Annotated in this window: 49 protein-coding genes and 1 other RNA gene (1 of these 50 running past the window's edge); 27 read left to right on the top strand and 23 right to left on the bottom strand. The window is 70.7% G+C overall.

Annotated features, from left to right (window positions below):
* Positions 1-393: 393 nt before the first annotated feature.
* Together JUB13_RS29530 and JUB13_RS29535 are read right to left on the bottom strand one after the other, a co-directional pair.
* On the bottom strand, positions 394-1416 hold the full coding sequence (locus tag JUB13_RS29530) for an alpha/beta fold hydrolase (RefSeq protein ID WP_207485846.1): 1023 nt from the start codon (positions 1414-1416) through the stop codon (positions 394-396).
* 64 nt (positions 1417-1480) lie between these two features.
* Positions 1481-2461 (bottom strand): ABC transporter ATP-binding protein, encoded by a 981-nt coding sequence (locus tag JUB13_RS29535; RefSeq protein WP_207485847.1) that lies wholly within the window; start codon positions 2459-2461, stop codon positions 1481-1483.
* Positions 2462-2559: 98 nt separating this feature from the next.
* Here JUB13_RS29535 and JUB13_RS29540 point away from each other — a divergent pair, with 98 nt between their 5' ends.
* From JUB13_RS29540 to JUB13_RS29550, 3 genes are all read left to right on the top strand, one after another.
* Complete coding sequence (locus tag JUB13_RS29540; protein ID WP_207485848.1) at positions 2560-2748, top strand: zinc-finger domain-containing protein; 189 nt, start codon at positions 2560-2562, stop codon at positions 2746-2748.
* A gap of 78 nt (positions 2749-2826) precedes the next feature.
* Positions 2827-4149, top strand: coding sequence for an ActS/PrrB/RegB family redox-sensitive histidine kinase (locus JUB13_RS29545; RefSeq protein ID WP_207485849.1), 1323 nt, complete (start codon positions 2827-2829; stop codon positions 4147-4149).
* Entirely contained in the window at positions 4146-4727 is a 582-nt protein-coding gene (locus JUB13_RS29550) for an ActR/PrrA/RegA family redox response regulator transcription factor (protein ID WP_207485850.1), read from the top strand. Before JUB13_RS29545 ends, JUB13_RS29550 begins: the two co-directional genes overlap by 4 nt.
* A gap of 34 nt (positions 4728-4761) precedes the next feature.
* Here the strand turns inward: JUB13_RS29550 and JUB13_RS29555 are convergent, their stop codons facing one another.
* On the bottom strand, positions 4762-5982 hold the full coding sequence (locus JUB13_RS29555) for an EAL domain-containing protein (protein WP_207485851.1): 1221 nt from the start codon (positions 5980-5982) through the stop codon (positions 4762-4764).
* Between the two features lie 198 nt (positions 5983-6180).
* On the opposite strand from JUB13_RS29555, the gene JUB13_RS29560 reads away from it, so the two are divergent.
* Both JUB13_RS29560 and JUB13_RS29565 read left to right on the top strand, forming a co-directional pair.
* Positions 6181-6972, top strand: coding sequence for an NAD-dependent epimerase/dehydratase family protein (locus JUB13_RS29560; RefSeq protein ID WP_207485852.1), 792 nt, complete (start codon positions 6181-6183; stop codon positions 6970-6972).
* Positions 6973-7074: 102 nt separating this feature from the next.
* Positions 7075-7617, top strand: a complete 543-nt coding sequence (locus JUB13_RS29565) for a hypothetical protein (RefSeq protein ID WP_207485853.1) — start codon at positions 7075-7077, stop codon at positions 7615-7617.
* A 60-nt stretch (positions 7618-7677) separates the two neighbouring features.
* Here the strand turns inward: JUB13_RS29565 and JUB13_RS29570 are convergent, their stop codons facing one another.
* Entirely contained in the window at positions 7678-8973 is a 1296-nt protein-coding gene (locus JUB13_RS29570; RefSeq protein WP_211115680.1) for a hypothetical protein, read from the bottom strand.
* A 289-nt stretch (positions 8974-9262) separates the two neighbouring features.
* Between JUB13_RS29570 and JUB13_RS29575 the strand changes: the two genes are divergently transcribed.
* Entirely contained in the window at positions 9263-9730 is a 468-nt protein-coding gene (locus JUB13_RS29575) for a hypothetical protein (RefSeq protein ID WP_207485854.1), read from the top strand.
* A 179-nt stretch (positions 9731-9909) separates the two neighbouring features.
* A complete protein-coding gene (locus tag JUB13_RS29580; protein ID WP_236025327.1) occupies positions 9910-12213 on the top strand; it encodes a mechanosensitive ion channel domain-containing protein in 2304 nt (767 codons plus the stop codon).
* 69 nt (positions 12214-12282) lie between these two features.
* Here the strand turns inward: JUB13_RS29580 and JUB13_RS29585 are convergent, their stop codons facing one another.
* The 10 genes from JUB13_RS29585 to JUB13_RS32170 form a co-directional block, all read right to left on the bottom strand.
* Entirely contained in the window at positions 12283-13209 is a 927-nt protein-coding gene (locus tag JUB13_RS29585) for a 2-hydroxyacid dehydrogenase (protein WP_207485855.1), read from the bottom strand.
* Positions 13206-14456, bottom strand: a complete 1251-nt coding sequence (locus JUB13_RS29590; RefSeq protein ID WP_207485856.1) for a pentapeptide repeat-containing protein — start codon at positions 14454-14456, stop codon at positions 13206-13208. Before JUB13_RS29590 ends, JUB13_RS29585 begins: the two co-directional genes overlap by 4 nt.
* Positions 14457-14532: 76 nt before the next feature.
* Positions 14533-16185, bottom strand: a complete 1653-nt coding sequence (locus tag JUB13_RS29595) for an ABC transporter ATP-binding protein (RefSeq protein WP_407928192.1) — start codon at positions 16183-16185, stop codon at positions 14533-14535.
* 12 nt (positions 16186-16197) lie between these two features.
* The gene (locus JUB13_RS29600; protein ID WP_211115681.1) at positions 16198-17382 is read right to left on the bottom strand and encodes an ABC transporter permease; all 1185 of its coding nucleotides are present in this window, start codon (positions 17380-17382) and stop codon (positions 16198-16200) included.
* Entirely contained in the window at positions 17379-18485 is a 1107-nt protein-coding gene (locus JUB13_RS29605) for a microcin C ABC transporter permease YejB (protein WP_207485857.1), read from the bottom strand. The genes JUB13_RS29600 and JUB13_RS29605 overlap by 4 nt, the downstream gene beginning before the upstream one ends.
* Before the next feature lie 29 nt (positions 18486-18514).
* Positions 18515-20365 carry an extracellular solute-binding protein gene (locus JUB13_RS29610; RefSeq protein WP_207485858.1) on the bottom strand — a complete coding sequence of 617 codons (1851 nt, stop codon included), beginning with the start codon at positions 20363-20365 and terminating at the stop codon, positions 18515-18517.
* A gap of 72 nt (positions 20366-20437) precedes the next feature.
* Positions 20438-22312, bottom strand: a complete 1875-nt coding sequence (locus tag JUB13_RS29615) for an extracellular solute-binding protein (protein ID WP_207485859.1) — start codon at positions 22310-22312, stop codon at positions 20438-20440.
* Positions 22313-22372: 60 nt separating this feature from the next.
* Entirely contained in the window at positions 22373-22885 is a 513-nt protein-coding gene (locus JUB13_RS29620; RefSeq protein WP_207485860.1) for a hypothetical protein, read from the bottom strand.
* A gap of 34 nt (positions 22886-22919) precedes the next feature.
* Positions 22920-23705, bottom strand: coding sequence for a histidinol-phosphatase (hisN, locus tag JUB13_RS29625; RefSeq protein ID WP_207485861.1), 786 nt, complete (start codon positions 23703-23705; stop codon positions 22920-22922).
* Between the two features lie 174 nt (positions 23706-23879).
* Positions 23880-24698 carry a c-type cytochrome gene (locus JUB13_RS32170; RefSeq protein WP_207485862.1) on the bottom strand — a complete coding sequence of 273 codons (819 nt, stop codon included), beginning with the start codon at positions 24696-24698 and terminating at the stop codon, positions 23880-23882.
* Positions 24699-24865: 167 nt separating this feature from the next.
* On the opposite strand from JUB13_RS32170, the gene JUB13_RS29635 reads away from it, so the two are divergent.
* The 3 genes from JUB13_RS29635 to JUB13_RS29645 all read left to right on the top strand — a co-directional run bounded on the left by JUB13_RS29635 (position 24866) and on the right by JUB13_RS29645 (position 27980).
* A complete protein-coding gene (locus JUB13_RS29635; protein WP_207485863.1) occupies positions 24866-25624 on the top strand; it encodes a 3-deoxy-manno-octulosonate cytidylyltransferase in 759 nt (252 codons plus the stop codon).
* 72 nt (positions 25625-25696) lie between these two features.
* Entirely contained in the window at positions 25697-26560 is an 864-nt protein-coding gene (locus tag JUB13_RS29640; RefSeq protein WP_207485864.1) for a prephenate dehydratase, read from the top strand.
* A 145-nt stretch (positions 26561-26705) separates the two neighbouring features.
* Complete coding sequence (locus JUB13_RS29645) at positions 26706-27980, top strand: hypothetical protein (RefSeq protein WP_207485865.1); 1275 nt, start codon at positions 26706-26708, stop codon at positions 27978-27980.
* Between the two features lie 27 nt (positions 27981-28007).
* On the opposite strand, the gene nudC is transcribed toward JUB13_RS29645, so the two are convergent.
* Complete coding sequence (gene nudC / locus JUB13_RS29650; protein WP_207485866.1) at positions 28008-28931, bottom strand: NAD(+) diphosphatase; 924 nt, start codon at positions 28929-28931, stop codon at positions 28008-28010.
* Between the two features lie 119 nt (positions 28932-29050).
* Here nudC and ffs point away from each other — a divergent pair.
* The 4 genes from ffs to recR all read left to right on the top strand — a co-directional run bounded on the left by ffs (position 29051) and on the right by recR (position 32279).
* Positions 29051-29148: signal recognition particle sRNA small type (gene ffs, locus JUB13_RS29655), an RNA gene on the top strand.
* A 164-nt stretch (positions 29149-29312) separates the two neighbouring features.
* On the top strand, positions 29313-31307 hold the full coding sequence (locus tag JUB13_RS29660; protein WP_207485896.1) for a DNA polymerase III subunit gamma/tau: 1995 nt from the start codon (positions 29313-29315) through the stop codon (positions 31305-31307).
* Positions 31308-31310: 3 nt separating this feature from the next.
* Positions 31311-31634 carry a YbaB/EbfC family nucleoid-associated protein gene (locus JUB13_RS29665; RefSeq protein ID WP_207485867.1) on the top strand — a complete coding sequence of 108 codons (324 nt, stop codon included), beginning with the start codon at positions 31311-31313 and terminating at the stop codon, positions 31632-31634.
* 51 nt (positions 31635-31685) lie between these two features.
* A complete protein-coding gene (gene recR / locus JUB13_RS29670; protein WP_207485868.1) occupies positions 31686-32279 on the top strand; it encodes a recombination mediator RecR in 594 nt (197 codons plus the stop codon).
* A gap of 33 nt (positions 32280-32312) precedes the next feature.
* Here recR and JUB13_RS29675 read toward each other — a convergent pair whose 3' ends face one another.
* Together JUB13_RS29675 and JUB13_RS29680 are read right to left on the bottom strand one after the other, a co-directional pair.
* The gene (locus JUB13_RS29675; protein ID WP_207485869.1) at positions 32313-33548 is read right to left on the bottom strand and encodes an MFS transporter; all 1236 of its coding nucleotides are present in this window, start codon (positions 33546-33548) and stop codon (positions 32313-32315) included.
* Positions 33549-33738: 190 nt separating this feature from the next.
* Positions 33739-34623 (bottom strand): DUF2189 domain-containing protein, encoded by an 885-nt coding sequence (locus tag JUB13_RS29680; protein WP_207485870.1) that lies wholly within the window; start codon positions 34621-34623, stop codon positions 33739-33741.
* Between the two features lie 300 nt (positions 34624-34923).
* Between JUB13_RS29680 and JUB13_RS29685 the strand changes: the two genes are divergently transcribed.
* Positions 34924-35160, top strand: a complete 237-nt coding sequence (locus JUB13_RS29685) for a hypothetical protein (protein ID WP_207485871.1) — start codon at positions 34924-34926, stop codon at positions 35158-35160.
* 43 nt (positions 35161-35203) lie between these two features.
* Here JUB13_RS29685 and JUB13_RS29690 read toward each other — a convergent pair whose 3' ends face one another.
* Positions 35204-36100, bottom strand: coding sequence for a glycosyltransferase family 2 protein (locus tag JUB13_RS29690; protein WP_207485872.1), 897 nt, complete (start codon positions 36098-36100; stop codon positions 35204-35206).
* Positions 36101-36106: 6 nt separating this feature from the next.
* Positions 36107-38383 (bottom strand): glycosyltransferase, encoded by a 2277-nt coding sequence (locus JUB13_RS29695; protein WP_207485873.1) that lies wholly within the window; start codon positions 38381-38383, stop codon positions 36107-36109.
* 409 nt (positions 38384-38792) lie between these two features.
* Between JUB13_RS29695 and JUB13_RS29700 the strand changes: the two genes are divergently transcribed.
* The 5 genes from JUB13_RS29700 to JUB13_RS29720 are packed head-to-tail and all read left to right on the top strand — an operon-like array spanning position 38793 to position 43176.
* Positions 38793-39650 carry a cytochrome c oxidase subunit II gene (locus JUB13_RS29700; RefSeq protein ID WP_236025329.1) on the top strand — a complete coding sequence of 286 codons (858 nt, stop codon included), beginning with the start codon at positions 38793-38795 and terminating at the stop codon, positions 39648-39650.
* A 46-nt stretch (positions 39651-39696) separates the two neighbouring features.
* Complete coding sequence (locus tag JUB13_RS29705) at positions 39697-41478, top strand: cytochrome c oxidase subunit I (protein WP_207485875.1); 1782 nt, start codon at positions 39697-39699, stop codon at positions 41476-41478.
* Positions 41475-42128, top strand: coding sequence for a cytochrome c oxidase subunit 3 (locus tag JUB13_RS29710; RefSeq protein WP_207485876.1), 654 nt, complete (start codon positions 41475-41477; stop codon positions 42126-42128). Before JUB13_RS29705 ends, JUB13_RS29710 begins: the two co-directional genes overlap by 4 nt.
* Positions 42129-42143: 15 nt before the next feature.
* Positions 42144-42848 carry a heme-copper oxidase subunit III family protein gene (locus tag JUB13_RS29715; protein ID WP_236025330.1) on the top strand — a complete coding sequence of 235 codons (705 nt, stop codon included), beginning with the start codon at positions 42144-42146 and terminating at the stop codon, positions 42846-42848.
* Positions 42849-42858: 10 nt separating this feature from the next.
* Positions 42859-43176, top strand: a complete 318-nt coding sequence (locus JUB13_RS29720; RefSeq protein ID WP_207485877.1) for a cytochrome C oxidase subunit IV family protein — start codon at positions 42859-42861, stop codon at positions 43174-43176.
* A gap of 28 nt (positions 43177-43204) precedes the next feature.
* Here JUB13_RS29720 and JUB13_RS29725 read toward each other — a convergent pair whose 3' ends face one another.
* From JUB13_RS29725 to JUB13_RS29735, 3 genes are all read right to left on the bottom strand, one after another.
* Positions 43205-43789: a copper chaperone PCu(A)C gene (locus tag JUB13_RS29725; RefSeq protein WP_207485878.1), complete on the bottom strand. Its 585-nt coding sequence runs from the start codon at positions 43787-43789 to the stop codon at positions 43205-43207.
* 163 nt (positions 43790-43952) lie between these two features.
* The gene (locus JUB13_RS29730; RefSeq protein ID WP_207485879.1) at positions 43953-45788 is read right to left on the bottom strand and encodes a phosphoenolpyruvate carboxykinase (GTP); all 1836 of its coding nucleotides are present in this window, start codon (positions 45786-45788) and stop codon (positions 43953-43955) included.
* A gap of 13 nt (positions 45789-45801) precedes the next feature.
* Entirely contained in the window at positions 45802-46551 is a 750-nt protein-coding gene (locus JUB13_RS29735; protein WP_207485880.1) for a HugZ family pyridoxamine 5'-phosphate oxidase, read from the bottom strand.
* 164 nt (positions 46552-46715) lie between these two features.
* Between JUB13_RS29735 and JUB13_RS29740 the strand changes: the two genes are divergently transcribed.
* From JUB13_RS29740 to JUB13_RS29755, 4 genes are all read left to right on the top strand, one after another.
* A complete protein-coding gene (locus tag JUB13_RS29740) occupies positions 46716-47414 on the top strand; it encodes a response regulator transcription factor (protein WP_207485881.1) in 699 nt (232 codons plus the stop codon).
* A 6-nt stretch (positions 47415-47420) separates the two neighbouring features.
* Positions 47421-49118: a stimulus-sensing domain-containing protein gene (locus JUB13_RS29745; protein ID WP_207485882.1), complete on the top strand. Its 1698-nt coding sequence runs from the start codon at positions 47421-47423 to the stop codon at positions 49116-49118.
* 110 nt (positions 49119-49228) lie between these two features.
* Positions 49229-49648, top strand: coding sequence for a flagellar basal body rod protein FlgC (locus JUB13_RS29750; RefSeq protein ID WP_207485883.1), 420 nt, complete (start codon positions 49229-49231; stop codon positions 49646-49648).
* A 143-nt stretch (positions 49649-49791) separates the two neighbouring features.
* Positions 49792-51792, top strand: coding sequence for a methyl-accepting chemotaxis protein (locus JUB13_RS29755; protein WP_207485884.1), 2001 nt, complete (start codon positions 49792-49794; stop codon positions 51790-51792).
* Between the two features lie 42 nt (positions 51793-51834).
* Here the strand turns inward: JUB13_RS29755 and JUB13_RS29760 are convergent, their stop codons facing one another.
* Positions 51835-52950 (bottom strand): NADH:flavin oxidoreductase/NADH oxidase, encoded by a 1116-nt coding sequence (locus JUB13_RS29760; protein ID WP_207485885.1) that lies wholly within the window; start codon positions 52948-52950, stop codon positions 51835-51837.
* Between the two features lie 174 nt (positions 52951-53124).
* On the opposite strand from JUB13_RS29760, the gene JUB13_RS29765 reads away from it, so the two are divergent.
* The 3 genes in view from JUB13_RS29765 to JUB13_RS29775 are tightly spaced (at most 7 nt apart) and all read left to right on the top strand, a layout consistent with a single transcriptional unit that may run on beyond the window.
* Positions 53125-53841, top strand: coding sequence for a TetR/AcrR family transcriptional regulator (locus JUB13_RS29765; protein ID WP_211115682.1), 717 nt, complete (start codon positions 53125-53127; stop codon positions 53839-53841).
* Positions 53838-54869: a secretion protein HlyD gene (gene hlyD, locus JUB13_RS29770; RefSeq protein ID WP_207485886.1), complete on the top strand. Its 1032-nt coding sequence runs from the start codon at positions 53838-53840 to the stop codon at positions 54867-54869. The genes JUB13_RS29765 and hlyD overlap by 4 nt, the downstream gene beginning before the upstream one ends.
* Positions 54870-54876: 7 nt before the next feature.
* A protein-coding gene (locus JUB13_RS29775; protein ID WP_207485887.1) for an ATP-binding cassette domain-containing protein crosses the window boundary here: on the top strand, positions 54877-56051 show its 5' portion. The gene runs 565 nt beyond the window's last position; 1175 of the gene's 1740 nt are visible here — the first part of the coding sequence; its start codon is at positions 54877-54879; its stop codon lies off the right edge, out of view.

The following is a 56051-nucleotide window of genomic DNA, read 5'->3' on the forward strand; positions in this document are numbered from 1 at the left end:
GCACTCGTCCGCGAACAGCCCCACGGCCGTCTCGATGTCGCCCGCGGCCAGCGCCGCATCGAACCGCGCCAGCAGAGCCTGAACGCGCGCCGTCGGAGTCACGTCGAGCATGGTGTTCCTCCCCTATCGTTGCGGATCCGGATTCATCTGCATTGAGGGCGGCGCGGCCAGGACGAGGAAGGGCGCCGCCGCGGCTGTTCCGCGGCCGGCGGCGCATGTCAGGGTGAACCCGATCTCCCCGACATGGGGCCTGGTCGAAGCCATCGCGCGATGCCCGTTGCTCCCGGAACGACGCTCGCACAGGCCCGTCCGGGCGGCAAGGGAGATTGGTTCGCCAAGCGAACGATCGAGCGGCGGTGCGTCCTGCCCTGCGCGACTGGCGCCGGGGAAGGTTCAGGAGGGGTTCGAGGCGACCTTGCTGCGCTCGGCCTCCGGCGGTTCCCAGGGGACCCGGTCGGCGCCGCTGGGCAGGCGCGTGCCGGGCATGCGCAGCCAGGCCAGCACGTCCTTCCAGACCGCTTCTGCCTGCAGGTCGCGCAGCAGCATGTGGTAGCCGCGCTCGTAGACGCCGACCTGGGTGCCCGGGCGGGCCGTCTCCAGCGCCGCGAGCGCCCTGCCGATGGCGGGCTTCGGCAGGACCTCCTCGTGCCGTCCGTAGAGCACCAGGAGGGGCAGGCGCGGCGGCAGCGCCGGCATGGCGTCCTCGGCCCGCGTCATCAGGTCCACCAGCCCCTTCACCGCATCGACCCGGGTGCGCTTGATCACCAGCGGGTCGCGGCCGAGGGCGCGCAGCATCTCGATGTTGTCCGAGGGCTGGATCTTCAGGTCGCGCGGCGGCTCCAGCACCAGCCCCGGCACCATGCTGTAGGCCAGCCAGAGCGTGAAGCGGTAGAGCGGGTTCAGCGAGGCCCGGCCCCAGACCGCGGGCGCGGACAGCACCGCGCCCGCGACGCGCTCGGCCAGCGGCGGCCGCCCCGGCGCCGGCGCCGCCGTCAGGGCCGCGGCGACCACGGCGCCGCCCATGCTCTCGCCCAGCAGGAAGACCGGCACACCGGGATGCCGGGCAGCGACGGCCTGCACGGCCGCGTCGAGGTCGGCCGCCATCGTCTCGGTGTCGGCCCAGACGCCCGGCCGCGGACCGGCGCCGAACCCGCGCTGGTCGTAGGCATAGGTGGCGACGCCATGCCGGGCCCAGAACCGGCCCGGCATGTCGAAGGCGTTGGAGTAGTCGTTCATGCCGTGGAGCGCGACCACCACGGCCGAGGGGCGCCCCTCGGGCAGCCAAGAGCGAAGCGGAAGCGCGACGCCGTCGGGCGCCACGAAGGCGTCCGCAACCAGGGCCGGCGGCTGCACGGGCGGGCCCATGGGCTGGCGCTCCATGGCGCAGCCCGCGCAGAGCAGCGCGAACGCCAGCATCCACCATCGGAATGGGCGCCCGAATGGGTGCCGGAATGGCCGCCGTTCGGCTCGCCGGGCGGGCTCAGCCGGTGCGGCGCGTGAGCTGGAGGAAGATGTCCTCAAGGTCGGTCTGTTCCGTGGTCAGGTCCTGGATCCCGAGCCCCGCCGCCTGCACGGCGGCCAGGATGTCGCCCACCTGCGTCTGGCGCGGATCGTAGCGGATCGCGAGCTGCCGCGGCGCACGCAGCTCGGGCGCGAAGGCCGCCAGCTGCCCGGGCACCCCCGACAGGTCGTGGTCGGTCTGCAGGATCAGGGTCTTGCCCTCGATCCGGCGCAGAAGGTTGGTCGTGCTGTCATGGGCGACCACCCGGCCGTGGTTGATGATCGCGATTGTATCGCAGAGCTCCTCGGCCTCTTCCAGGTAGTGGGTCGTCAGCAGCACGGTGGTCCCGGTCCGGTTCAGGGCCCGGACCTGATCCCACAACATGCGCCGCAGCTCGATGTCCACGCCGGCGGTCGGCTCGTCCAGCACCAGGACCGGGGGCGCATGGACCATGGCCTTGGCCACCATCAGCCGCCGCCGCATGCCGCCCGACAGCGTACGGGCATAGGAGTCCGCCTTGTCGCTGAGGCCGACCGCGGCCAGGATCGCGTCGGTCCGGCGCTCCGCCTTGGGCACGCCGTAGAGCCCGGCATGCAGGTCCAGCAGCTCGCGCGGGGTGAAGAAGGGATCGATATTCAGCTCCTGCGGGACCACGCCGATCGCCGAGCGGGAGCTGCGCGGGTCGGCGTCGATGTCGCGGCCCCAGATCCGCACCGTGCCGGAGGTCTTCATGACCAGGCCCGCCATGATGTTGATCAGGGTCGACTTGCCCGCCCCGTTGGGGCCGAGCAGCCCGAACAGCGAGCCGCTGGGGATCTCCAGGTCGATGCCGTGCAGCGCCGTCTTCTCGGGCACGCGGCCGGCGGCGCGGTAGGTCTTCACGAGGCCCCGCACCTCGACCGCGAGGCGTGGCGCGGAGACGGGGTGTGCGGCTTCGGGCCGCTGTGCGGGCTGTGCCATGGGTTTTCCGGCGAATCTCGTTGATCGGGACCCGGCCTTGGGTATCATCCGCGCGGCTTCACGGAAAGCCTCAGCCGAAGCGTGGCAGGGTCGATAAGATGGCGCAGACTAACCCGGTCGAGGTGATCGAGGTCGAGACGGACACGGTCGGGTGCGACGGCGGCGGCGGCCCCCTTGGGCATCCCGTGAGCTATCTGACGCTGGGCCGCGAAGGCTTCGTCGAATGCCCATACTGCTCGCGCCGCTTCGTGGCCAAGCCTGGCGCCCGCTTCGGCGGGCATCACTGAGCCCCGCAGCCACGCCGGCCGCCGCAGGCCACCCCGTGGAGCCGGCGGCCGTGAGCCCACAGCCTTGAGCCCGCAGCCTTGAGCCCACAGGCGCGCCCGGCTCCATCCGCGCCCGCGGCCCCCGTCATCGCCGGCCGCGTCACGCTGCGCACGCTGATCCTGATCCGCTGGGTGGCCGTGGCCGGGCAGCTGGCGACGGTGATGCTGGTCTACGGGCTCCTGGACTTCGAGCTGCCCCTGGGTCCGGCGCTGGGCGTCATCGGGGCGTCGGTGCTGCTGAACTTGGCCTCCTCGGCCCAGCCGGGCCCGCGGCCGCGGCTCACGGACCGCACCGCGGCCCTGTTCCTGGGCTGGGACGTGATCCAGCTCTCGCTGCTGCTGTACCTGACGGGCGGCATCCAGAACCCCTTCTCCGTGCTGATCCTGGCGCCGCTCACCGTGGCCGCGACGATCCTGTCGCTGGGCAGCGTCGTGCTGCTGGTTACGCTCGCCGTGTCGTGCCTGTCGGGGCTGGCGCTCTGGCATTATGCGCTGCCCTGGCCGGGCGCCCTGCCGCTGCCGGGGCTCTACTCCTTCGGGATCTGGATGGCGCTTGTCTGCTCGGCGGTCTTCGTCAGCGGCTATGTCTGGCGCGTCGCGCGCGAGACGCGCCAGACCTACGAGGCGCTGGCCGCCAGCCAGGAGGCGCTGGCCCGCGCCCAGAAGCTCTCGGCCCTGGGCGGGCTCGCCGCCGCCGCGGCGCACGAGCTGGGCACGCCGCTGGGCACCATCAGCCTCGTGGCCAAGGAGCTCGCCCGCGAAGTCCCGCCGGACAGCCCGATCGCCGAGGACATCGCCCTGCTCCAGAGCCAGGCGGTGCGCTGCCGCGACATCCTGGCCGAGCTGTCGCGCCGCCCCGACACCGAGGGCGGCGAGCCCTACGAGCGGCTGACGCTGCGCGCGCTGGTCGAGACGGCGGCGGCCGGGCACAAGCGGCCCGGCATCGCGCTGACGATAACGGAGCGTCCAGGGGCCGGCGCGGATGTGCCGCAGGTGCCCATGATCCGCCGCAGCCCCGAGATCATCCACGGGCTCGGCAACATCATGCAGAACGCCATGCAGTTCGCGCGGAGCGCCGTCGAGGTCACCGCGGAATGGGATCTCAGGCAGCTCAGTCTCACCATCGTGGACGACGGGCCGGGCTTTCCCGGCGGCCTGCTGGCGCGGATCGGCGAGCCCTACATCTCGTCGCGCAGCGACGGGGGCGGCATGGGGCTGGGGATCTTCATCGCCCGTACGCTCCTGGAGCGTACCGGGGCCAGGGTGGCCTTCACCAACGGTCGTGGCGGTGGGGCGCAAGTTGTCGTAACCTGGGCGCCGCCGGTCTACGCTGACAAGTACGAGGCTACGAGCGAATCATGAATGCCGATATCGTCCCGGGCGATGGCCAGAAGTTGACCTTCACCGGCGACGCGGCGCGCAGCCTCCTGATCGTGGACGACGACATGCCGTTCCGCACGCGGCTGGCCCGCGCGATGGAGAAGCGGGGCTTCGACGTGGTCGCGGTGGACAGCGTGTCCCTGGGCATCGAGGTCGCGCACGAGTCGGCCCCCGCCTATGCGGTCGTCGACCTGCGGCTGGGCGACGGCAGCGGCCTCGACGTCGTGGCGGCGCTACGCGACGCCAGGCCCGAGGCGCGCATCGTGATGCTGACGGGCTACGGGAACATCGCGACCGCGGTCGCCGCTGTGAAGGCCGGGGCGGTCGACTACCTGCCCAAGCCCGCCGATGCCGACGCGGTCGAGGCGGCGTTGCTGGCCGATGGCCGTCCGCTCCCGCCGCCGCCGGAGAACCCGATGTCGGCCGACCGGGTGCGCTGGGAACACATCCAGCGCGTCTTCGAGCAGTGCGAGCGCAACGTCTCCGAGACCGCGCGGCGCCTGAAGATGCATCGCCGCACCCTGCAGCGCATCCTGAACAAGCACGCCCCGCGGGCCTGAGCGCCGCGCCTTCGCGGGGCGGTCCGGCCGGCGCTCAGGCGGCGCCGGGCCGCTGGCCGCGTGCCAGCCGCTCCACATGGCGGCCCTGGAAGAGCGAGATGCCGGCCGCGCGGCCGGTCTCGATGGCGGCGGCGCCGTCGCAGCGCCCGAGGATCACGTTGGCCTGGCCGTTCTCGGCGACGAAGCGGCGGATGTCCTGGGCCAGCTCGCCGCGCCCCTCCGCGATCTCGGGCGCCCAGCGCAGCTTGACGAGGTCGAAGCCGAGCCGCGCGCGGTCGACGAAGGGCAGGGTCAGGTGGGTCAGCCCGTCCAGGCAGATCCGGTGCCCACGCTCGCGCAGCAGGTCGCGGGCGAACAGGAACGCGCCCATGTCCGCGAAGACGTCCAGCGTCTGCAGCTCGATCACCATACGCCCGCGCAGCCGGCCGTTCAGCGTCTCGTCGAAGCGCCGGAATTCCGGTGAGAGCAGCGTCGCGACGTTCAGGTTCAGGCTGAACGGAGTCTCCCGCGGCGAGCGGGCCATGTGGGCGAGAACCCGCCGGTCGAGCGTGCGCGTCAGGACCTGGAACAGCCACGGGTTCGCCGTCAGGTCAACCCCCGGAAGCACGGCCTCGGCCAGGTGCCGGGTCGAGACGTAGACCTCGTCGAAGACGCGGCTGGGGGCCTGTCCGGGGAAGATCGCGCAGACCGACTGGTTGCGCAGGAAGTTCGAGAGGTCCGCCCGCGCCAGCATGTCCTCGAGACCGGCAAGCTGCGAGGCGATCAGCGGGGCGCCCTCGGATGCGGGCTCGTCCTCGGACGGGCCGCCCGCGATGCCCGCGAGCTCCTGCCGGTCGCGCGCCTGGGCCAGGAAGCGCGGCAGGTCGCGCTCGAGCCGGTACCAAGTGCAGAAGCTGCGCCCGCCGTCGCGCAGCACCAGGGCGTCCTCGGCGAAGAGGAAGCGCAGCCGCTGCACGGCCTGGTCGATCGGGGCCGTGTCCGCTTGGCGCGAGACGAAGACGAGGTCGCCGCAGGAGAGCACGAAGACACGCCCCTCCAGCGTACGGAGTGCCGCCTGGAACAGGTCGGCCGCGACCCGCAGATGGTGCTCGCGCCGGTTCCGCCCCTCCAGCAGGGAGAGGTGCACCCAGCAGGCGAGGCGAGCCGAGCGGCTGCGGGTCAGGCGCTCGGCGTGGTCGAGCAGCTCCGCCTCCGGGCTACGGCCGGGATTGGGGAGCAGGCGGCCCGAAGGCAGGACTGAGAGCGTCGGCTTCATGGGACGAACTCTGCACGGCACCCGCCAAGCCTTCCATCAAGCGTATGGCGACGCGCCTCCTCACTTTCGAAAGGAGTGTTCGAGACCGGAATCCATCCGATCGTAAGTGGTGGGATATGGATGGTAACCCCTCCCCGCGGCTCCCTCGCCGCGGGATGCAGCCGCTAGGGTATGGCCCGGACGCAAGGTGAGGATGCCATGGCGGTGATATTCGTGACCGGCGGGGCCGGCTATCTCGGCAGCCATCTCTGCGCGGGCCTCTGGGCGTCGGGCCATCTGCCCGTGGCCTACGACGACCTGTCCTCCGGCAAGCTCGCCGCAGTCCGGTGGGGGCCGCTGGTCCTCGGCGACGTCGGCGACCGCGAGCGGCTGGAGGAGGCCCTGATCCTCTACGGCCCCGATCTCATCGTCCATCTGGCGCAGGCGCGAAGCGGCGCGGCCGAGCTGCGCCGCGCCGGAGAGGTGCGGGCCGCGCTTACGCTGCTGGAGGCGATGCAGGCGCGCGGCCTGCGGCGCCTCGTCGCGCCCGGCCATGCGGCGGCGCTGGGCGTCGGGGCGCCGGGCAGGGAACCAGATCCCGCCGCGGAGACGATCGTCGAGCAGATGCTGCGGGATGCCGACCGCGGCCACGGCCTGCACTCGGTGCTGCTCCGCCTTCCCCGCATCGCCGGGCGCTGGGCCGGAGCCGCGGCGCCGCCCGCGGTGGATCCGGACGGGCAGGGGCGGGATGCCGGGGCCGGCCGCTGCCTGGACGTCGCCGAGGCGGTGGCGGCCATGGTGACCGCCGTGAACTATCTGCTGCAGGGCGGGGCGAGCGCGACCCTGGATCTCGGACCCGATGCCGCCGGGCTCGGCGAGCTGCTTCCCGGCTGGCAGACCCATGCCGGGGCGGAGACGCTGCTGGATCCCACCTGGCATGGCGTCGTCGAACCCGCCTGGGCCGATTCCAGCCGGCCCGGCCTCCCGCACGCCGCCCGCAACGCGGCCTGAGGCGCGTCCCGCCTTCGGGCGGGCCGATCACGCCGTGCCGGAAGTGATTGCGAGTCATTATCACTCGCGATAGTGTCCTCGGAGACGAAGACGGAGGCCGCCGTGATATTCCGCATCGACGAGGAGACGCCGCTGCCGGACCGCATCGACGCGCTGACGGCGGGCGAGCGCCTGCTGCTCTGCGCGTTCCGGCGTTGGGTGGCGGGGCTCCGGGACAGCGATATCCGCCAGTGGGAGCGGACCTGGAGCGACTTCTGCTTCGAATTCGGAAGCCATGCCGGCCGCGAGGCGACGACCGCCATCTCGACGCTGGTCGGCGCGATCCGCGAGGGGGCCAGGCGCCGCATCCGCCATCACGAGCCGTGCTGCCCGTTCCTGACGGCGGACGAGATCACGATCGCGGGGCTGGTGGCGGCGGCCCAGCGCGCCGACCTGTTCACGGCCCGCAGCCTGGCCGTGTGGCTGGTGCGCGGCGACAGCTCGGGCACCCTGCTGGCCGCCGCGGGGGCGCTTGCGGACCGCATGCGCGAGACGGGGATCATCCTGCCCGACCGGCGGCACCGCCCGGCGCCAGTGCCGGCGCGTGGCCCAACGGTGCGCGAGGCCGTGACAGAGGCGTCGGCGCGCCTCAGGGTCGTGGTCTGAGGGGGCGGAAGGAATTCCGAGCCGGGGTCCCGCCGTCGCCCGCGGGACCTCTTCCGGCCCTCAGTCGTCCATCACCTTGGCGGTCTTGATGGCGTCGGACAGGTGGACGCCCTTGCGCAGGATGTTGTCGACGATCCGGCCCTGAACCAGGTCGATCCCGTGCTTGTGGGCGAACAGCAGCCCCGAGACGGTGCCGCAGCGGGCCAGGATGAAGCGGCAGTTCTCCTGCTGGGCGATCTTCTCGGTGAAGGCGTCCAGCTCGGCCGCGCTCATGTCGGCCATGTCCGGGGACCAGAACACCTTGGCGTAGTCGGCCGCCATGTATTCCAGGTCCATGTGGCTCACCCAGAACGGCGTCAGCCCGTCGATGCAGATCCGGTAGCCCCGCTGCGTCGCGAAGTCGACGACCTCCTTGTAGAGGCTCTCGTTCTCGACGAGATCGGACTTGTTGACCTCCAGCACGACGTTGTTGCGAAGATCGGCGGTCAGCCGCTCGTCGAACTTCACGAAGGCCGCCGACAGGATCGTCGTCAGGTTCAGGTTCAGACCGATGCGCTGGCCCCTGATGAAGTCGGTGCCGTAGTTCAGCGCCCGCAGGACCGAGTTGTCCAGGCTGGAGGTGAAGTAGTTGAACAGCCAGCGATTCGCGGTGATGTCGAATTCCGGGCTGAGCCTGTCCTCGAGCGTCTTCACGGCGATATAAAGCTCGAAATACTCGCGCTCGCTGCGGTCCTCGGCCCGGATGTCCACGACCGGCTGGTTCAGCATGAAGGGCGACAGATCGAAGATCGTCATCTGGCGCTCGATCTTCGCGAGCTCCTCCAGCGTGATCGGCGGCTTGGTCTTCGGCTTTCCGGCGCCGTCGGCATTCCCGCCCGCCAGCCCTTCGATGAAGCGGATGACGTTGACGAAGTTCAGCGACAGCTCGAGGATCGAGAAGAGCGAATCTTCCTTGTAGGGATTCAGTCCTGTAGCCGAAGTCCTCGAGAGCATCAGCTTCTCGATCTTCTGGCAGACATCGGTGATGCTCGAGAACTTGATGCCCTTGTAGAGGATGATGATGTCGTCGTTCGACAGCGCGAAGATCTGAAGGAAGGCGGAGTTCTCGGCGATCTCCTGGAAGGCGCGCTTGATCCCGGAGAGATCGCCGTAGGTCTTGTCCTTCAGCAGGGACAGGTGAAGATGGACGAGGCGCAGGCCCTGAAGCTCGCGCTTGGCGGAGTGGAGAAGCGCCAGGAGCTTCTCGTCGTCATATTGCGGCTTCTCGGGGACGGCCGTCGTTTTCTCGCCGGGCTTGACGCGAACCCAGTCGCGCGCCGGACGGCCAGCATCCCGAGAACGGTACACCTGGTTCACTCGATCGCTCCGCTATGCGTCTGCGGCCCGCCTTCAGCCGGGGCGTCGCGGTGCCCAAGGGCGGCCGCCGACACGCTTCCCGGCATCATAGAGAATTCGAAGGGATTTCTGCTAACATTTAATTTCCGCCCCGCGTGAGCGGATCAAAAATGCCGCGAACTTTACCATCCCGGACAGCGAAAGGTCCATTGTTCCGCCGTCCAGGCGAGGCCCCGCATGGCTGTGAAGGGTTGCGTCCCACCGCCTTCCGGCGTATCGGAGAGGAAGAATTACCTCTTTAGGGGGTGACGTGTCCCTTCCCACCTTGGCCGACCCGGCCCTGCCGGTCGCCGCGGCGGCCCTGCTGCTGTGCGCGGCCGCCTGCATCCTGTGCCTGGTGCTGCGCGGCCGCCTGCGCCGCGCCCGCGCCGAGATGGCCGGCCTCCGCGCGGAGCTGGACGCCGCCGCCGGGCGCGAGGCGCTGCTGCGCGGCGGCTTCGACGGCCTGCCATGGCCCGCGCTGCTGTGCGACGCGTCCGGCACGGCGATCGCGACCAGCACGGCGGGCGGGCGCCGCGGGCTGGACCGGCGCGGCCGGCTGAAGGACCGCCTGGGCGAGGCGCGGGCGCTCGGCGGGCCGCTGGTCGTTGTCGAGCGTGCGCCCGACGGCGGCACGGTGCGACTCAGCCATCTGCCGCTGGCGTCCGGGACCTACCTCGTCTTCGAGGAGCCTCTCGAAGACACGGCGTCGCCGGCCCAGGCGCTCGCCGCGGTCTGAGGCCGGGCGGGCCTTCCGGGCCCCTGCAGGAGGGGGCGGCCTCCGGTGGCCCGAAGCCGGGCCGCAGAATGACGCCTTGATTTCGCCAGCCGGCACGGGGCACAGTCCCGCCGCCGTCCCGGGGTGGCGACGCGCGGCCGTGCCGGGGTGATCCGCAGCCCGGAGTCCGTCCGATCGCCATGCCCCTGCATCCCGACCGCCGTACGGCCGCCCCGCTCTTTCGCCTCCTGTGCGCCGTCCTGCTCGCCGCCGGCCTCGCCGGGGCCATGCCCGCCATGGCGCAGGTGCCGGCCGCGCCCGCGCAGGGCAACGCCGCGCCCAAGCCGGAGGTCGACCGCGCCCAGCTCGAATCCGTCCTGAAGACGCTCCAGGACCCCGCCGCGCGCGAGCGGCTGGCCCAGCAGATCCAGGCGCTGGTGGCGGTCCAGGAGCAGGCCGAGCCCGAGGAGATCGTGCCCGGGGCGCTGGGCGCGCAGACCCTGCGCTTCTTCTCGGGCCAGATCGCGGCCTTCGGCCAGCAGGTCACGTCCGTGATCGCGGCCTTCCGGGACCTGCCGCTGGCCGTGGAGTGGTTCGAGCGCCAGCTCACGGACGACTACCGGCGCGACCGGTGGAGCGATCTCGCGATCCAGCTTGCGGGGGCCATCTTCGTGGGCTTCCTGGCCGCGGGCGCGCTGCGCTGGCTGCTGCGGCGGCCCCATGCGGCGACGGAGGCGCACGTCGTCGAGGGGTATGCCGCGCGGATCCCGTTCCTGCTGGCCCGCACCGCGCTGGAGCTGCTGCCTATCGGCGCCTTCACGCTCGCGGGCTATGGGCTGCTGTCCTTCAGCGACCCGCCGCGGCTGATCCGCGTCGTCGCCCTGACCGTCATCAACGCGACCATCATGATCCAGCTCGTGATGGTGCTGGCGCGCGCGATCCTCACGCCCGGGGCCCAGAACCTGCGGCTGTTCCACTGCGACGAGGAGACCGCCCACTACATCTACATCTGGATCCGGCGCCTGGCCTACACGGCCGTCTACGGCTATCTCGTCAGCAACGCTGCCTTCGTCCTCGGCCTGCCGCTCGGCGCCTACACGGCGCTGCTCAAGGTGGTCGGGCTGGTCGTCGTCGGCATGCTGATCGTGCTGATCCTGCAGAACCGCACCGCCGTCGCCGACTGGATGCGCGGCCATCCCCTGAGCGGCGGCAGCGCCACCCAGGAGGCGAAGGAGATCGCGCGCGGCGCGCGCGACCGGTCGCTCCGCCAGGCCAGACGGCGCCTGGCCGATGTCTGGCACGTCCTCGCCATCGCCTATGTGATCGTGATCTACGGGATCTGGCTGCTGAACGTCGCCGGCGGCTTCGAATTCATGGTGCGGGCGACCGGCATGACGCTCGTCGTTCTGGTGGTGGCACGGCTGGCTGTCTCGGCGGTCGAGCGGCTCGTGAACCGGTTCTTCGCCATCGCGCCGGACATCCACAAGCGCTATCCCCGGCTGGAGATGCGGGCCAACCGCTACCTGCCGGTCTTCCTGCGGGTGCTGAAAGGCTTCATCTGGATCGTCGCGGGGCTCGCGCTGCTCAATGCCTGGGGCGTGGACAGCTTCGCCTGGATCGAAAGCCCGCTCGGCCAACGCATCACGGCCAGCGTGCTGACCATCGTGCTGGTCCTGGTCGCGGCCCTCGTGTCCTGGGAGGTCGTCAGCAGCCTGATCGAGCGCTACCTGACAGGCAGCATGAAGGGCGGCACCCGGGTCGAGCGATCCGCCCGCGTGCGCACGCTCCTGCCGCTCCTGCGCAACGCCTTCCTGGTGCTGCTGGTCACCGTGGTGACCCTGATCGTCCTCTCTGAGCTTGGACTGAACATAGCGCCGCTTCTGGCCGGTGCCGGCGTGATCGGCCTCGCCATAGGCTTCGGGTCGCAGACGCTCGTGAAGGACGTCATCACCGGCCTGTTCATCCTGTTCGAGGACACGATCTCGGTGGGCGACGTGGTGGACGTGGGCGGCGGCCACAGCGGCGTGGTGGAGGCGATCTCCATCCGCTCGATCCGGCTTCGCGACACGGCGGGCGCGGTCCATTCCGTGCCGTTCAGCCAGGTCAACACCGTGGTCAACATGACCAAGGACTTCTCCTTCTACGTCTTCGACATCTCGGTGGCGTACAAGGAGGATCCCGACCGCGTGACGGCGGTGGTTCGCGATCTCGGCGCCGAGCTTCAGTCCGACCCGGACTACGCCGCGCTGATCCTCGAGCCCGTCGAGATCATGGGCGTCGATGCCTTCCTGGACAATTCGGTGCTGATCAAGGCCCGCTTCAAGACGCGGCCCATCATGCAGTGGAAGGTCGGGCGCGAGTTCAACAGGCGCCTCAAGAAGCGCTTCGACGAGCTCGGCATCGAGATCCCGTACCCGCAGCGCACGATCCACGTCCGCGCCGAGCCGTCCCTGGGGCCGGACGCGATCCAGCAGGCCGTCGGCCAGGGCGCCGGCGCCAGCTGAAAGCCGGCGGGACGGCTGCTCCGGCGCCCTCGGCAGACCGGATGCCCGCCGTGTCGCGCCGCCGGGCGCTCAGTAGCCGCGCCGGGAGTCGACCACGTTCTCCAGCGGCAGGCCGCGCTCGTGGCGGCGGATCTGCTCTGCGATGGACGCGGCGGCGGTGCGCGCATGGGTCTTTGCCGCCACATGGGGCGTCACCACCACCGCGGGGTGGCGCCAGAACGGATGACCGGCAGGCAGCGGCTCCTCTGTGAAGACGTCGAGGCTCGCGCCGCGCAGCCGCCCGCCCGCCAGCGCGGCGAGGAGGTCCCCCTCGACCAGGTGGGCGCCGCGCGCGGCGTTGATGACCACGGCGCCCGGCGGAAGCGCCGCGAACAGCTCCGCATCGAGGATGCCGCGCGTCTCTGCGGTCAGCGGCAGCAGGCAGACCAGGATGTCGCTTCGGGCCAGCAGGGCGGCCAGCCCGTCCGGCCCGGAATGGCAGGCGATGCCGGGGATCTCCCGCGGCGACCTGCTCCAGCCCGCGACATCGAAGCCGAGGGCGGCGAGCGCGCGGGCGGCCGCCGCGCCGAGCTCGCCCAGGCCCAGGATGCCGACGCGCCGCTCCTGGGCCAGGAACTCGTCCAGCGGCTGCCACACGCCGCGGGCCTGCTGGGCCGAATAGGCGTGCTGGTTGCGGTGCCAGTAAAGGACCTGCGCCGCGACCCATTCCGTCATGCCGAGCACGAGGCCGGGCTCGACCATCCGCACGAGGGGAAGGTCGGGGAGGGTGGGGTCCGCCAGCATCGCGTCGACGCCCGCTCCGAGGGACAGGATCACCTCGAGCCGCGGCAGCGAGGCAAGCAGGCCCGGCGGCGGCTTCCAGGCGACGGCATAGCGGATCGCGGCATCATCGCCGCGCTCGGGCCAGACGCGGACCGGATGCTCCGGCAGCAGGCGGTTCAGCTCGCGCAGCCAGGGGCCGGGGTCGTCGGTTGCGGAGACGAAGAGGATGCTCATGGGGTCTCGTTTCCCGGAAGCGTCGCGGTCCCGGCCTTCGGAAGTCTGGCGCCCTTGAGGTCGGCGCCCTTGAGCAGGGCCATGTTGGCCCTGGCGCCGGTCAGGTCGGCGAAGCGCAGCAGCGCGCCGTCAGCGCTCGCGACCCGCAGGTCGGCCTCGACCAGCCGGGCGTATTGCAGGTTGGTGGGCCAGTCGCGGCCGGCGCCCGCCAGCGGCATGCCGTCCATCGCGGCGTCGCGCAGGACGGCACGCGTCATGTTCACCCGGCGCAGGGTGCAGCCCGACAGGTTCGCCCCCGTCAGGTCCGCCTCGCCCATGGAGCAGTAGGACAGGTCCGCCAGCACCAGGTGCGCGCCCTGCAGGTTCGCGCGCCTCAGGTCGCAGCGCTGGATGCGTGCGCCGGAGAGGTCGGTCTCGGCCAGGGGGGCATCGGTCAGGTCCACCATGTCCAGCTCGAGGCGCCGCCCCTCCCGTCCGTTGGTGTCGAGCCAGAGGCGGTGCAGCGCGACCAGCTCGAACAGCCGCTCTCCCAGCGGCTCCATCCGGCCCTCGGGCTCGATGCCCATCTGGACCATCTGCGCGACCACCCGGTCGTCGAGCACCGCGCCGGACAGCAGGGCGCCGTGAAGCTGCGCGCCCTTGATGGTGGCGCCGGACAGGTCGGTCGAAACCAGGATCGCCCCGGACAGATCGGCCCCGGTGAGATCGGCGTCCACCAGCTCGGCCCCTGTCAGATCGCAGTTCCCGAGATTGCTGCCGACCAGGATCGCGCGGGTCAGCCGGGCGTCGAGCAGGGTCGTGCGGCGCGACAGCGGCGCGTCCTGCCCCGGGCGCCGCTTCGTGCTGACGGCGCCGACCTCACCCGTGCGCAGGTCCGCGCCGGCCAGGTTGGCCTCGTTCAGGTTGGCCCAGTTCAGCACCGTGCCACGCAGGTCGGCGCCCAGGAGGTTGGCCCGGGTCAGGTCCGCCGCCTCCAGGTCGGACATCATCAGGATCGCGGCGGACAGGTCGGCGCGGCTCAGATTGCTGCGCGCGAGGTTGGCGCCGACCAGCTTCGCGTTGCGCAGCACGGCGCCCGCCAGCGGCAGGTGCGAGAGATCGTAGAAGCTGAGATCGGCCTGGACCCCGCCGCGCAGACCCTTGACCCAGCGCTGGTGGCGCTGAAGCAGCCGCTTCACCTCCTCGATGTACTCGGCGCTGTGGCCAGGATCGGACGGGACGGGCAGCTTCGACGGCGGGGACAGCATGATGATCCATGGGTACCACGGCCGGGTCCCCAGGGGGAGCCCCCACGGGCCCGCACAGGGGCGGTGGGGCCGGCCGTCAGCTTCGGACGGCTGCGGTCTCGACGGTGCGGTGGTCCAGCGCCGCGGCCAGCAGGGCGCGCGTATAGGGCTCGCGGGGCTCCTCGAAGATGCGGCGGGTGGCGCCGCGCTCGACCACCCGGCCGTCCTTCATCACGATCACCTCGTTGCTGAGCGCGCGCACGACGCGGAGATCGTGGCTGATGAAGAGATAGGCCAGGTTGTTGCGGGCCTGGAGGTCGCGCAGCAGATCGACGATCTGCGCCTGCACCGACATGTCGAGCGCCGAGGTCGGCTCGTCCAGCACCACGAATCGGGGCTTCAGGACCATGGCCCTGGCGATGGCGATGCGCTGGCGCTGGCCGCCCGAGAACTCGTGCGGGTAGCGGTTGCGGCTCGCCGGATCGAGCCCGACCTCCTCCAGCGCGCGGGCGATCATGGCCTCGCGCTCGCGCGCGGTGCCGATGCGATGGACCTTCAGCCCCTCCTCGATGATCTGCCCGACCGAGAGGCGCGGGCTCAGCGAGCCGTAGGGGTCCTGGAAGACCACCTGCATCTCGCGGCGCAGCGGGCGCATCTGCGCGGGCTGCAGGCCATGCACCTCGCGTCCGTCGAAGCGGATGGCGCCCTGGCTCTGCTGCAGGCGCAGGAGGGCGAGGCCAAGCGTCGTCTTGCCCGAGCCCGACTCGCCGACGACGCCGACGGTATGTCCCGCGCAGACCCGCAGGGACACGCCGTCCACGGCCTTCACATGGTCCACGGTCCGCCGCAGCAGCCCCGCCTTGATGGGGAACCAGACCTTCACGTCCTCGGCGGCCATAACCTCGGGGGCGTCGGTGGGCGGCGGGACCGGGTTGCCCCGCGGCTCGGCCTTCAGCAGGCGCTGCGTGTAGGGGTGCCGGGGGGCGGTGAAGAGCTGCTCGGTGGGCGCCGTCTCGACGATCTCGCCGCCGCTCATCACGCAGACCCGGTCCGCCATGCGCCGCACGATGCCGAGATCGTGGGTGATCAGCAGCAGCGCCATGCCGAAGCGGCGCTGCAGGTCCTTCAGCAGCTCCAGGATCTGCGCCTGGATCGTCACGTCCAGCGCCGTGGTGGGCTCGTCCGCGATCAGCAGGTCGGGCTCGTTCGCCAGGGCCATGGCGATCATCACGCGCTGGCGCTGGCCGCCCGACAGCTCATGCGGGTAGGCGCCCAGGCGCTTCTCCGGCGACGGGATGCCGACCAGGCGCAGCAGCTCCAGCGTCCTGCGGCGCGCGGCGTCCCGCGTCAGCCCCTTGTGCAGGAACAGCGTCTCGTTGATCTGCCGCTCGATGGTGTGGAGCGGGTTCAGCGAGGTCATGGGCTCCTGGAAGATCATGGCGATCCGGTCGCCACGGACCTCGCGGAGCACCCGTTCCTCGGCGCCCAGCAGCTCGGTCCCGCGGAACCGGATGCTGCCCGAGGGGTGGTGGGCCATGGGATAGGCCAGGAGCTGCAGGATCGAGAGCGCCGTCACCGACTTGCCCGAGCCCGATTCGCCGACCAGCGCCAGGGTCTCGCCGGGCTCGATGTGGAAGGAGACGCCGCGCACGGCATGGACCGTTCCGCTGCCCATGCGGAAGTCGACCGTCAGGTTCCGCACATCCAGAAGCCGCTCCGCCATCGGGCCGTCCCGTCCTGCGCCGTCCATCCCAGGCATCCCTTACTCCGCCGCCTTGCCGTGGGGAAGGGACGGCGTCTCCGGCGGCGCCTGGCTGCCCTTCGCGGCGCCGGGCAGCGGTCCCACGGTCTTGCGCGGATCGAAGGCATCGCGCACGGCCTCGCCGATGAAGATCAGCAGGCTCAGCATGGTCGCAAGCACGAAGAAGGCCGTCAGGCCCAGCCAGGGCGCCTGGATGTTCGCCTTGCCCTGGGCCAGCAGTTCGCCCAGCGAGGGCGAGCCCGGCGGCAGGCCGAAGCCCAGGAAGTCCAGAGCCGTCAGTGTGGTGATGGAGCCGTTCAGGATGAAGGGCATGAAGGTCAGCGTCGCCACCATGGCGTTGGGCAGCACGTGGCGGAACATGATGACGGGATCGCTGACGCCCAGGGCGCGCGCCGCGCGGACATAGTCGAAGTTGCGCGCGCGCAGGAACTCGGCCCGCACCACGCCCACCAGGCTCATCCAGGAGAAGAGGAGCAGCAGGCCCAGCAGCCACCAGAAGTTCGGCTCGACCACGCTGGCCAGGATGATCAGGAGGTAGAGCGTCGGCAGCCCCGACCAGATCTCGATGAAGCGCTGGAACAGCAGGTCGGTGAAGCCGCCGAAATAGCCCTGCACCGCGCCCGCGGCCACGCCGATGATCGAGGAGAACAGCGTCAGCGTCAGCCCGAACAGGACCGAGATGCGGAAGCCGTAGATCAGGCGCGCCAGGACGTCGCGCCCCTGGTCGTCCGTGCCCAGCCAGTTCACCGCTGAGGGCGGGGCCGGGGCGGGCACCGGCAGGTCGTAGTTGATGGTGTTGTAGCTGAAGGGGATCGGCGGCCAGACAATCCAGCCCTTCTGTCGGATCAGGTCGCTGACATAGGGGTCGCGGTAGTCGGTCTCGGTCTCGAACTCCCCGCCGAAGGTCGTCTCCGGGTAGGAGGTGGCGAAGGGGAAGTAGAAGGACCCGTCGTAGCGCACCAGCAGGGGGCGGTCGTTGGCGATCAGCTCCGCGAACAGCGTGACCAGGAAGATCGCGAGGAAAATCCAGAGCGACCACCAGCCGCGCCGGTTGGCCTTGAAGTTGTACCAGCGCCGCCGCGTCAGCGGCGTGACGCGGATGCCGAGGACGCGCTCGCCGCCCGCGGCCCCGGGCGCGGCGCCGGGCGGAGCATGCACGGGGCCGGATGCGGCGGGGCCCGTCATGTCCGCCTCGCTTCGAAGTCGATGCGCGGGTCGACCGCCACATAGGCGAGGTCGCCGACCAGGTTCATCAGCAGCCCTACCAGGGTGAAGAAGTACAGCGTCGCGAACATCACGGGATAGTCGCGGTTGATGGCGGCCTCGAAGCCCAGGAGGCCAAGCCCGTCCAGCGAGAAGATCACCTCGATCAGCAGCGAGCCCGTGAAGAGGATCCCGATGAAGGCACCGGGAAAGCCGGCTATCACGATCAGCATCGCATTGCGGAAGACGTGGCCGTAGAGCACGCGGCCCTGGGTCAGCCCCTTGGCGCGGGCGGTGACCACGTACTGCTTGTTGATCTCCTCGAGGAAGCTGTTCTTGGTCAGCATGGTGAGGCCGGCGAAGCCCCCCACCACCATGGCCGCGACCGGCAGCGTCATGTGCCAGAGATAGTCGAGGATCTGCTGCCACCACGGCATGAAGGCCCATCCGTCGCTGACGAGCCCGCGCAGGGGGAACCAGGCGAGATAGCGTCCGCCCGCGAAGACCACGATCAGCAGCACGGCGAACAGGAAGCTGGGAATCGCGTAGCCGACGATCACCACGGCGCTGCTCCAGACATCGAAGCGCGAGCCGTCCTTGACGGCCTTGCGGATGCCCAGCGGAATCGAGATCAGGTAGACGATCAGCGTCGTCCACAGCCCCAGCGAGATGGAGACCGGCATCTTCTCGAGCACGAGATCGACGACGCGGCGGTCGCGGAAGTAGCTGGTCCCGAAATCGAAGACGAGATAGTTCCCCATCATCTGCAGGAACCGCTCGTGCAGCGGCTTGTCGAAGCCGAACTGCCGCTCGAGCTCCTCGATGAAGCGGGGATCGAGCCCCCGGGCCCCGCGATAGCGGCTGGTGGCGTCGCCCGCCGCGGCGGTGGCCGCCTGTTGCTGGCCCCCTTCCCCGCCCGAGCCGCCGATACGGGCCGTCGCCTCGACTGCCGTGCCCTCGAGCTGGGCCAGCATCTGCTCGATCGGGCCGCCCGGGGCGGCCTGCACGATCACGAAGTTGGTGATCATGATGCCGATCAGCGTCGGCACGATCAGCAGCAGGCGCCGGACGATGTAGGCGAGCATCCCTCAGGCTCCCAGGATGGACGCGGCACTCACCGTCCGCCCCGGTCCAGCGAGGCGAGCCGCGCGTCCTTGGCGGGGTCGATCCACCAAGTGTCGGGGAAGCCGATGCCGTAGCGCGGCGGCTGCGCGGGATGGCCGAACCGGTTCCAGTAGGCGACGTTGTTCTTGTCCGAGTGATATTGCGGGATCACGTAATGGCCCCACAGCAGCAGGCGGTCCAGCGCGCGCGTGTGGTTCACGAGGTCCTCGCGGCTCTCGGCCCGGATCAGCCGTTCGATCAGGTCGTCGATCGCGGGGTCGCGGATGCCGGCGAGGTTCTGACCGCCGGGCACGTCGGCCGCGGCCGAGGACCACAGGTCGCGCTGCTCGTTCCCCGGCGAGAGCGACTGCCCGATGACCTCGGTGGTCACGTCGAAGTCGTAGGCGTCCGTCCGGTTCTTGTACTGGGCGGTGTCGACGATCCTCAGCACGGGCTTGATGCCGGCGCGCTCGAGATTGCGCATCCAGGGCTGCACGATGCGCTCGAGCGCGGGATCGTCCAGCAGGATCTCGAACTGCATCTGCTGGCCGGCGGCGTTCAGCAGCGCCCCGTTCCGCAGGGTCCAGCCGGCCTCCTTGAACAGGTCGAGCGCGGTCCTGAGATTGGCCCTGATGTTGCCGGAGCCGTCGGTCTCTGAGGGCTTGTACTCGGTCGTGAAGACCTCGTCCGGGACCTTGCCGCGATAGGGCTCCAGGATCTTCAGCTCGGCCGGCGAGGGCAGGCCCGACGACGCCAGCTCCGAATTCGAGAAATAGCTGCGGGTGCGCTTGTACTGGTCGTAGAAGATGTTCTTGTTCAGCCACTCGAAATCGAAGAGCTCGCCCAGCGCCGCGCGCACGCGGCGGTCCTGGAACAGCGGGCGGCGCGTGTTCAGAACGAATCCCTGCATGCCGCGGGGGTCCTCGGTCCTGATCTCCTCGCGCACGATGCGGCCGTCACGCACGGCCGGGATGTCGTAGCCCGTGGCCCAGTCCTTGGCGGTAGACTCCAGGCGGAAGTCGTAGGCGCCGGCCTTGAAGGCCTCCAGCAGCACGCCGCGGTCGCGGTAGTAGTCGTAGCGGATCCTGTCGAAGTTCCAGCGGCCGCGGTTGATCGGCAGGTCCTTTCCCCACCAGTCGGCCACGCGCTCGTAGGTGATGGCGCGGCCGGGCTCGACCTGGGCCACGCGGTAGGGGCCGCTGCCGAGCGTCGGCTCCAGCGTGGTCGCGCCGAAGTCGCGCCCCTCCCACCAGTGCTTCGGCAGCACGGGAAGCTGGCCCAGGATCAGCGGCAGCTCGGCGTTGCCACCGGACTTGAAGGTGAAGCGCACCTGCCGGTCGCCGACCTTCTCGGCACGGACCACGTCGCCGTAATAGGTCCGGTAGATCGGGCTGCCCTCGCGCATCAGCGTCTCGAAGGTCCAGATCACGTCCTCGGCCGTGATCGGCCGCCCGTCGTGCCAGCGCGCCTCGGGGCGCAGGGCGAAGGTGGTCGAGCTGCGGTCGGCGGGCACGCTGATCGATTCGGCGACGGAGCCGTACATGCTGAACGGCTCGTCGGCGTTCTGCGTCATCAGCGTCTCGAAGACGAGCCCGATCCCGGCCGGCGCGATGCCCCTCAGGATGAAGGGGTGCAGGTTGTCGAACCCGCCCATGGCCGCCAGCTTGATCTCGCCGCCCTTGGGCGCCTGCGGGTTCACGTAGTCGAAATGGGCGAAGCCGGGCTTGTACTTGGGCTCGCCGTGCAGCGCCAGGCCCGCGGCGTTCTCGACCGCGCCGGCGGCATGCCCGGGCACGGCATGGGCGGCGCAGGCGAGACCCATGGCCATGGCGGCAAGGACGGAACGCAGGCGGCTTCGCATCGGATCTCCCTCAGACGCGGGGCGCAACCCCAGGAATCTGTGCGGGGTTCATGACGAGAACAAGGCGTGCCGTCACCTGGTGCCGGCGGCCGCTGACTTCCGCGGATCCACCCACCAGGTGTCCAGGAAGCCGACACCGTATTTCGGCGCCCGGTCGGGCCTGCCGAAGATGTCCTTGTACGCGACCCAGGACTCGGTCTTGTGCCAGCGCGGCACCACGTACCAGCCCCACAGCAGCACGCGGTCCAGCGCGCGGGTCGCCGCCACCAGCGTCTCGTGGTCCCGGGCGGTCACGATCCGCTCCAGCATGGCGTCGACGACGGGATCCTTGATCCCGGTCATGTTGGCGGAGCCCTGCACGTCGGCCTCGGCCGAGCCGAAGCGGCTGACCAGCTCGGTGCCCGGCGGCGGGAAGAAGGTGTAGGTGGCGGTGAAGAGGTCGAAGTCGAACTGGTCGGCGCGGCGCTCCCAGGTCGCCGTGTCGGGCAGCCGGACGTGGCGCGCCTCGATCCCGGACTTCCTCAGGTTCTCCACATAGGCATTGGTCCAGCGCTCATCGTCCGGGAGGATGGTCAGGATCTCGAGCGTGAAGGGCTGGCCCTGGGCGTTGACCAGCCTGCCGTCCTTGAGCTCCCAGCCGGCCTCCTTGAAAAGCTGGAGCGCCCGCCGCTGGTTCGCGCGGATGTTGCCGCTGCCGTCCGTCTTCGGCGGCTCGAAGGGCTGCGTGAAGACGCGCGCCGGCAACCGGTCGCGGAACGGCTCCAGCAGCTCCAGCTCGCGCCCCGTCGGCAGGCCCGAGGAGCCGTACTCGCTCTGGATGAAATAGCTGGTATTGCGCTTGTAGTAGCCGAAGAAGATGTTCTTCTGGATCCACTCGAAATCGAAGAGATGGTTGATCGCCTCGCGCACCCGGGGGTCGGCGAGGTGCGGCCTGCGCGTGTTGATGAAGAAGGCCGACATGCCGCCGGGGGTCTGCACCGGGATCTCGCGCTTCACCACGCGCCCTTCGGCCAGGGCGGGGAAGTCGTAGCCCGTCGCCCAGCGCAGGGGCGATGTCTCCTCCCGGAAATCGTAGGCGTTGCCTTTGAACGCCTCGAACATCACCGTCTGGTCCCGGTAGAAGTCGTAGATGATCCGGTCGAAGTTGTTGCGTCCCCGGTTCGTCGGCAGGTCGGCGCCCCAATGGTCGGGCACGCGCTCGTAGACGAGGCGCCGGCCCGGCTCGACGGTGACGAGCCGGTACGGGCCGCTGCCGAGCGGCGGCTCCAGGAAGGTCTGGCTGGGGTCCCGCCCGTTCTGCGACCACCAGTGCTTCGGCCAGGGCGACATCCCGGCGGCCAGGATCAGCGGCTTCCTCTTCCCCTTGGTGGAGAAGGCGAACCTGATCCGGTGCGGCGACAGGATCTCGGCGGAGGCGACGGGATCGTAGATCGCGCGCAGGAAGGGCCGGCCGTGCTGCTTCAGGATGTCGAAGGCGAACTTCACGTCCTCGGCCGTGATCGGCGCGCCGTCGTGCCAGCGCGCCTCGGGCCGCAGATTGAAGATGGCCCAGGAATAGTCCTCGGGATACTCGACGCTCTCGGCCACCGCGCCATAGACCACGCCGATCTCGTCGGCCGAGCCCTCCATCAGGCTGTCCGAGATCAGCCCGATATTGGTGCGCTGCCACTCGCCGCGCGGGATCATGGTGTTGAAGCTGTCGAACCCCCCGAAGGCGGCCAGAGTCACCGTTCCGCCCTTGGGCGCGTCGGGCCGGACATAGGGGAAATGGGGCATGTCCGGGCCGTAGAGCGGCTCGCCCCATTCGGCGATGGCCCAGGCCTTGGTCACCTTCTCCTGACCGGGGGCCTCCTGACCGGGGGCCTCCTGGGCGGAGGCCGCGCTGGAGAGCGGCGCCGCAAGCCCGAGGGCCAGGCCGAGAACTGCGCCGAGCAGGCCGAGTCGCATGGGATCTCCCGTGGTGGACCGGACGTGTCGGCCAAGTCTAGGCGGAAGGCTCCGCCGCCCTCAATCCTCGTCCTCGCCGCTGATCGCCTCGTAGTAGTCCTCGACGAGCTCGAGGATGGCGTCGTAGTCGGGATTCGCCTCCACGAACTTCAGGAAGCGCTCCTCGTTGCCGGGCTGCTCCAGCCAGGCCTGCGCCGCCTCCAGGTGCTCGGGATGGCAGGACAGGAGGTAGAAGGCGACCTGCTCCGGCCCGGTGATCTCCTGCTCCTCCAGGCGCTCCAGGGCGGCGCCCACATAGAAGGTCACGATTTCGGCGAAGCCGTCGGCCTCCTCCATCTCGTCCTCCTCGCCGCCCGCGGCCTCCTCCCCGCCTTCGCCGGCCTCCGCCTGCTCCTCCTCGGATTCGGCGTCGTTCATGGCGAGGTCGAGCGCATCGACCATCTCGACCAGCACCGCCGGGCGCTGTGTCCAGTCAGGTAGGCCCTGCAGTTCCGACACGACCTGGTCGATCAGGGCGCGGATCTCGGGAGAGGCCTCGTCGTAGGCCGATTCGGCTGGGCGGGCGATGGTCATGGGTCCTCCTCGGCTCGGGGCCTCTGCTTTGGGTTCAGCGCTCAGCGTTCAGGCGCGCGACGGCTTCGGCATGGGTCGCGGCGTCCCCGGCCGCGAGGACCTGCGCGCCGTCGCGCCGGCCGAGCGGGGCGCCGCTCCAGTCCGTCAACAATCCTCCGGCGCCTTCGACCACCGGGACCAGCGCCGCATAATCGTGGAGCTTCAGCCCGGCCTCGACTACGAGATCCAGGAAGCCCGCGGCCAGCAGGCCGTAGCCGTAGCAGTCGCCGCCGTACATCGCGAGCTTGGCGCCCTCCGCGACCCGGCGGAAGGCCGCATATTCCGACGGCGAGAACAGGTCGGGCGAGGTCGTGTTCACCGTCGCCGCCGCCAGGCCCGGGCAGGGCCGCACCCGGGCCGGCGCCCCGTTGAACAGCGTCGGGCGCCCCGCGGCACCCACCCACCGGTCGCCCATGATCGGCTGGTCGATCACGCCCAGCACCGGCACGTCGCGGTGCAGGAGCGCCACCAGCGTGCCGAAGGTCGCCCGCCCGGTGATGTAGGCCTTGGTCCCGTCGATGGGATCGATCACCCAGACCCATTCGGCGTCGGGATCGAGGCTGCCGTGCTCCTCGCCGACGATGCCATGCCCGGGCTGCTCGGCCGCGAGGATGGCGCGCACGGCGGCCTCGGCCTCGCGGTCGGCGATGGTGACGGGTGAGGCGTCCGCCTTGTCGTCCACGGCCAGGGGGGTGCGGAAGTGCCGCCGCGCCACGGCTCCCGCGGCATCGGCCAGGCGGAGCGCCAGATCGACAAGCGGAGCGGGGCAGGACTCGGGCATGGCGCGTCTTCGGACGGATGCGGTCGGCGGCATCCTAGCCGCCGCCGCGGCCCGCCGAAACGGCAAATCCGTGAGGCGGGCGTCGCCTGGATGCTCCACGGACGGGCGAGCCCGGAAACGACGAAGGGCGCCCGGAGGCGCCCTTCGATCCCGTCCGACCGGGCGGGCCCGACGTTACTGCGCGGCGGGCGCGTTGCCCTGCGGCTCGGGCGCGACGGTCACCGGCTGATCGGGGACGGTGCCGGGCTCGCGGTTGTCCGCGTTGGTCGTGCCCTCCGGCGGCGTGCCCTGGGGCGCGGTCATGGCCTTCTCGCCCTGGCCTTCCGGCGCGTTGTTGGGCATGGCGGGCTGGGCCGCCGGCGCCGCCGTGGCGCCCGACGCCGTGGCGTTGTTCAGGCCCTCGGAAGCCGGGGCGTCCGCCGCCTTCTGGGCGGGCTCGCCCGCCGGGGTCGCGTCGGAGGCCGGCGGCGGCGGCGCGTTCGGGCTGATCGAACGCAGATAGGCGATCAGGTTCGCGCGGTCCTGGTCGTTCTTCAGCCCCGCGAAGGTCATCTTGGTGCCCGGCGCGTAGGCCTTGGGATCGTAGAGGAAGTGGTTCAGCTCCTCGTAGCTCCAGGGGCCCTGCTTGCTCTTGATCGCGTCCGAGTAGGCGAAGCCCTCGGCATGGCCGTGGGGGGCGCCCACGATGCCGTAGAGGTTCGGGCCAACCTTGTTGGCGCCGCCCTGCTCGAAGCTGTGGCAGGAAGCGCAGGCTCGCGAGGCCTTCTGGCCGGCCTCGGCGCTGGCCGAGGCGAGCAGCGGGCCGATGGGGGCCGGCCCCGTGGGCGCGGCGGCGGCGGGCGACTGCGCGGCGACCGCGCTGACATCCACCACATAGGCGTTCTGGGCGAGCTTCTTCGGCGCCACGAGCTGGTCCGCGATGAATCCCGACATCATCGCGATCAGCCCGGCCAGAAGCACGGCGGCGAACGCCTTGTTCAGTTCCATGCTCATCAATCAGTCCCCTACGTCCTGGGCCGCGGCACAACGCTTCAACCCGCCGGACCGCCCTTCGTGGCGGTGCCCGATCGTTCGAGGCGCCAAAATAGGGCGAGATGCCGCACCGCGCAGCCGCGTCCATGCTTGACCGGCGGGGCGAAATGTCGCACGCCACTCCTATTATGAACGACCCGACTTCCGCAAGGCCGCGCGATCCCATCGTGATTGTTCCGGCGCGCATGGCCTCGACCCGCCTTCCGGGCAAGCCGCTGGCCGACATCCAGGGCGCCCCCATGATCGTCCATGTCTGGCGCCGCGCAGCCGAGGCGCAGATCGGCCCGGTGGTCGTCGCCTGTGCCGAGCCCGAGATCGCCGCCGCGGTCGAATCGGCCGGCGGGCGCGCCGTGCTGACCGATCCGGACCACCCCTCGGGCTCGGACCGGATCTTCGAGGCGCTGCGCAAGGTTGATCCGGGCGGCCGGCACGACGCCGTCGTGAACGTGCAGGGCGACCTGCCCACCATCGAGCCCGGCGCCATCCGCGCCGTCTTCGCGCCGCTCGAGGATGGGCGGGTCGACATCGCGACGCTGGCAGTGGAGATCACGGACCCGGCCGAGCGCGACAATCCCAATGTCGTGAAGGCGGTGGTCGAGCGCGATCCCGGCGCGCTGCGCGGACGGGCCCTGTACTTCACCCGCGCGACGGCCCCCTGGGGCGAGGGGGCGCTGCTGCACCATGTCGGGCTCTACGCCTACCGGCGCGAGGCGCTGGAGCGGTTTGTGACCCTGCCGCCGGCGGCGCTGGAGCGGCGCGAGAAGCTCGAGCAGCTCCGGGCGCTGGCGGCGGGCATGCGCATCGACGTGGCCGTCGTTGACGCGGTTCCGCTCGGCGTCGATACTCCGGCCGAGCTCGACCGGGCCCGCGCCTTGCTGGCCCCCTGACGGGGTTCGATCCATCCGGGTTCAATCCGTCCGGTTCAGCCCATCCCGGTTCACACCTTCCCGGTTTCCCCCATGGCCGACGACCTGATCGCCTTCCAGGGCTCCTTGGGAGCCTATTCGGACCTCGCCTGCCGGACCGTCTTCCCCGGCATGGGCACGCTGCCCTGCCCGAGCTTCGAGGACGTGTTCGAGGCCGTGCGGGAGGGGCGCGCAAGGCTCGCGATGCTGCCCATCGAGAACTCGGTGGCGGGGCGGGTCGCGGACAACCACATCCTGCTGCCCAATGGCGGGCTGCACATCATCGGCGAGCATTACCAGCGGGTGAACCACTGCCTTCTGGCCGTTTCCGGCGCATCGCTGGAGACGATCAAGACCGTGCGCAGCCACGTCCAGGCGCTGTCGCAGTGCTCGAAGCTCACGCGGCGCCTGGGCCTGCGCGCGGTCGCGCATGCCGACACGGCCGGCGCGGCGGCCGAGATCGCGCGCCTGGGCGATCCCACGGTCGCGGCCATCGCGTCCAGCCTCGCGGCCGAGACCTACGGCCTGCAGATCCTGATGAAGGACATCGAGGACGCCGACCACAACACGACCCGCTTCCTGATCATGGCCCGCGAGCCGAAGATGCCGCCGGCGGGTACGCCCTCGGTCACCACCTTCGTCTTCCGGGTGCGCAGCGTGCCGGCGGCGCTCTACAAGGCGCTCGGCGGCTTCGCCACCAACGGCGTGAACATGACCAAGCTCGAGAGCTATCTCGTGGGCGGCCGCTTCACCGCCGCCCAGTTCTACGTGGATGTGGAGGGCCATCCCGAGGAGCGGCCGCTGCGCCTCGCGCTGGAGGAGCTCGGCTTCTTCGCGCGCGAGGTCAAGATCCTCGGCGTCTATCCCGCCAACGCGTTCCGCAGGGCCGCGGCCCAAAGCGCCGAGGGCGACGACTGATCGCACGCCGCGCCGGGCGTCGTCCCGCGCACACACGACATCGTTCGGCTCCGACCTGTACTTCCGGGTCGTCCGTCGTCCTGCGTGCAACCTTCGAAAGGCCCGGAGGTTCCATCCTCGCTTAATGCGCTTGCGGGGAGGGACGATGGCTCAGCTCACGACGACGCGCGGGATCTTCCTGGCGGGCGGACCGCTGTATCCCGACCTGATCTGGGACAGCTATGTCCAGACCGGGTCCAGCCCGACGGCCCTGTCCTTCCGCTACACGCTGGGCGGTGTCGCGGTCTTCGACGGGACGATGACCGGCAGCTTCGACCTCTCGACCGGCAGCGGCACGCTGACCGGCTTCACCTATTCCCAGCCCGCAGGGGCGGCCTTCCTGACGCTGTCGGGCCTGAACCTGCCCTTCGCCTCGTCCGACGAGCTGAACGACCGCCTCCAGGCCGCCACCCTGCTGTCCGGGAACGACGCCATCACCGGATCGGCGTTCACGGACGTCCTCATGGGCTATGCCGGGAACGATTCCATCGATGCCGGCGGCGGCTACGACCAGGTTGCCTATCTGGGGCGCTATCTCGACTACACCATCGAGCGCAACGGGTCGGTCGTCACGGTCTCGGGTCCGGGAGGCACCGACGTCCTGACGAATGTCGAGCGGATCCGCTTCGCTGATTTCATCGACCTGGGCGTGGTGCCCGGCATCCAGACGGCGCGGAGCTCGCTGGTCGGCGAGAGCGGTGGGGTGGCAGTCACGGTGGAGCAGGTCCCGATCTCCCCGGTCGAGGATCCCGTCCGCGGCACGCTCACGTCCGAGGTCCAGATCAACGGCACCGACCCCGCGGGCGGCCCTGCGCAGCTGAAGGAGGGCTGGGAGATCGGGACGCTTGCGGATCTCGACGCAGACGGGCGGTCGGAGATCTTCTTCTTCTCGCGCGCGGGCGAGGGGCAGGGAGCCGGGCTCGGCGCCAGCGCGACCTGGGAGCTCAACGCCCAGGGGCAGATCGTCGGAACCCAGACGCAATGGCAGATGCGGGTCCCCGGCTGGGATGTCGCGGGGGCGGCCGACGTGAACGGCATTCCCGGCGACGAGATCCTCCTGCAGAACATGCTGACCGGGGCGAAGGCGGTCTGGACCGACACCAACCGCGACGGCGCGATCGATGCCGGCTACACCCTGCCCGCAATCAGCGGCACGCGGGAGCACCGCCTGGTGGGCGTCACGGACCTGGACAGGGACGGCGCGGAGGAGCTGCTGCGCTTCAACGACGCGACCGGCAGCATCTCGGCATGGGAGGCCCGGCCGGGCGCCGCAGGCGTCATCACCCTGGGTCCCCCGCAGACCTTCCCCGATGCCGCGACCTTCGTCCAGACGGCACAGGCCACCGGGGCGACCTACGAGTTCTTCCCCTTCCTGGTCTGAGGCCGGATCCGGGAGGGGCCGGGCCGCTCAACCGCCGGAGCGCAGCCAGCCCTCCACCAGGAAGCGGGCGATCGAATCGGGGCGGGGAAGGCGGAACGACCCATCGCCCTCGCTCGACAGGATCTCGTCGCGCGTGAACCAGCGGGCGTCCTCCAGCTCCTCGGGGTCGACGCGCAGCTCGGTGGTCAGGGCCTTCGCCGTGAAGCCCAGCATCACCGAGCTCGGGAAGGGCCAGGGCTGCGAGGCGACGTAGCGGATTTCGCCGACCTCCACGCCGGCCTCCTCGCGCACCTCGCGGGCGACGGCCTCCTCAAGGCTTTCGCCGGGCTCCACGAATCCCGCCAGGGTCGAGTACATGCCGGGCGGAAAGCGCGACTGGCGGCCCAGCAGCGCGCGGTCGCCGTCATGGACCAGCATGATCACGGCGGGATCGGTTCGCGGGAAGTGGTGCGTCCCGCAGCTCTCGCGGGTGCAGTGCCGGACATGGCCGGCATCGGCGCTGACGGTCGGCGCGCCGCAGACCCCGCAGAAGAGGTGGCGCGAATGCCACCAAGCGAGGCCGCGCGCATAGGCCAGCAGCGTCGCCTCGGGGCGCGGCAGCAGCGGGCCGAAGCCGCGCAGGTCCGAGAAGCGCCCGGCGGAGGCCAGCGCCGGGACCGCCGCGGGATCCTCGACCGCCGAGACATCGTAGGCGAAGACGGGGCCGTCCGCGCCGTTGCCCAGCAGCGCCATGTCGGACGGCGACGCGCCGAGCGCGATCGCGTCTGCGACGCTCAGGAAGCCCGCGCGCGGGCCGGACTCGCCCTCGGACATCAGGTTCTGCGTGCGCCAGATGGGCACCACGCGGGCGCCCTGCGCGGAGAGCAGCGAGGAGATCCATCCGGCGTCGCGGCGGCGCTCGGTCGCGCGGTCGAGGCCGAGGCCGGTATAAAACAGGGATGCGTCGGTCATGCCCGATTCCTGGCACGGCGGGAGCCCGACCGGAAGGGCTTTGAATCGCCGGCGCCGGGCGGCTGCCCTCCGGCGATTGTCCTTGCTGCGGCAGGCCCGGATGCCCATATATGGCGACGGGAGGTTGGCGGCGGACGGGCTCCTCGCCAACCCGGTCAGGTCCGGAAGGAAGCAGCCGTAACGAGTTCCGGTCCGGGTCGCTCGTCCAGCCTCCCACCTCAGCCCCGCCCGCCAGCCGAGCCCTTTTTCCGGTACGCGTTGCCGGCCGCAGCCACTAGACTGGCGGCCGAGGGATACGCCCGCCTCCGGAGCCTGCCGGTGAACGACCAGACCATCGTGACGCCAACCGACGCCGAAGGGGCCGACGCCGAAGGGGCCGCCATGGAAGCGGCCGACGCGCCGCAGGGCGCGGGCTCGCCCTACCGGGTTCTCGCGCGCAAGTACCGGCCGTCCGACTTCGGCCAGATGGTCGGGCAGGAGGCGCTGGTCCGCACGCTCACCAATGCGATCCGGTCCGGCCGGCTGGCCCATGCCTTCATGCTGACCGGCGTGCGCGGCGTCGGCAAGACGACGACCGCCCGCATCATCGCGCGTGCGTTGAACTGCGTGGGGCCCGATGGATCGGGCGGCCCGACCGTGACGCCCTGCGGCGTCTGCGAGCATTGCACGGCCATCGCCCAGGACCGGCACGTCGACGTGATGGAGATGGACGCCGCCAGCCGCACCGGCGTCAACGACATCCGCGAGATCATCGACGGCGTCCGTTACGGCCCGGTCTCGGCGCGCTACAAGGTCTACATCATCGACGAGGTCCACATGCTCTCCACCAGCGCGTTTAACGCGCTGCTGAAGACGCTGGAGGAGCCGCCGGAGCACGCGAAGTTCGTCTTCGCCACCACCGAGATCCGCAAGGTCCCCGTGACCGTGCTGTCGCGCTGCCAGCGCTTCGACCTGCGCCGCGTCGACGCGCCGACCCTGGTCGCCCATTTCAGCCGGATCGCCGAGCGCGAGGGCGTCGAGGCCGAGGCCGAGGCGGTCGCGCTGATCGCCCGGGCGGCCGATGGATCCGTGCGCGACGGCCTTTCGCTGCTCGACCAGGCCATCGCGCTGGGCGGCGGCCGCGTCACGGCCGTCCAGGTGCGCGACATGCTGGGCCTGGCCGACCGCACCCGGGTGGTCGAGCTGTTCGAGGCTACCATGGGCGGCCGGCCGCGCGACGCGCTGGACATCCTGGCGGACCTGCACCGGGCCGGTGCGGACCCGGTCGTGGTGATGCAGGACCTGCTGGACCTCACCCATTTCCTGACGCGCCTGAAGGTCGTGCCCGAGACCGCCCAGGACCCGGCCACGCCGGAGATCGAGCGGACCCAGGGGGCGGCGCTCGCCCAACGCCTGTCCATGCCGGTGCTGAGCCGTGCCTGGCAGCTCCTGCTGAAGGGGCTCGGGGAGGTGCAGACCGCCCCGGTGCCCATCGATGCGGCCGAGATGGTGATCGTGCGCCTGGCCTACGCGGCCGACCTGCCTGCGCCTGCGGACCTGATCCGCCAGCTCCAGGGCGCCTCGTCCGGCGGCGTCGGCGGCGCTCCCCCCGGTGGCCAGGGCGGGGGCCCCGTCCAGGGCGGAGGGGGCGGCGCGCGGGCGTCCGTGGCGGCGCCCGCCGCCGCGCAGGCGTCCCAGGCCATGGCCCAGCCCGTTTCCCATGCGCAGCCGCTGGCGACCCAGGCGGCGCAGCCGCTGGCGACCCAGGCGGCGCGGCCGCGTGCTCATCTTGCGGTCGCGGCGGATCCCGCGCCGGCCGCCGTGCCCGAGGGGGCCATGCCGGCCGAGGGACGGCAGCCGGACCAGGTCCGGCCTGTGGCGGTGCCGGAACCCGCGCCCGATGCCGAGGCGGCGCTGGCGCCGATGCCGCGGACCTATGCCGAGGTGGTCGCGCTGTTCGAGGAGCGGAAGGAGATTCATCTCTGGATGTCCCTCTACAACTACGTGCATCCCGTCCGCTGCGAGCCCGGCCTGCTGGAGATCCGGCCGGGGCGGGACGCGGTGCCGAACCTCGCGGGCCGCGTCGGCGCGCTGCTGACCGAATGGACCGGCCGGCGCTGGATGGTCTCGGTCTCGGGCGCCCCCGGCGAGGCTCCCCTGGCCGAGCAGAAGCGCAGCGCCGAGCAGGCCAAGCTGGAGGAGGCGTCGCGCCATCCGCTGGTGCGTGCGGTGCTGGACGCCTTCCCCGGGGCGGCGCTGCAGCTGCGCGAGGTGGCCGACCCGGCGGCCGGGGCCGCGGGCGCGGACGGGCTCGGCGACGAGCTTGCGGACGGTTCCGAGGATCCCGACCTGATCGTTGAAAGCGCGTCCTGGATGGAAGACGAAGGAGAGTTCTGAGCGATGAAGAACCTTGGCCAGATGATGAAGCAGGCGCAGCAGATGCAGCAGCGCATGCAGGAGATGCAGCAGAAGCTGGCCGAGGTCGAGGCGACCGGCCAGGCCGGCGGCGGCATGGTGACGGTCGTGGTGAACGGCAAGGGCGACCTGCGCAAGGTCAAGCTCGACAAGTCCGTGGTCGACCCCGAGGACACCGAGGTGCTGGAGGACCTGCTGGTCGCCGCCTTCAACGATGCCAAGCAGAAGGTCGAGCGCCACGTCGCCGACGAGACACAGAAGCTGATGGGCGGACTGAACCTGCCGCCCGGCTTCAAGCTTCCGTTCTGACACGCCGCCCCCCGCCGGAGACACCGGCGGGGGGCGCTTTCCGGGAACACGATGAACAGCCCCGAGATCGAACGCCTGATCCAGCTGCTTGCCAAGCTGCCGGGTCTGGGTCCCCGTTCCGCGCGCCGCGTGGCGCTCCATCTGATGAAGAAGCGGGACGGGCTGCTGACCCCCCTGGCCGAGGCGCTGGGGGCCGCGGCCGAGGCGGTCCGTACCTGCTCGGTATGCGGGAACCTTGACACCCGCGATCCCTGCCACGTCTGCACGGACCCGCGGCGCGACCAGTCGACCCTGTGCGTGGTCGAGGAGGTCGGCGACCTGTGGGCGCTGGAGCGCACGAATTCCTTCAAGGGGCTCTACCACGTGCTCGGCGGCACCCTGTCGGCGCTGGAGGGGATCGGCCCCGATGACCTGTCCATCGCGGCGCTGGTGAACCGCGCCCGCAGGCCGGAGGTGAGCGAGGTGATCCTGGCCCTCAACGCGACGGTCGAGGGGCAGACCACCGCTCATTACGTGACCGACCGCCTGACGGAGTGCGACGTGACGGTATCGCGCCTGGCCCACGGCGTGCCGGTGGGCGGCGAGCTCGACTATCTCGACGAGGGGACGCTGACCGCGGCGCTGCGGGCCCGCCGGCCTTTCTGAGCCCGCGCGGCACGGAGACGGACGCGGCGGCCCTCAGGCCGGCGTGGCCGCGGCCGGCGCGCGGGGCGCCGCCTTCCGGACGAGCAGCGCCGACAGGATCGTGGCGCCCAGGCTCGCGGCGATCAAAGTCATCGCGGCCGCCGGGCGCCCGCCGTCCAGCAGCAGGCCGAGCACCAGCGGCGCGAGGCACGCGCCCAGGTCGAGGCCGGAATAGACGAAGCCGAACACCTTGCCCGTGGCGCCGGCCGGCGCCGAGGAGCGCACGAGCATGTCGCGCGCCGGGGTCGTCGCGCCCGCAAGGAAGCCCGCGAGACCGATCGTGGCGAACAGCGCGACCGCCCCCATGGGGACGTGCCCGACGGCGAGCAGCATCGCGGCGGCCCCGGCGAGGCCCAGCGCGACCATGGTTTCGTGACGGTCGGTCCGCCCCGCGACGATGCCGCCCGCCAACGTCCCCGCACCATTGGCGATCATGTAGCCCGTCAGCATCAGGCTGGCCGTCGCCAGGTCCACCGCGTGCAGCTCGGGCAGGGCCGTGGGCAGGAAGGTCTGCACGCCGGTCAGCGACACCGAGAGCAGCGCGAAATAGGCGAAGCAGGTCAGGATCGGCACGGTGATCAGAACGCCGCCCGGACCCTGCCGGGCGCCGTCCTCCCGGGGCGTCGGCGCCGCTTGGCGCGGGGTCACGTCGAGCGTCTGCCGCGATGCCGCCAGGACCAGCGCGACCACGAGCCCGAAGGCGCCCACCGCGCCCAGGGCGAAGGTCCAGGATAGGGAGGCGGCGAGGAACAGGAGCACGGCCGGCGCCGCCGCCCAGCCGAGAACGCCGCCCAGCGTGTGGATGCTGTAGGCCAGCGCCATGCGCCGCGGCGTCACCGCATGGGTCAGGATCGCGTAGTCCGCGGGGTGGAAGACGCTGTTGCCGAGCCCTGCCAGGATCATCAGCGGCGCGAAGAGCCAGAACGAGGTCACCAGGCTGCCGAGCGCCACGCTGCCCGCCAGCAGCAGGAAGCCCCCCACGAGCACCCTGTGGGCGCCGAACCGGTCCACCAGGAACCCCGACGGCGTCTGCGCCAGCCCGGAGGCGGCGTAGAACAGCGTCATGACCAGCCCGAGCTCGGCATAGCTGACATCGAAGTTGCCGCGAAGAACCGGGAACAGCGGCGGCAGGACGAGCTGGAAAAAATGGCTGAAGAAATGGCCGATGCCGACCAGCGCGATGACTTTCGTGTCCCCGGTCTTCTTCTTTTCGGGCCTGGTGGGCGGCATTCGGGGTTCGGTCTGCTGCTGAGGGCGTGCGGCGGCGTTGCCGCCTGGCGCTGGGTATACAGCCGCAGCGGGCGGGTTTCGCCATTCCGATAACGCATGGCTGATGGTTCGGGCGCCCAGCCGCGCGGCCAAGCGCCGTCGCCATTCCGGACGCGTCGCCGCGCCGGTCCCGCCGGCGCGGCGGCCCGTCCTACGGCGTGGTCCGCGGTATGGCGCCGGGCGCCACGACCCGGCGGTACAGGTGCCAGGTGGCATGCCCCAGCACCGGCATCACCACGATCAGGCCGACCAGCAGCGGGATCGATCCGATCACCAGCCCTGCCGTGACGATCAGGCCCCATACCGCCATGGTTCCGGGATTCGCCATTACCGCGCGGACCGACGTCCAGACCGCCGTCGCCACCCCGACGCGCCGGTCGAGCAGGAGCGGGAAGGAGACGACGCTGATGGTCAGGACCAGCACGGCGAAAAGGAATCCGACCCCGACGCCGGCGATGATCAGCGTCCAGCCCTGAGACGTGGTGAACACCTCGTTCAGGAAGGACCCCATGTCTGCCGGCGGCGCCGGGCCGAGGGTCGCGGCATAGATCGCCTGGGCTGCCAGGAGCCACGCCAGGAAGATCGCCAGCAGCACCAGCCCCAGGCCGAGGATCGCGCCGAAGGAGGGCGACCAGAGCACGCCGAAGGCGTCGGCCCAGGAGACCGGCAGGCCCTCCTCCCGCCGGCGGCTCATCTCGTAGAGACCGATCGCGGCGAAGGGGCCGATCAGGGCGAAGCCCGAGGCCAGCGGGAAGAGCATCTGCAGCATGTCGCCGCCGAAGAGAGCCGCCAGGAGCAGGCCTGCGACGGGATAGATCAGGCACACGAAGATGACGTCGGTCCGGTAGACGCCGAAATCCTCGAAGCCCTTCGACAGGGCGTATTTCAGGTCGGCGACGCCGATCCTGCGGATGGACGGGGTCAGCGCATTAACGCCCTGGCCGTCCCCGTAGGCGGCGCGTCCGCCCGAGGCCGCCGCCCGAGACAAGCTCGTGGCCTGATGGTAGCTCCATTCAATGGGATTGCGGATGGTCATGCACATGCCTCCCGAACGGGCAGTTCGGAGGGGCGCAGATCAGCCATGACAGCATGCCCGGTCGGCTGCCGGTCACGACACGCCGCGACCCGCCAAGTCAGCGAAGCATACTCCCGCAGCCGGAGAGCGGGCCTGCAATTAAGGGCGGCACCCGCCGGAAATATCGTATCTCAGTTCCATCCTGCAGCCCGCTGTTCACCGTCCCCGGTCTTCTACCTGTCGTCTGGGAAATGAAACGAGGGACGACGCCGGCGGTTCTTGGATTGTGACGCTCGCCTTGCCTTGAGGAGGTCGCGGGCCATGCTGCACCAGATAACCGGACCGGTGTTTCTTTGCGCTGCCGTTGTGCTCGTGCTGATCGGCCTAGCCTGGGCGGTCGGCGGGTACGACGGCATGAGCCTCGGAGCCGGCCTTGCGCTGACGCTGGGGATCGCGGCGCCCGTCGCGGTCGGCTTCGCCTTCATGGAGATCATCGTCAAGGGCCGGCGCAGCCGGCGCGACAGGATGGTGGACCGCACCCGCGGAAGCGACGGCTAGGGGCGCCGCTTCCGGATCCCGGACGGCGGCGCCCCTGACCGTGTCAGAGGTGCCGTCCGAACGCGTAGCCGGTCTGGTAGTACGCCATCGAAAGCTGCGTCAGGCCCTTGGGGTCCATGCTCTCGGGATCGAGGCCCGCGATGGACGGCAGGTGGATCTTGATGTTCAGCACGTTGCTGTTCAGCGGCGAGAAGCGGTGGGCCCGGGCATCCGAGATGCCGGCCTGAAGCATGCGGTTCAGCAGCCAGCGCTGGTTGAGCCTGTCCGGATGGACGAAGTGGCTGACCTTCGCGTCCGGCGCATAGTAGGCGGCGTGTCCGGCCGCGCGCAGCTCGAGATACACGATGCCTTCGCTGCCGCCCAGCGCCCCGCCGCTGCGCCCGAGGTCGGTCCGGAAGCGCCGGTCGCCGAGCACCGAGCGCCGGATCGCGCAGTTGCCCTCGCCGAACCATTCGTGGCCATCCAGGAAGCGCGGCTCCGTGTCCCAGCCCCAGCGGCATGAGAAGGCATGCAGCAGCTCGTCCACGAGCCAGGATGGACGGCTGGCGTCGCCGAAATTGGGCTCGACCTCGCCGCCGACCATGGCCACGGACGGGCCGATCTCGACGAAGGGCGCCGTCAGGCGGTCCAGCCAGCCCGGCTGCGCCTCCTCGTCATCGTCGATCCAGCAGATGATCTCGTGCTGCGTTTCCTCGATGCCGCGATTGCGCCCGTGGGAAATGCCCGGGCGCGTCTCGTTCACGTACTTGAAGCCGATGCCGGCCGGCTCGAATTCGTGACGGTGCCGCTCGCAGAGCTCACGGGCGCTGCCCTGCGGGCAATTGTCGACGACGACGATCTCGGTCCTGCCGTGGCGGTTGCGCTGGTCGCGCAGGCTCCTGAGGCAGAGGTCCAGCAGGGCCTGCCGCTGAAAGGTCGTCACGACGATGCTGACATCCATGCTGCATCACTCCGGCGAATGAACGATATCGAGGCCGGGCAGCGCCCAGCATGAATATCCCATGTCCCGCGCCATGGCCGCGAGGCCCTCGGTCTCGATGTAGCCGCGGTAGCTCGCGGGCGGGAAGACCAGCCCCTCGCGGTGAAGGTCGGCGCGCACCAGCAGCGCCGTCCCGCCGACGGCATCGACCTGGACCAGGGGCTCGTCCCGGAACGCGTCGAGGTAGAGGCGGCCGACGCCGCGCGGGGGCTGGAAGATGCCGTCGACGAGATGGGCGTCGTCCTCGGGGACCCCGGGCCCCCTGGCAAGCCTGAAGGTGTTGAGGTCGAAGGTCCGCCCGTCGGGCAGCGTGCAGTGGGGCACGACGATGTCCTTGCCGGCGCCGAGCAGGCGGCTCAGCAGGTCCGGCGGGTAGTCCAGGAGGTCGGCGTCGAGCCAGAGCACCCAGGCCTCGTTCCGCAGCGCCCGGCTGAGAAGCCGGTTGCGCGAGCGCGCGAGGACCTCGCGGCGGCGGCGCTGGATCTGAACGTCCCAGCGCGGGCCGGCGTGGCGGAAGCCGAAATCCCGCTTGTGCAGCTCGACCCTGCCGAAACGCCGCCGCATGTCGGGCAGCCTGGCGGCGAGATCGTCATGGGTCCCGTCGCGGCTGTCGCCCTCGAGGAAGGCGACGGCGATGCGCCGAGGGTCGTGGTCGAGGCCCGAGAGGAGCCCGACATAGCGATCGAGGTGCCGGCGTGCGTCCTTGACAGGGGTGAGGACCAGGATGTCGGGCTCGGCGTCGCCCCGCAACGCGGGCGATCCGCAGGCCCGCGGTGCAGCGGCCTCGCTGGCCTGCGCAGCCGGGATCTCCGGGATGCGCTTGGACATCTCGGCCAGCACGGCGCGGCAGCGGGCGTCCTGGAACCGGGCCGTGGCGGTCGCCCAGTGCACCTCGAAATGGTCGGGACCGAAGGTGTTCGCGCCATGGACCCGGTAGACGTAGAGCCTGGGCAGGTCGAACAGCGCGACGCGGGCGGTGGCAAGCAGGTGATCGACGACGGGCGTGTCCTCGCCGCGGCGCAGGCCGGGATAGCGCGTCATCGCGGACTTCAGGCACAGGAGGGACCCCTCCCAGGTCCGCCGGCTCGACACGGCCAGCCTTTCCTGGCCGGGCCACCAGACCATCCAGCGCTGCAGCATGCAGGCATGGGCCTTCGTCCGGGCGAGCACCGCGTGCTGGACCTCGAGCCTCCGGGGATCGTAGAGGTCGTCGTCGTCCCACTGGCAGACCAGGGGGCCGCTCGCCTGCTCGACGGCGACGTTGCGCAGTTCGCCGAGCGTGGGCGTGCCGCCGCGGACCAGGACCACCTTGATCAGGTTCCCGGGCTTAGAGCGCACATGGTCGAGGAGCTCCGGATCCTCCTCCTCGGACACGATCACCAGCTCCTTGTCGGGATAGGTCTGCCGCAGGAAGCTGTCTATGGCGGCCTTCGCGAGGGCGGTCCGGCCGCGGGTCACCATCAGGCAGGAGATGCGCGGCTTGCCGGGAGGAAGCTCGGCCGGTCCGGTCGCCCCGACGACCTGGACCGGGACGCCCGCCGGCAGCCCGAAGGGCTCGGGGGCGTTGCGGAACCACGTGCCGTCCCAGTGGTGCAGGACATAGGCATCGCGCGTGGACCGCTCCCAATGCTCGATGTCGTGGACGCGGCCGTCCCAGCACTCGTTCTTGTCGAGCGGGGAGACAAGCTCGGGCGGCGCCAGGGTCAGCGATGCGGCGTCGGGATGGCCGGCCAGCGCCCGCGCCAGCAGGAAGGGGCCGGTCGCATCCAGCGGGTCGGGTTCGTGGCGGGCTCGCTGGACCTCGGCGAGGATATGGTTCCAGATGGGATGGCCCGGCTCCGTCGCGATGAAGGAGGGGCAGGGCAGGTCCCTCAGGCCGCGCTGGACGGCCTTTTCGAGCGCCGAGTGGGAGCGCGGCTCCAGCCCGATCACGAAGCGTCTGCCTTCGATCAGCGAACCGATCGGTTTCAGGCACTCGCAGTCGAGATCGGCATAGATGCCGCCGAAATGGCGCAGGACCAGGTAGCGGCCGAGATCGGCCCGGCAGATGTTCTCCTGATAGCTATGATAAAGCTCGAGAAGATCCGGGAACTCTCGCCCGATGAATGAGGCCAGGTCCCCGTCGGTCCATGTTACAATCTGCAGCCCGGGGTTGAATAGCCTCCAGGTGTCCTGCATTCTTATGTACCGGTCCGGGAGATATTCGTCTTTCCAGAGCTGATGGAGAACAAAAGGTACTGCCATGGCTAGCTGCAATACTTGCGTGTAGGGGGGGCGGCGTCCCGGAGATGCCGTCGGTCACAATGGTCCGACATGGTTAATGCACGGTGAAGGCGGATGACCGGATGGTCACCCGCGCTCCCATGGCGAGTCCGGGAAGGCTATGCGACGGCGCCCGGAGATTTCCGCGGTCAGTGCTGAATACGGCAATAAATCCCGTGTCTCTTATTTGGGTAATGTTGCGCCGCAAAAATGAGCCCAAATGGGCATTAAGTCTCAAGCATATTCGTGCTGATGCAATTTTGGGAGTACAAGTTGTATTGCGGTGTGCGGGATGCGCGTTATTGCAAGTCCCGGCAGAGCTGTTTTGCGTAGGTTCGAGGGTTTAGCGCGTCTCCATGCCCAGCGGAAACAGAAGCGGGAACGGATCGACATGGCTGTAGGAGTCATATTGGCCGCGCTCGTCGTGGGCTCGGTGATATTCAGCCTTCTAAGCCCATGGTGGTTCACACCCCTCGCATCGAACTGGGGAACGATCGACGACACGTTGATCATCACCTTCGTGATCACCGGCGCGGTCTTTGCCGTCCTGATGCTGTTCATGGCCTATGCCGTGGCCCGGTTCCGGCACCGGGACGGCGCCCGGGCGGACTACGAGCCCGAGAACCGCAGGCTGGAGCTGTGGCTGACCGGCGCGACCTCGGTGGGGATCGCCGCCATGCTGGCCCCCGGCCTGATCGTCTGGAACGACTTCATCCGCGTGCCGGAGGGCGCGTCGACGGTCGAGGCGCTCGGCCAGCAATGGTCCTGGAGCTTCCGCTTCCCCGGCGCGGATGGCGTGCTCGGCACCGCCGACACGTCCCGCATCACGGCCGAGAACCCCTTCGGTCTCGATCCCGACGATCCCCGCGGCCGGGACGACGTCCTCGTCTCCGGGGGCGAGCTGCACCTGCCTGCCGGCACACCGGTCAAGGTCGTCCTGCGCTCCACCGACGTGCTGCACAATTTCTACGTGCCGCAGTTCCGGGCCAAGATGGATCTGGTTCCGGGCATGGTGTCGTATTTCTGGTTCACGCCCGAGAAGACCGGGACCTACGAGATCCTGTGCGCCGAGCTGTGCGGGGTCGGTCACTCCCTGATGCGCGGCACCGTCGTGGTCGAGGACGAGGGGACGTTCCGGCCATGGCTCGAGCAGAACCCGACCTTCGCCCAGTCGCTCGGCCGGCGGCCGGAACAGGACGTGGCCGAGATCCGGGACGAGGTCCAGGGGGAGGGCGGCGCGGAGCCGTGAGCCGCGCGGGGGCGCGCGAACGGACTGGCAGGGAGGGTCCAGGGCGATGGCACAGACCGCATTCGTCGACGAAGGCCTCGATCACGAGCACGGCCACGAGCCGCAAGGCTTCATCGCGAAATACATCTGGAGCCAGGACCACAAGGTCATCGCCATCCAGTACACGCTGACGGCCATTGCCGTCGGGCTGCTGGCGCTGGTGATGTCCTGGCTGATGCGGATGCAGATCGGTTTCCCCGGCAGCCTGGAGATGGTCGACCAGGAACGCTACTACCAGTTCGTCACCATGCACGGCATGATCATGGTGATCTACCTGCTGACCGCGCTGTTCCTCGGCGGCTTCGGCAACTACCTGATCCCGCTGATGATCGGCGCGCGGGACATGGTCTTCCCCTATGTGAACATGCTGAGCTACTGGACCTACCTGCTGTCGGTCCTGGTGCTGGTCGCGTCGTTCTTCGTGCCCGGCGGGCCGACGGGGGCCGGCTGGACCCTCTACCCGCCGCAGGCGATCCTGCCGGGCACGCCCGGGCGGGACTGGGGCATCATCCTGATGCTGGTCTCGCTGGTGATCTTCGTGGCCGCCTTCACCATGGGCGGGCTCAACTACATCACCACGGTCCTCCAGGCGCGTACGCGCGGCATGACCATGATGCGCCTGCCCCTGACGGTCTGGGGCATCTTCGTCGCCACCGTCCTGGGCCTCCTGGCCTTCCCGGCGCTGTTCGTCAGCGGCGTCATGATGCTGCTCGACCGGCTGCTGGGGACCAGCTTCTTCATGCCGGCCGTGCTCTCTCAGGGCGAGATGCTGGAGTATTCCGGCGGCAGCCCGCTGCTGTTCCAGCACCTGTTCTGGTTCTTCGGCCATCCCGAGGTCTACATCGTGGCGCTGCCGGGCTTCGGCATCGTCTCGGACCTGATCAGCACCCATGCGCGAAAGAACATCTTCGGCTACCGGATGATGGTCTGGGCGATCCTGGCGATCGGGGGGCTCAGCTTCGTGGTCTGGGCACATCACATGTACGTCAGCGGCATGAACCCCTATTTCGGGTTCTTCTTCGCCTTCACGACGCTGATCATCGCGATTCCGACGGCGATCAAGGTCTACAACTGGGTGCTGACGCTGTGGCGCGGCGACATCCACCTGACCGTGCCGATGCTGTTCTCGCTGGCCTTCATCCTGACCTTCGTGGCCGGCGGGATGTCGGGCCTGTTCCTCGGGAACGTCGTCGTCGACGTGCCGCTGTCCGACACCTATTTCGTCGTGGCCCATTTCCACATGGTGATGGGCGTGGCGCCGATCCTGGTCATCTTCGGCGGGCTCTACCACTGGTACCCCAAGGTGACCGGCCGGATGCTGAACGACACGCTCGGCAAGATCCATTTCTGGATCACCTTCCTCGGCACCTACGCGATCTTCTTCCCGATGCACTATCTCGGCTTCGTGGGCATCCCGCGGCGTTACTTCGAGTTCGAGGGCATCGCGTTCATTCCGGATTCCGCGCATCTGCTGAACGAATGGATCACCATCGCGGCCCTCGTGGTCGGCGCCGCGCAGTTCCTGTTCCTGTTCAACCTGGCCTGGAGCGCCGTCCGGGGCCGCCCCTCGGGCGCCAATCCCTGGCGCTCCACGACGCTGGAGTGGCAGACGCCCGAGACGCCGCCGGGGCACGGAAACTGGGGGGCCAGGCTGCCGATCGTCTATCGCTGGGCCTATGATTTCAGCGTGCCGGGCGCAGCCGAGGATTACATCCCGCAGAACCGCCCGCCGGAACGCGACGCGCCGGGCCTGCATGGATCCCTGCGGGCGGAAGGAGCCGCGCCGTGAACCCCCTCGGGTCGCTTGGCGCGAAGCCCTGGCTGCAGCCCGCCCAGGACGTCCCGGCCTGGGGCCGGCTTCCCTTCGCCCCGGCGCAGGTAGGGCTTGCCATCTTCATGGCGGTCGTCACGGCGCTGTTCGGCCTGCTGGCCGCGGCCTACCTGATGCGCATGACGCTCGGCGACTGGCGGCCGCTGCCCGAGCCGCCGATCCTGTGGCTGAACACGCTGGCGCTGGCGCTGGGCAGCGCCGCCCTGCAGCGTTCGTCGACGCTCCTGCGCCGCGGGGACCCGGCCCGGGCCTCGACCGCCTTCGTGGCGGGCGGGGGCTGCGCGGGCGCCTTCCTGGCGGGCCAGATCGCCGCCTGGGCCCAGCTCGATGCGTTGGGCTACTTCGTCGCGACCAATCCCGCGAACACCTTCTTCTATCTGCTGACGGCGCTGCATGGGCTGCACCTGCTGGGCGGGCTCGCGGCCTGGGCCAGGACGGCATGGCATCTGCGCAGCGCCCCCGGCGCACGCGCGACCCGGCTCGGCGTCGGGCTCTGCGCGGCCTACTGGCATTTCCTCCTGGTCGTCTGGCTGGCGCTGCTTGCCCTGCTGATGGCCGACGACGCGGGCTGGATGCCCGCCATGCATCACGGGGCAGGAACCGGCTGAGGGGAGCGCGAGCCGATGGTGAGCCAGGACACGATGCACGAGCCCGCCCTCCGCGTGGAGCCCGCGGCCGAGGGCGGCTGGGAGGGCATGGTCGCCGACCTCTCGGCCGACCGGCAGGCCTTCAGGGATGTTCCCTGGGGCAAGGCCATGATGTGGATCTTCCTGCTGAGCGACACCTTCATCTTCGGCTGCTTTTTGACCTCGTACATGACGGTGCGCATGTCGACCACGGTGCCGTGGCCGAACCCGAGCGAGGTCTTCGCGCTGACCATCGCCGGCACCCATGTCCCGCTGCTGCTGATCGCGATCATGACCTTCGTCCTGATCAGCAGCAGCGGCACCATGGCCATGGCGGTCAACTTCGCCTACAGGCGCCAGCGCGGGGCCACGGCGGCGCTGATGCTGGCGACGGCCGTGCTGGGGGCGACCTTCGTCGGCATGCAGGCCTTCGAGTGGTCCAAGCTGATCGAGGAAGGCGTGCGTCCCTGGGGGAACCCCATGGGCGCGGCCCAGTTCGGCTCGACCTTCTTCATGATCACGGGCTTCCACGGCTTCCACGTCACGGTGGGCGTGATCTACCTGCTCGTCGTGGCGTTCAAGGTCCGGCGCGGCGACTACGAGCGGCGCGGGAACTACCAGATCGTCGAGATCGCCGGCCTCTACTGGCACTTCGTCGATCTCGTCTGGGTCTTCATCTTCGCGCTCTTCTACCTGTGGTGAGGGGGCGGACATGGCGCATGCGGAAACCCAGCAGCACCCCATCAGCACCTACTTCAAGGTCTGGGGGATCCTCTTCGTCCTCAGCGCGCTGTCGTACATGGTCGACTTCTTCCAGGTGCAGGGCTATGCCCGCTGGTTCCTGATCATCCTGTTCATGATGCTGAAGGCCGGGCTGATCGTCGCCGTCTTCATGCACCTGCAATGGGAGAGGCTGGCGCTGCGCTGCGCCATCCTGGTGCCGCCCCTGAGCCTCCTGGTGCTCGTCGCGCTGATGGCGCTGGAGGCGGACTACGTCCACCTGACAAGGGTCCTTTTCCTCGGCGGATGAGGGCGGCGCCTCGGCCTCGCCACCGGGCTCAGTGCATTGGCCGAGGGGCGGCGTGCCCCTGCTGTCCATGCCCGTGCTCCTGCCCCTGTCCATGCCCTTGTCCGGGCGCCATGCCGCCATGGGCCGCGCCCTCGGGCCCGCCGGCGCCGGGCCCCGCGACGGAGACGGTGACGGTGGCGGCGGCGCCGCGCGCGAAGGTCAGGGTGAGCGGGAAGCTCTCGCCGCGGCGCAGCGGCTGGCGCAGCCCCATCAGCATCAGGTGCAGCCCGCCGGGCCCGAAGACGGCCTCGGCGCCCGGGGCGAGGTCGACACCCTCGACCTCGCGCATGCGCATCACGCCGCCCTCGTGCAGATGGGTGTGGATCTCGACCCGCTCGGCCACGGGCGAGGTCGCCGAGACCAGCCTGTCGGGCTGCGAACCGCCGTTCACGAGCGTCACGTAGGCGGCGCCGGTCGGGGCGCTGGGGGCGGTCGCGCGGGCCCAGGCGCGGGTGATCCGCACCTCGCCGGCCGAGGCCGTCTCCTGCGCCAGGGCAGGCGCTGCCGGAAGGGCGATGCCCAGGCCGGGGCCCAGGACGAGGCTCGCCAGGGCAAGGAAGGCGGTCGGCTTCATGGCGGCGGTCCAGCTTGTTCCAGGCGCCGACAATCTATGGGCGCCGCCGGGCCCTGTCCATTGGGGGACCCTGCGACGGAAAAGCCCGCCGGCACTGCCGGCGGGCCTTCCAATTGCGGGTTGCCCAGTTGCGGGTTGCCCCGGCGCGGGTGCTACAGGCCGCTCACGCGGCCTGCCACACCGCCGGGGACTCCTTCAGCCGCTCGAGCAGCCGCTGCCGCTCGCGCTCCATCTCGTCCGGCAGGCGCGGGCCGAACTCGCTGAACAGCTTCTCCTGGTCCTCGGCCTCGGCCACGGCCTCGCCGCGGTCGATGTCCATGATCCGGCGGAACTGCTCCTTGGAGAAGTCGAGCCCCTCCCAGTTCAGGTCCTCGTAGCGCGGCATGTAGCCGAAGGGGCTGGAGACCGGCTCGGGCGCGCGGCCGTGAACGCGGTCGACGATCCACTTCAGCACCCGCATGTTGTGGCCGAACCCCGGCCAGGCGAAGCGGCCGTCCTCGTCCTTGCGGAACCAGTTGACGCGGTAGATGCGCGGCAGGTTCTGGTAGCAGTCGCCGAGCTCCAGCCAGTGCTGCCAGTAATCCGCCATGTTGTAGCCGCAGAACGGCAGCATGGCGAAGGGGTCGCGGCGGATCGCCGCCTGGCCCACGGCGGCGGCGGTCGCCTCGGATCCCATGGTGGCCGCCCAGTACACGCCCTGGCGCCAGTCGAAGGCCTCGAATACCAGCGGGAAGGTCCTGGACAGCCGCCCGCCGAAGATGAAGGCGCTGATGGGGACGCCCGCGGGGCTCTCCCAGGCCGGGTCGATGGACGGGCACTGCCCGGCGGGCGCGGTGAAGCGGGCGTTCGGATGCGCGGCCTTGCGCCCGCAGTCCGGCGTCCAGTCCTTGCCCTGCCAATCGATCAGGTGGGCCGGCACCTCGTCGGTCATGCCCTCCCACCAGACGTCGCCGTCGTCCGTCAGCGCGCAGTTCGTGAAGATCGCGTTGCGCTCCAGCGTGCGCATGGCATTGGGATTGGACTTCAGGCTCGTTCCGGGGGCCACGCCGAAGAACCCGGCCTCGGGATTGATGGCGCGCAGCGTCCCGTCGGCCTGGGGCTTGATCCAGGCGATGTCGTCGCCGACGGTCCGGATCTTCCAACCCTCGAAGCCCTCGGGGGGCACCAGCATCGCGAAGTTCGTCTTGCCGCAGGCGGAGGGGAAGGCGGCGGCGACGTAAGTGCGCTCGCCCTCGGGGCTCTCGACGCCCAGGATCAGCATGTGCTCGGCCAGCCAGCCCTGCTTGCGGCCGAGGTCCGAGGCGATGCGCAGCGCGAAGCACTTCTTGCCGAGCAGCGCATTGCCGCCGTAGCCGGAGCCGTAGGAGACGATGGAGTGCTGCTCCGGGAAGTGGACGATGTACTTGTTCTCGCCGTTGCAGGGCCAGGCCACGTCGGGCTGCCCCGGCTCCAGCGGCATGCCGACGGAATGCAGGCAGGGAACGAAGCTGCCGTCCTCGCCGAGATGCTTCAGCACCGCGCTTCCCATGCGCGTCATCAGCCGCATGCTGACGACGACGTAGGGGCTATCGGTGAGCTCGACGCCGATATGCGAGATGTCGGAGCCCAGCGGCCCCATGCTGAACGGGACCACGTAGAGGGTCCGGCCGCGCATGCAGCCGTCGAGCAGGCGATCCAGGATCGCCTTCATCTCCTTGGGGTCCATCCAGTTGTTGGTGGGCCCGGCATCCTCGCGCCGCTCGGTGCAGATGAAGGTGCGGTCCTCGACGCGGGCGACGTCGGCGGGGTCGGAGCGGCAGAGATAGGAGTTCGGACGCTTCTGCTCGTTCAGCTTGATGAACGTCCCTTGAGCGACCATCTCGGCGCAGAGCCGGTCATATTCTTCCTGCGAACCGTCGCACCAATAGATGTTGTCCGGCTTGCACTTGCTTGCGACTTCCTCGACCCATCGCAGAAGTTTTCGGTTGGTCGTGGGGGCATTCGACACGTCTTGCTCCATCCCGTTTGTTTTATTATGCCCGCCTGGAGCGGGCGTGGTTCACAAGTCGAACGAGTTCCGTCCGGGCCGCTTTCGGGTCCGTGACGGGGGTATCGAACTCGAGCCTCGCCAGCTCGGCCTCGCGCCGGAGGTCGCAGCCCTCCGGATCGATGCCGACCATCCGCCATCCCTCGCCGCCGCGCCCGAGCAGCTCGTTCGCATAGAGATCCACCGCATCGGCGTGATCTTCGTTCATGTGCTCTACGATACCAGCCTCACTTTGGGCCAGTCCTTCCGTCAGCGGTCGGGGGAGCAGAATGTCGCGCCCGTCGATCCAGTGGATGCGCCCGAACCCCGCCACCAGATGAGCCCGCTCGATCCGCACGCGCAGGAAACGGAAATCCCCGAAGCCCGCGTAGAAGCGGGCGCCGGGGTGCCGCGCCAGGTAGCGCTCGGCCAGCCGCGGCTCCTCGGCCGGCTCGGCGCGGCCGAGCACCGAGACGCGGGGGCCGGTCAGCGGCTCGGCCAGGCCGGCCGTGCCGTCGAAAAGGAGGCCGAGCCGGTCGTCGGCCTTGATATTACGCGCATGCTCCGCCAAGTCGGAGACCAGCAGCAGCGGCGCCGCGTCGAGGTCGAACCCCACCAGCACCAGGGACGGCAGCGGCCAGCCCGCGGCATCCGCCTGGGCCGTGGCGAGCGCGGCCCGGTCGCAGCGCCGCATCACGCGGCGGGCGGTCTCGGCAGGACTGGCCTCGGCAGGGCTCGGCGTCGGCGCGGTGGTCATGGCAGGATGGTCCGGTCGGCGTTCGCAGTGCATTCGGGCAGGCGCCGCGGCAGGGCCTGCCCAGCATCGCCGTGATCGTGCCACATTGAAGCACGAATTTGCCGCCGCAAAGGGGTAGATACCCGGGTCGGAGGAATTGTTCCATACCGCCCAGGAGGGATTCGATGGCGCAGACGATCGCCCTGGTCGACGACGACCGCAACATCCTGACCTCGGTCTCCATGGCACTGGAGGCCGAAGGATACGAGGTGCGCACCTACGCGGACGGGGACGAGGCGCTGCGCGGACTGTCGACGCGCCCCGCGGACCTGGCGGTGCTCGACATCAAGATGCCGCGCATGGACGGGATGGAGCTGCTGTCCCGGCTGCGCCAGGGATCGGCCATGCCGGTGATCTTCCTGACCTCGAAGGACGACGAGGTCGACGAGGTGCTCGGCCTGCGCATGGGCGCCGACGACTACATCAAGAAACCCTTCAGCCAGCGCCTGCTGATCGAGCGGATCCGCGCGCTGCTCCGCCGCGGCACCCTGGCCGACAGCAAGGCTGCGGGCGATCCCGGCAGCATCATGGTGCGCGGCGACCTGGTGCTCGACTCCGCGCGGCACAGCTGCCTGTGGCGCGACCAGCAGGTCGAGCTGACGGTGACCGAGTTCCTTCTGGTCAAGGCCCTGGCCCAGAGGCCGGGCCACGTGAAGAGCCGTGACCAGCTGATGGACGCGGCCTATGGCGAGCACGTCTACGTGGACGACCGGACCATCGACAGCCACGTCAAGCGGCTGCGCAAGAAGTTCAAGACGGTCGATCCCGACTTCGCGCAGATCGAGACGCTCTACGGCGTCGGCTACCGCTACCGCGAAGGTTGAGCCGCCATGGCGCTGGCCTGGCCCCGGCGCGACGCGGCGCCCGCGGAAGCCGCGGCGCCGGGCCTCTCCCCCGCGGCGGCGTCGGAGCGCCGGGCGGGCCGGCGCTGCCGGCCGCTCGTCTCGCCGCTGACGCTGCGGATCCTGGCGGTCAACGTCCTGGCGCTCGCCATGCTGGTGGGCGGGCTGCTCTATCTCGGCCGCTACCAGGACCGGCTGATCGAGGCCGAGCTCGATGCGCTCCGCGTCGAGGGGCGGATCTTCGCCGGGGCGCTCGGCGAGGGGGCCGTCGCGCGCGAGGGCGAGGAGGAGGGCGCCCTCTCGCCGGAGCAGGCGCGGCTGATGATCCGGCGCCTGGTGGAGACGACGGAGACGCGCACGCGCCTTTACGGCATCGACGGCACGCTGCTCGCCGACAGCCGCCAGCTCATGGGCACCGACGGCGTGATCCAGGTGGAGCGGCTTCCGGCGCCGGACGAGACCCCGTCGCTGGGCGAATGGCTGGTCGACACCTATGACCGGCTGGTGACCGCCCTCCTGCCGCGCCGGCGCGACCTGCCGGTCTATGGCGAGCACCGGCTGCAGATGGACGCGCAGCGCCGCGACATCGCCCGGGCACTGGCCGGCGAGCCGGCCTCGGCCGTGTGGTCCACGGCCCAGGGCCAGCTCGTCCTGACGGTCGCGGTGCCGGTGCAGCGCTTCAAGCAGGTGCTGGGCGCGGTGCTGCTGTCGCGCTCGGGCGGCGAGATCGACAGGGCGGTGCGCCAGGTCCGCCTCGACATCCTGAAGATCTTCGCCGTCGCCCTGGGCGTGACGGTCCTCCTGTCCTTCTACCTCGCGGGCGCCATCGGGCGGCCGATCCGCCGCCTCGCGCAGGCGGCGGACCAGGTGCGCCGCGGCCATGGGCGCCATACCGCGATCCCCGACTTCACCGGCCGCCACGACGAGATCGGGGACCTGTCGCGCGCGCTGCGCGACATGACCGAGGCGCTGTGGGCGCGGCTCGACGCCATCGAGCGCTTCGCGGCAGACGTCTCGCATGAGATCAAGAACCCGCTGACCTCGCTGCGCAGCGCGGTCGAGACCGCGGCGCGCGTGACCGATCCGTCGCGCCGCGCCCGGCTGATGGAGATCATCGAGGACGACGTGCGCCGGCTTGACCGGCTGATCAGCGACATCTCGGATGCCTCGCGCCTGGATGCCGAGCTCAGCCGCGCATCGGTGGAGCCCGTGGACCTGAGGCGCGTCCTGCGCATGCTGGCCGACATGCACGAGGACATGCGCTCCGGCGAGGCGGAGGCGGCGCCGCGCCTCGCGCTCGACCTGCCCGAGGGCGGCGACCTGACGGTGCAGGGGCTCGAGGGCCGGCTGGTGCAGGTGCTGCGGAACCTGATCGCCAACGCGCTGTCGTTCTCGCCGCACGGGGGCACCGTGACGCTGGGCGCGCGGGATCTCGGCGACCGGGTCGCCATTACGGTGGCCGACGAGGGGCCCGGCATCCCCGAGGGCAAGCTGGAGGCGATCTTCGATCGCTTTTACACCGAGCGCCCACGGGGCGAGAAGTTCGGGACCCATTCCGGGCTCGGGCTCAGCATCTCGCGCCAGATCGTCGAGGCGCATGGCGGGACCATCCGGGCCGAGAACCGCCGCGCCCAGGATGGCGGCATCGCCGGGGCGCTCTTCACGATCACCCTGCCGCGCTCCTGAGCCGGCGCGGCGTGGCCGGTCGCCCCGCCCCGGCCACCCCACCACTCGGCCGGCCCGTTCCGGTTGAGCTCTCCCTGGCGGGCACGCGCCGGCCGTGCTAGCGTTCCGTCATGGCCGACGCCCTTTCCATCGCCCTGTCGGGCGCTCAGGCGCAGACCGTGCGCCTCGCCGCGAGCGCCGGAAACACGGCCAACATGCGCACCCGTGGGCAGCTTCCGGCGGCAGGCGCCGCGCCGTCGGAGACCGATCCATACCGGCCTGTCCAAGCGGTGCAGCAGAGCCGTACGCTGCCCGGCGGCGCCGGCGCGGGCACCGTCGCGGGCGTGCGCCCTTCGGTTCCGGCCTTCCTGGCTGAGTACGATCCCCGCTCGCCGGAGGCCGGCGCGGACGGGGTCGTCGGCGCGCCGAACGTGGACGCCGCGCAAGAAATCGTGCAGCAGAAGATCTCGCTCCGGGCCTATCAGGCAAATCTTCGCACCGTGCGCGCGGCGGACGAGATGCAGCGGGCCTTGCTGGACGCCATGGCCTGAACTGGCCTGGACGGGCGAAGCGTTAAACTTCGAGTAAACTTCGCAGGACTATCCTGTCTTCCGATTGCTGGCGTGGTCACTGGACCGCCACGCATCCCGCCTCCACGGGGCATCATGGTCCCGCGCCAAGGACCGACGCAGCCATGTCCATCGCGAAGCTCGATCTCGGCCGACGTCTCTTCCTCGCCTACGCGCTGTTCCTGCTGCCGGTCGCCTATCTGCTGTACAGCCTGGTCGCCCAGCAGAACATCGCGATCGACTTCGCCCTGAAGGAACGGCAGGGCAACGCCTACCTGACCGCGCTGCGCGAGGCGCAGACCGCGCTGCACGCGCGGCTGCGGACCGGCGATGCGGCGGGCGCGACAGGGATCGTGCCGGCGCTGCGCGCGGCCGAGGCAGCGCATGGCCAGGGCATGGACAGCGCCGCCCTCTCGGCCGAGCTGGCCGGGAAGGTCGCGGCGCTCGGGGGCAGGCCCTCCGCCGAGGCGGGGGAGGCGGCGCTGGCCGCGCTGCGCGCGCTGGTGGTGCGGGTCGGGGACAAGTCGAACCTGATCCTCGACCCCGACCTCGACAGCTACTACGCCATGGACATCGTGCTGATCAAAGGTCCGGACCTTCTGGACCGCATCGGCGGCATGGCGACGCTGGCGGCCGCCCTGGCCGCCGACGGCGCGCTCGATGCCGAGGAGCGCACCGAGTACCTGATCCAGAAGGGCGGCCTGTCGGCCCTGGTCGAGGGGATCGCCGCCTCGGTGGATTCCGGCTATCGCGCCAATGCCGACGGCTCCCTGCGCGCCAATCTGGACGCGGGATACCGGTCGGCGGACCAGGCGGTCCGCCGCCTGATGGAGACGCTGGACCGCGGGCTGCTGGCCGGCAGCGGGAGGGTCGCGCTGGAGCCGGGCGCCGTCGCCGGCGCCGAGGCCGAGGCCATGCTCGCCTCCGCCTCCTTCCTCGCCACGACTTCGCGCGAGCTCGACCGGCTTCTCGACATCCGCACCGGTGGCTTCCGCATGGGCCAGGTGAAGGTGCTCGCGGTCACGGCGGTGCTGTTCGTCCTGGCGCTGGGCGTGATCGTCCTGATGGTCAGCCGCGGCGTGTCCCTGCCGATCCGCCGCATGACCTCCGCCATGGAGGCGCTGTCCCGCGGCGATCTGGGGGTGGAGATCCCCGGCGCCGGTCGCGGCGACGAGGTCGGCGTCATGGCCCGCGCGGTGGAGGTCTTCAGGACCGGGCTGGTCGAGGCGCGCCGCCTGGGCGAGGAGCAGGCCGCCTCGCATGCCCGCGAGGCCAGCCGCGCGAAGGTGCTGGCGCAGCTCACCCAGGAGTTCGACTCCGCGGTGTCGCGCGTGATGTCCACGGTCGACACCGCAGCGCACCAGGTCCAGGACGTCTCCTCCGCCCTGAGCTCGGCCGCGACCCGGGCCGTGCAGCAGAGCTCCACCGTCGCCGCCTCGGCCCAGCAGGCCTCGGCCAATGTCGAGACCGTGGCGGCCGCGACCGAGGAGCTGTCGGCCTCGATCCGCGAGATCCAGTTCCAGATCAGCGATGCCGGACGCGTCAGCCGCGAGGGGGTGGAGGCCGTCGACGGCGCGGACCGCACCATCTCGGGCCTCGCCGAGGCGGCGGGGCGCATCGGGGACGTCGTGAGCCTGATCAACGACATCGCCGCGCGCACCAACCTGCTGGCCCTGAACGCGACGATCGAGGCGGCCCGCGCCGGAGAGGCCGGAAAGGGCTTCGCGGTCGTCGCCAACGAGGTCAAGCACCTGGCGAACCAGACGGCCAAGGCGACCGAGGAGATCACGGCCCAGATCACCGCCATGCAGGAGACGACGCATCAGGCGGTCGCCGCGGTGAAGTCCGTCGGCGGGGCAATGCTGAAGGTCGACCAGGTGATGGGCGTGATCGCCGGCGCGGCCGAGCAGCAGACGGCGGCCACCCTGGAGATCGCCCGCAACGCCCAGGAGGCTGCCATCGGCAATGCCGAGGTGACGCGGGAGATCGCCGGCGTCTCCGACGATGCCGCGGCGAGCGGGGAGACGACAGGGGCGCTGGTGCGCTCGGCCGACGGGCTGATCGGCGCGACGCAGGACCTGCGCGGCACCGTCCAGACCTTCCTGTCCCAGGTCGGCGCGGCCTGACGCCGCGCCGCCTTGATCTTCCCGGCCTCTTCCCGGGCCGCCTCAGCGCCGGTCGATGGACGCCGCCGCGAACAGCTCCTTGTGCTGGCGCGGTTGCGAGCGCCAGTACTGGCGGGGCGCCCTGATCTCCGCGCCGAGCTCGGCCGCGGCGTGCCAGGGCCAGCGCGGGTCGTAGAGGATCCCGCGGGCGATGGCCACCATGTCGGCCTGGCCGGTGGCCAGGATCGTCTCGGCCTGGGTTGGCTCGGTGATCAGCCCGACGGCGATCGTCGGAAGGCCGGTGGCGCGCTTCACCGCATCGGCGAAGGGCACCTGGTAGCCGGGCGCCAGCGGAATCCGCTGCTGGGCCGACAGACCGCCCGAGGAGACGTCGATGAAGTCGCAGCCCCGGTCCTTCAGCGCCTGGGCGAAAGCGATGGTCTGCTCCAGGTTCCAGCCGTCCTCGACCCAGTCGGTGGCCGAGACGCGCACGCCCACGGGCCGCCCTGCGGGAAAGGCCGCGCGGACGGCCTCGAACACCTCCAGCGGGAAGCGCATGCGGTTCTCGAAGCTGCCGCCATAGGCGTCGGTGCGCCGATTCGACAGGGGCGACAGGAACTGGTGCAGCAGGTAGCCGTGGGCCGCGTGCACCTCGGCGACGTCCAGGCCCAGCCGCCCGGCGCGCCGCGCGGTCGCGGCGAAGGCCTCGCGCACCCGCGCGAAGTCCTGCGCCTCGAAAGCCGCGGGCTCGCGCTCGCCGGCATGCACCGGAACGGCCGAAGGGGCCAGGCACGTCCATCCGCCTTCGCCGAGCGGGATCTGCGCGCCGCCGTCCCAGGGCGCGCGGCTCGACCCCTTGCGCCCGGCATGGGAGATCTGGATGCCGAAGGGCACCGCCGAATGGCGGCGCACGGAATCCAGCACCCGGCCCAGGGCGGCCTCGGTGGCATCGGACCAGAGGCCCAGATCGGCAGGGCTGATGCGCCCGTCCGGCTCGACCGCCGTCGCCTCGATGAACAGGAGCCCGGCGCCCGACAGCGCCAGATGGCCGAGATGGATCACGTGCCAGTCGCCGGCCTCGCCGTCGCGGAGCGAGTACTGGCACATCGGCGCTATGACGATCCGGTTCTCGAGCTGCAGGTCGCCGAGGGAGATCGGCCGGAACAGGTGGGGGGTCATGGGGATGTGTCGCCTCGCCGCCGGAAGAACGTCAGCCGTCGATAGCATCCGAGCGAAAGGCGGGCCAGAGGGCGCGTCATCTGCGGACCCGCAGCCGATCCCCCCGAATGAGCAGGTGACGGTGCTGCCTGGCGCATGTTAATAACTGACTGGTCAGTTATAAAAGGTAGCGCCATGAGCGTGCCGAAGGACGAGGGACAGGGGAATGGCGCCGCGCCGCGCTGGCGCCGGCGCAAGGATGCGCGGCCCGACGAGATCGTGGAGGCCGCGCTGGAGGTCTTCGCGCGGCGCGGCTTCGCGGCGGCGCGGCTGGAGGACGTGGCGGCGCGCGCCGGGATCAGCAAGGGCACGCTCTACCTGTACTTTCCGAACAAGGAGGAGCTGTTCAAGGCGGCGGTGCGCACCGCCATCGTGCCCGGCATCGCGGCGGGCGAGCGGCTGGCGGCCGATCCCGCCACGCCCAGCCTGGAGGTCCTGCGATCCATCGTCGGCGGCATCGCGGCCCGGATGATGACCTCGCCCGCCGGGGTGATCCCCAAGCTGATGATCGCCGAGGCCGGAAACTTCCCAGAGCTCGCCCGCTTTTATTTCGACGAGGTGATCCGCAGGGGCTTCGCCCTGCTCTCCTCTGTGCTGGAGCATGGGATCGCGCGGGGCGAGTTCCGGCCGGTCCCGGTCGCCGCGACGGTCCGGCTCGTTATCGCGCCGGTCCTGCTGATGGCGGTCTGGCGCACCTCCTTCGAGGCCGTCGAGGGCAAGCCCCAGGACGTGGACGGCATCGTCGCCGCCCATCTGGACGCGATGGGGCGGAGCCTCGCACCCGATGGCGCCGAAAGGCGCCCGGCGTCCGGCGGCGCCGCGCGGACCCGTGCGGGCGGAGATCCGCCATGAGACGGCGCCTCGCCGCGGCACTGGCCCTGCTCGTGGCGGCCGGCGGCATCGTCGCCTGGCGGCTGGACCTGCCGGCCCGTCTGGGCTGGCGAGAGCGCCCCGCGGCCGGGCTGACGCTGTACGGCAATGTCGACATCCGCCAGGTCCAGCTCGGCTTCCGTGTCTCCGGGCGCATCGCGGGCATGGCGGTGGACGAGGGCGACAGGGTCGTCGCCGGGACGGAGCTGGCACGGCTGGACCCGCGCCCATACGAGGACGGACGCCGCGCCGCGGCGGCGCAGGCTGCCGGCAGCGCGGCCACCCTCGCCAGGCTCGAGGCCGGCCCCCGCAAGGCGGAGATCGCGCAGGCCGCCGCCACCCTGGCCGAGCGCGAGGCCGACCTCGCCAATGCCGTGCTGGCGCTGGAGCGCGCGCGCCAGCTCGCGCTCCGCGGGACGGCGCCCGAGGCCGCGCTCGACCAGGCGCGCGCGGCCAAGGAAATGGCGGCCGCGCGGGTGGCCTCGGCGCAGGCGGCGCTGCGGCTCCTCGAGGAAGGGTCGCGAAGCGAGGACATCGCCTTTGCCCGCGCCGAGCTGCAGGCGGCGGAGGCGAACCTGTCGGCGGCGGACACGCAGCTCCAGGACACGCTTCTGCAGGCGCCCGCCGAGGGCGTGGTGCTGTCCCGGGTGCGCGAGCCCGGCGCCATCGTCTCGCCGGGCGATGCCGTCTACGTCGTCTCGCTCGACCGGCCGGTCTGGGTGCGCGCCTACGTGGCCGAGCCCGATCTCGGGCGCATCCACCCCGGCCTGACCGTCGAGGTCGTGACCGACACGGCCCCGGACAGGCCGTATCGCGGGCGCGTCGGCTTCATATCCCCGGTCGCCGAGTTCACGCCGAAATCGGTCGAGACCCCGGAACTGAGGACCGACCTCGTCTACCGCCTGCGGGTCGTCGTGGAGAACGCGGATGCCGCGCTGCGCCAGGGCATGCCGGTAACCCTGCGCGTGCCGGCCGAGGACCCCGCGACCCCCGCCGGGCGCGGGCCGTGAGCGCGCCATGGCGGAGATCGTCCGCATGTCCGGCCTCACCAAGCGCTTCGGCGGCGCGGCCCCCGCCCTGGACGCGGTGTCGGGCTCCGTTGCCGCGGGCGAGATCACCGGGCTGGTCGGGCCGGACGGCGCGGGCAAGACGACGCTGATCCGCCTGATGACGGGGCTGATGGCCCCCGAGGGCGGCGAACTGGAGGTCTTTGGCCTCGACGCGCGGCGCGCTGCCGCCGCGATCCAGGCCGACATCGGGTACATGCCGCAGCGCTTCGGCCTCTACGAGGATCTGACGGTGCGGGAGAACCTCGACCTCTATGCCGATCTGCGGGGCCTGCCGCGTGCCGAGCGCCCCGAGGCCTTCGGCCGGCTGCTGGCCTTCACCGGGCTCGAGCCCTTCGCCGCGCGCCTTGCGGGCAAGCTCTCGGGCGGCATGAAGCAGAAGCTCGGCCTGGCCTGCGCGCTGCTGCGCAAGCCGCGGCTCCTGCTCCTGGACGAGCCCGGGGTCGGCGTGGACCCGATCTCGCGGCGGGATCTCTGGTCCATGGTGCGCGGCCTCGCCGGCGAGGGGGTGGGGGTCGTCTGGTCCACGGCCTATCTCGACGAGGCGGAGGCCTGCGACCGCGTCCTCCTGCTCGACCGGGGCAGGCTGCTCTTCACCGGCAGGCCGTCGGAGCTGACCGGCCGCGTCGCGGGCCGGGTCTTCAAGGTCTCCGGCGTGGAAGGTCGCCGCAGGCCGGTCCTGGCGCGCGCCTTGGACGAGCCCGGTATCGTCGACGGCGTGATCCAGGGCGAGGCGATCCGGCTGGTGGTCGCGTCCGGCCGCGACGCGGGCGCCGTACCGGCCGCGGTCGCCGCGCCGCCCGCGCGCGTGCAGCCCGCGCCGCCGCGCTTCGAGGACGCCTATGTCGACCTGCTCGGCGGCGGGCCCGGCGGCCGCTCCAGGCTCGCCGAGGCGACGGCGGCGCGCCCGGGCTCCGGCGACGGTCCCGGAGACCGGCCGGTCATCGAGGCGCGCGGCCTGACCAAGCGCTTCGGCGACTTCACGGCGGCGCGCGACATCACCTTCGCGATCCCGCGCGGGCAGATCTTCGGCCTGCTGGGCCCCAACGGCGCCGGCAAGTCCACGACCTTCAAGATGCTGTGCGGGCTGCTGCGGCCGACCGGGGGCGAGGGCCGCATCGCGGG

This window comes from Arenibaculum pallidiluteum (assembly GCF_017355985.1).
Lineage (GTDB): Bacteria > Pseudomonadota > Alphaproteobacteria > Azospirillales > Azospirillaceae > Arenibaculum > Arenibaculum pallidiluteum.

What these genes read in the sequence shown, in the direction of transcription:
- JUB13_RS29530 (WP_207485846.1), bottom strand. Translation starts at nt 1,416, where the DNA reads ATGCTGGCGTTCGCGCTGCTCTGCGCGGGCTGCGCCATGGAGCGCCAG.
- JUB13_RS29535 (WP_207485847.1), bottom strand. Translation starts at nt 2,461, where the DNA reads ATGGCACAGCCCGCACAGCGGCCCGAAGCCGCACACCCCGTCTCCGCG.
- JUB13_RS29540 (WP_207485848.1), top strand. Translation starts at nt 2,560, where the DNA reads ATGGCGCAGACTAACCCGGTCGAGGTGATCGAGGTCGAGACGGACACG.
- JUB13_RS29550 (WP_207485850.1), top strand. Translation starts at nt 4,146, where the DNA reads ATGAATGCCGATATCGTCCCGGGCGATGGCCAGAAGTTGACCTTCACC.
- JUB13_RS29555 (WP_207485851.1), bottom strand. Translation starts at nt 5,982, where the DNA reads ATGAAGCCGACGCTCTCAGTCCTGCCTTCGGGCCGCCTGCTCCCCAAT.
- JUB13_RS29560 (WP_207485852.1), top strand. Translation starts at nt 6,181, where the DNA reads ATGGCGGTGATATTCGTGACCGGCGGGGCCGGCTATCTCGGCAGCCAT.
- JUB13_RS29580 (WP_236025327.1), top strand. Translation starts at nt 9,910, where the DNA reads ATGCCCCTGCATCCCGACCGCCGTACGGCCGCCCCGCTCTTTCGCCTC.
- JUB13_RS29585 (WP_207485855.1), bottom strand. Translation starts at nt 13,209, where the DNA reads ATGAGCATCCTCTTCGTCTCCGCAACCGACGACCCCGGCCCCTGGCTG.
- JUB13_RS29590 (WP_207485856.1), bottom strand. Translation starts at nt 14,456, where the DNA reads ATGCTGTCCCCGCCGTCGAAGCTGCCCGTCCCGTCCGATCCTGGCCAC.
- JUB13_RS29595 (WP_407928192.1), bottom strand. Translation starts at nt 16,185, where the DNA reads ATGGACGGCGCAGGACGGGACGGCCCGATGGCGGAGCGGCTTCTGGAT.
- JUB13_RS29600 (WP_211115681.1), bottom strand. Translation starts at nt 17,382, where the DNA reads ATGACGGGCCCCGCCGCATCCGGCCCCGTGCATGCTCCGCCCGGCGCC.
- JUB13_RS29605 (WP_207485857.1), bottom strand. Translation starts at nt 18,485, where the DNA reads ATGCTCGCCTACATCGTCCGGCGCCTGCTGCTGATCGTGCCGACGCTG.
- JUB13_RS29610 (WP_207485858.1), bottom strand. Translation starts at nt 20,365, where the DNA reads ATGCGAAGCCGCCTGCGTTCCGTCCTTGCCGCCATGGCCATGGGTCTC.
- JUB13_RS29615 (WP_207485859.1), bottom strand. Translation starts at nt 22,312, where the DNA reads ATGCGACTCGGCCTGCTCGGCGCAGTTCTCGGCCTGGCCCTCGGGCTT.
- JUB13_RS29620 (WP_207485860.1), bottom strand. Translation starts at nt 22,885, where the DNA reads ATGACCATCGCCCGCCCAGCCGAATCGGCCTACGACGAGGCCTCTCCC.
- hisN (WP_207485861.1), bottom strand. Translation starts at nt 23,705, where the DNA reads ATGCCCGAGTCCTGCCCCGCTCCGCTTGTCGATCTGGCGCTCCGCCTG.
- JUB13_RS32170 (WP_207485862.1), bottom strand. Translation starts at nt 24,698, where the DNA reads ATGAGCATGGAACTGAACAAGGCGTTCGCCGCCGTGCTTCTGGCCGGG.
- JUB13_RS29635 (WP_207485863.1), top strand. Translation starts at nt 24,866, where the DNA reads ATGAACGACCCGACTTCCGCAAGGCCGCGCGATCCCATCGTGATTGTT.
- JUB13_RS29640 (WP_207485864.1), top strand. Translation starts at nt 25,697, where the DNA reads ATGGCCGACGACCTGATCGCCTTCCAGGGCTCCTTGGGAGCCTATTCG.
- JUB13_RS29645 (WP_207485865.1), top strand. Translation starts at nt 26,706, where the DNA reads ATGGCTCAGCTCACGACGACGCGCGGGATCTTCCTGGCGGGCGGACCG.
- nudC (WP_207485866.1), bottom strand. Translation starts at nt 28,931, where the DNA reads ATGACCGACGCATCCCTGTTTTATACCGGCCTCGGCCTCGACCGCGCG.
- JUB13_RS29660 (WP_207485896.1), top strand. Translation starts at nt 29,313, where the DNA reads ATGGAAGCGGCCGACGCGCCGCAGGGCGCGGGCTCGCCCTACCGGGTT.
- JUB13_RS29665 (WP_207485867.1), top strand. Translation starts at nt 31,311, where the DNA reads ATGAAGAACCTTGGCCAGATGATGAAGCAGGCGCAGCAGATGCAGCAG.
- recR (WP_207485868.1), top strand. Translation starts at nt 31,686, where the DNA reads ATGAACAGCCCCGAGATCGAACGCCTGATCCAGCTGCTTGCCAAGCTG.
- JUB13_RS29675 (WP_207485869.1), bottom strand. Translation starts at nt 33,548, where the DNA reads ATGCCGCCCACCAGGCCCGAAAAGAAGAAGACCGGGGACACGAAAGTC.
- JUB13_RS29680 (WP_207485870.1), bottom strand. Translation starts at nt 34,623, where the DNA reads ATGACCATCCGCAATCCCATTGAATGGAGCTACCATCAGGCCACGAGC.
- JUB13_RS29685 (WP_207485871.1), top strand. Translation starts at nt 34,924, where the DNA reads ATGCTGCACCAGATAACCGGACCGGTGTTTCTTTGCGCTGCCGTTGTG.
- JUB13_RS29690 (WP_207485872.1), bottom strand. Translation starts at nt 36,100, where the DNA reads ATGGATGTCAGCATCGTCGTGACGACCTTTCAGCGGCAGGCCCTGCTG.
- JUB13_RS29695 (WP_207485873.1), bottom strand. Translation starts at nt 38,383, where the DNA reads ATGGCAGTACCTTTTGTTCTCCATCAGCTCTGGAAAGACGAATATCTC.
- JUB13_RS29700 (WP_236025329.1), top strand. Translation starts at nt 38,793, where the DNA reads ATGGCTGTAGGAGTCATATTGGCCGCGCTCGTCGTGGGCTCGGTGATA.
- JUB13_RS29705 (WP_207485875.1), top strand. Translation starts at nt 39,697, where the DNA reads ATGGCACAGACCGCATTCGTCGACGAAGGCCTCGATCACGAGCACGGC.
- JUB13_RS29715 (WP_236025330.1), top strand. Translation starts at nt 42,144, where the DNA reads ATGGTGAGCCAGGACACGATGCACGAGCCCGCCCTCCGCGTGGAGCCC.
- JUB13_RS29720 (WP_207485877.1), top strand. Translation starts at nt 42,859, where the DNA reads ATGGCGCATGCGGAAACCCAGCAGCACCCCATCAGCACCTACTTCAAG.
- JUB13_RS29725 (WP_207485878.1), bottom strand. Translation starts at nt 43,789, where the DNA reads ATGAAGCCGACCGCCTTCCTTGCCCTGGCGAGCCTCGTCCTGGGCCCC.
- JUB13_RS29730 (WP_207485879.1), bottom strand. Translation starts at nt 45,788, where the DNA reads ATGGAGCAAGACGTGTCGAATGCCCCCACGACCAACCGAAAACTTCTG.
- JUB13_RS29735 (WP_207485880.1), bottom strand. Translation starts at nt 46,551, where the DNA reads ATGACCACCGCGCCGACGCCGAGCCCTGCCGAGGCCAGTCCTGCCGAG.
- JUB13_RS29740 (WP_207485881.1), top strand. Translation starts at nt 46,716, where the DNA reads ATGGCGCAGACGATCGCCCTGGTCGACGACGACCGCAACATCCTGACC.
- JUB13_RS29745 (WP_207485882.1), top strand. Translation starts at nt 47,421, where the DNA reads ATGGCGCTGGCCTGGCCCCGGCGCGACGCGGCGCCCGCGGAAGCCGCG.
- JUB13_RS29750 (WP_207485883.1), top strand. Translation starts at nt 49,229, where the DNA reads ATGGCCGACGCCCTTTCCATCGCCCTGTCGGGCGCTCAGGCGCAGACC.
- JUB13_RS29755 (WP_207485884.1), top strand. Translation starts at nt 49,792, where the DNA reads ATGTCCATCGCGAAGCTCGATCTCGGCCGACGTCTCTTCCTCGCCTAC.
- JUB13_RS29760 (WP_207485885.1), bottom strand. Translation starts at nt 52,950, where the DNA reads ATGACCCCCCACCTGTTCCGGCCGATCTCCCTCGGCGACCTGCAGCTC.
- JUB13_RS29765 (WP_211115682.1), top strand. Translation starts at nt 53,125, where the DNA reads ATGAGCGTGCCGAAGGACGAGGGACAGGGGAATGGCGCCGCGCCGCGC.
- hlyD (WP_207485886.1), top strand. Translation starts at nt 53,838, where the DNA reads ATGAGACGGCGCCTCGCCGCGGCACTGGCCCTGCTCGTGGCGGCCGGC.